Raw genomic sequence first — 54,703 nt, 5'->3', positions numbered from 1 at the left:
GGGCAGTGCCGCAGCAGGCTGAGGTGGGCGCGAAAAGGTCGGTTGTCCAGCTGAATTGCGGCGCTGTTCAGGTTGTTGTTAAGCCGCTCGACCAACTCCAGCAATGCTTCTGGCGTGTGGCTCGGGGCCAGGTACAACAAGCCATTGCGGTGTCGTCCGAGGCGATCGAGGTGCAGGTCGAAGGCCTTGGCGCGCAGTCCGCCCGCCAGGCCTTGCAACTCCGCAACGCGGGCACGCGGTTGCTGGCCGAGAAAGGCCAGGGTCAGGTGCAGGTTGGCCGTTGCGACTGGACGACCGTGCAAGTGCAGGCTGCTGCGCCAGGTGGTGATGGCCTCGGCCAGTTCAAGCGGGCAGCCCAGGGCAAAGAACAGGCGCAGAACATCGTTTTTCATGGCCTTCGATTCCCGTGCGGGGCGCTGTCTTGACAGTATTACGTAGGCTTCTCTAGGATGCTGACCCATGCGCCGATTTAAACAGCTACTTGCGGGGCGCCGAGTCACTTGCAGATTGCAAGGCTCTGAGAAGTACTCTGCGGAGGCTTCGAAATACCGCTAAAGCGCTGGTTCGGTGTCGCCTCTCACCTGCCCGGCGGGATTCATGAGGCGGAGACATGAGCATGAGTTGTCCCCAACCACTGATTCGTTTGGCCCCGATCACGTCCGGGCTGAGTCAGCGCAACCCGAAAATTCTCCTCGGCGGCAGTCACCAGCCGACCCTGCTGCGCTATCTCGACGGCTGGCCCAAGCGTTGGGGCGGGCCGCGCGCCTTTCTGATCCACTTCGTCGATGATCATCTGGCGCTGGCGCGTTTCGCCAGCGATAGCTTCGATATGGCGGTGCTGCAAGCACCCAGTGCCGAGCATCTGCACGCCAGCGTACGTGAGCTGACGCGAGTCGCCCGGCAGGGCTTGATCACCCGGCGCTGAACCTCGTCCCGAGCGGCGCCCGCAATTACGGGTAATCGATGGCGATCACATACCAGGTCTTCTCGCCGGTCGGGGTTGCTACCCGCACTTCGGCGTCCAGGGCTTTGCCGATCAGGGCGCGGGCCAGGGGCGAGTCGATGCTGATCAGGTTGAGTTTCAGCTCCAGCTCATCCGGGCCGACGATCCGGTAGCGTGACTCGTTGCCGTCCTCGTCTTCGAGGGTGACCCAGGCGCCGAAATAGACCTTGTCGGCATCGCTGGGGCGGCTGCTGACCACTTTCAGGCTTTCCAGGCGTTTAGTGAGAAAGCGCACGCGACTGTCGATCTCGCGCAGCATTTTCTTGCCATAGGTGTATTCGGCGTTCTCCGAACGATCACCTTGCGCCGCCGCTTCACTGACCGATTGGGTGACCTGGGGCCGGCGTACGTGCCAGAGTTCGTGCAACTCGGCGCGCAGGCGCGCCTCGCCTTCGGGGGTGATCAGTGGCGTACCGGCGGAGCGGGGTGGGCGATAGCGACTCATAGGGCTGCGGGGTGGCGAATGAATCGCGAGTCTATCAGCCCTCGCGCAGTACCGTCAGCGGACTGACATTCAACGCACGACGGGTACCGAGCACGCCGGCGCCACCCACCAGCAGCGCGCCGATCAGCGGCAGCAGCAATAGCCAGGGATGGGCGTGCCAGGTCAGATCGAAGGCGAAGCGATAGAGCAGGAAACTGATCAGTTCGCAGCCGATGGCCGCCAGCAGGCCGCTGATAGCCCCTAGCAGGGCGAACTCGGTCCGCCGCGCCTTGACCAGCAGTTTGCGCTCGGCCCCCAGGGCGCGGAGCAAGGCGCCCTGGCGAATGCGCTCGTCCAGGGTGGCCTGCAAGCCGGCGAACAGCACAGCCAGGCCGGCGGCGAGCACGAACAGCAAGACGAATTCGATGGCCAGGGTGACCTGGGCCAGGATGCTGCGCAGTTGCGCGAGCAGGGCTTCGACTTGCAGCAGGGTGACCGCGGGGAAGGCGCGTGACAGTTTGACCAACTGTCGTTCCTGCTGGGCGGGCAGGTAGAAGCTGGTCAGGTAGGTGACCGGCAGGTCCTGCAGGGTGCCGGGCTCGAAGATCATGTAGAAGTTGGGCTGGAAGCTGTTCCAGTCGACCTCGCGCAGGTTGCTGACCCGGGCGTCGCGGTCGAGGCCGCCGACATTGAAACGCAAGCGGTCGCCCAGTTTGAGCTGCAGGCTCTCGGCCAGCTCCGACTCGACCGAGACCCCTGGCAAGTCGTCGGTTGTCGACGCGCTCCACCAAGTGCCAGCGAGCAACTGATTGCCCTCGGGCAGATCGGCCGCCCAGGTCAGGCTGAGGTCACGGCGCACGGCGCGCTCGCCTTGTGACTCCTTGCTGACGATTTGCCGTACCGGCTCGCCATTGATCATGGTCAGGCGTCCGGGCACCACCGGGTAGAGCGGGGCCGGATGGGGCGAGAGTTCGGCCAGGCGCGCGGCGAATGCCTCCTTGTCGGCCGGTAATACATTCAGGGCGAAATGATTGGGCGCCTGCTCGGGCAATTGATCCTGCCAGGTATCGAGCAATTCGCCGCGCAGCAGGGCGATCAAGGACATGGCCAGGAGGATCAGGCCGAATGCCAGGGCTTGCCCGGCGGCGGCCAGCGGGTGGCGGAGCAACTGGCCGAGGCCCAGGCGCCAGTGCAGTGAAGAACGGGCCAGCAGACGGCGCAGGCTTTGCAGGCCGAGCAGGAGCAGGCCGCCGAGCAGCAGGGCGGCGACCAGGCCACCGCCGAGCAGGGCGAAGGTCAGTTGCAGGTCCAGACTCAGGCGCCACATGATCAGACCGAGGGCGAACAGGGCGGCGCCATATACCAGCCAGGAGCTGGTGGGCACGGGTAGCAGATCGCGGCGCAGCACGCGTAGCGGCGGCACTCGGCCGAGGGCAGCCAAGGGGGGCAGGGCGAAGCCGGCGAGAGCGACCAGACCGGTGGCGATGCCGGCGAGGGCGGGCCATAAGCCGCCCGCCGGGATCTGGGTCGGCAGCAGGTCCTGCAGCAGGTAGAACAGGCCATGCTGGGCCAGCCAGCCGAGCAGGGCACCGATCAGGCTGGCGCCGAGCCCGAGCAGGGCCAGTTGCAGGCTGAACAGACCCAGCGCCTGGTTGCGCGACAGGCCAAGGCAGCGCAGCAAGGCACTGGCATCGAAGCGTCGGGCGGCGAAGCGCGCGGCCGAAAGGGCCACCGCAACCCCGGCGAGCAGCACGGCCGCCAGGCTGGCGAGATTCAGGTAGCGTTCGGCACGGCCCAGGGCGCTGCCGATTTGCCGATTGCCGTCGCGGGCATCCTCGAGGCGCTGATTGGCCGCCAGATTGGTGCCGATTGCCTGGCGGTAAGCGCTCAGGGCCTCCGGCGTGCCACGCCAGAGCTCGCGGTAACGCACCCGGCTGCCGGGCTGCACCACGCCGGTGGCAGCCAGGTCATCCAGGTGCATCAGCACGCGCGGGGTCAGGCTGTAGAAGTCGCCGGCACGATCCGGTTCGTAGGTCAGGACCCGACGCAGGATCAGGTTTTTCGAGCCGACTTCTATGGTGTCGCCGACGCTCAGTTCAAGCGCGGCGAACAAGCGTGCTTCGGCCCAGGCCTCACCCGGTTGCGGACCGGGGCCGGCTTGCTCGGCTGCGTAGGGGGCCGCAGCGCTTTTCAGCTGGCCGCGCAGGGGGTAGGCATTGTCGGCGGCTTTGACGCTGGCCAGTTGGATGCCGGCATCGCTGGCGATCACGCTGGAGAACTCGACCACCTGGGAGTGATCCAGGCCCAGCTGTTTGCCGCGACTGATCTGTTCCTGTGCGGCGGGCGAGCTGCCGCTGAGCAGCAGGTCGGCGCCGAGAAACTCGGTCGCCCGCATCAGCATGCCGTCATTCAATCGGGCGCTGAAGTAGCCGATCGCGGTGCTGGCTGCGACTGCAATCAACAGGGCGAAAAACAGCACGCGCAACTCGCCGGCGCGGGCGTCGCGCAGCAGTTGGCGGGTCGCCAGCGAGAGCAGTCGGGCAAACGGCAAGTGCGTCATCAGGGTTCAACGTGGTCGACCAGGTGGCCGCCTTCTAGGCGGATCAGGCGCTGGCAACGATGGGCCAGGCGCTCGTCGTGGGTGACCAGCACCAGGGTCGCGCCGCGCTCCCGGTTGAGCTCGAAGAGCAGGTCGCTGATGCGTTCACCGGTGTGGCTGTCGAGGTTGCCGGTGGGCTCGTCGGCGAACAGCACGTCGGGTTCGGCGACAAAGGCGCGGGCAATGGCCACGCGCTGCTGTTCGCCGCCGGAGAGTTGGCGCGGATAATGGGTCAACCGCTGCCCCAAACCGACCCGTTCGAGCAGCGCACGGGCGCGCTGGCGGGCATCGGCATGGCCTTCGAGCTCAAGCGGCAGCATGACGTTTTCCAGGGCATTGAGGCTGTCGAGCAACTGGAAGGACTGAAACACGAAGCCGACATGCTCGGCGCGCACCCGGGCACGCTGATCTTCATCCAGTGTGTCGAGGTCGTGCCCGGCCAAGGCGACGCTGCCGCCACTCGGCAGATCGAGGCCGGCGAGCAGGCCGAGCAGGGTCGACTTGCCCGAACCAGAACTGCCGACAATGGCCAGGCTATCGCCCTTTTTCAGCGCCAGGGACAGGTCGTGGAGTATGGTCAACTCGCCTTCCGCGCTGACAACCACTTTGCTAAGGTTGCGGGCGGTAAGAATGCTTGAGCTCATGGAGAATCCAATGCGTGCAGGGTTAATGAGTGCGATTTTTACCCTGTTGTGCTGGGGGCAGGTCGCGCTGGCGGACACCGTGCTGGTCGTTGGCGATAGTATCAGCGCGGCTTTCGGCCTGGATACCCGTCAGGGCTGGGTCGCGTTGCTGGAAAAACGCCTGGCCGAGCAGGGTTATGAACACCAGGTGGTGAATGCCTCGATCAGTGGTGATACCAGTGCAGGCGGCGCCGCACGGCTGCCTGGGCTGCTTGCCGAGCATCAGCCAAGCCTGGTGATTTTGGAGCTGGGCGGCAACGATGGCTTGCGTGGCCAGCCCCCTGCTCAATTGCAACAGAATCTTGCTTCGATGATTGAACGGGCGCAGGAAGCAGGGGCCACGGTGCTGCTTTTGGGGATGCGCCTGCCACCCAATTACGGTGTGCGCTATACGACCGCTTTTGCACAGGTGTTTGCCAGCTTGGCGGAGGAGAAGCAGGTGGCCTTTGTGCCCTTCTTTCTTGAAGGGGTGGGAGGTGTGCCCGAAATGATGCAGCGCGATGGCATTCACCCAGCCGTCGCTGCTCAGTCAGTACTCTTGGAAAACCTCTGGCCGACCCTGCGGTCGCTGCTCTGACAGGCTTTTCCGCGAGCGGTCTTTCGGCTAATGTGGCGCCCCCGCCTAGGAGCCATCGATGCCGCGTTCTGCCTGGTCTTTGTACGCCTATCAACTGATCGAGCCGGACGAGCAGCTTGACCTGTTCGCCTGCCGTGAGGTGCGTGTGCATCTGGTCGCGCGTCAGCTCGAGTTGGGCGGCTTTGCCGATCGCACCTTGTGTGGCGGCTTGTTACCGGCGCAGCCGCTCTGGCGCGAGGTGGACAAGACCATGCTGCGCGACACGCGCCTGTGTCCTGCCTGCAGGTCGACGCTCGATGCGCAGCGCCGCGGGCAACGGCCGCTCTGGCCTGAGAGGTTGTGAAAAAACGCTCGCCTGCTGCGGCCGCCTCGGCGAACGCCTCCAAACGCCCGCTGCTGGCGAGGCGCTACGTGAACGCCTGGAGGTGGCCTCGCTACGGCGCTCGATATTTTCATAGTCGCTGAGTACTCCCGATGCATCGAACGTCGGTGTACAATCACCGGGCTCAATTGTTAGCCATTTTCGCCAAGGATTTCCGGATGTTGTCGCGCGTTCCTGCCGTCGCCCGCTGCCTGTCACTCTGCGCATTGTTCGGTGCCAACTCTGTGGTTGCCATGGAATGGCCTTTGCCGCCGCCCGGTGAAGACATTGTCGGCCAAGTGCAGGTGATCAACGCCAGATACGAAGACACCTTTGCCGATCTTGGCGTGGCCAATGATTTGGGTTATCTGGAAATGATCGCGGCCAATCCAGGGGTCGATGCCTGGCTGCCTGGTGAAGGCACGGAAATCATCCTGCCCACCCGCTTTATTCTGCCGCAGGGACCGCGCGAGGGGATCGTGATCAATCTCGCCGAGTACCGTCTGTATTACTTCCCGAAAGGGCAGAACGTGGTGCACACCTATCCGCTGGGGATTGGTCGTGAGGGTTGGAGTTCGCCGGTGGCCGATGCGCGAATCACCGCAAAGACGCCGAATCCGGGCTGGACCCCGCCGAAGTCGATTCTTGAAGAGCATGCTGCCGATGGCGATCCGCTGCCGGCCTATGTGCCGCCTGGGCCGAACAACCCATTGGGGCCCTATAAAATGGCGTTGTCGGTACCCGGTTATCTGATCCACGGCACCAACAAGAAGTTTGGTATCGGTATGCGCGTCAGCCATGGTTGTTTTCGCATGCTCAACCATAACGTACTGCAACTGGCCGATATGGTGCCGGTCGGCACGCCTGTACGCATCATCAACGAGCCATACAAGTTTGGCTTGAGTAACGGCAAGGTGTATCTGGAGGCCCATGCGCCGCTGGATGACACGGGGGAATCTTCCATTGTCGACAGGCATGCTGCCGTGATCAATGCATTGCTCAAGCGTGAAGAACTGGGTGGCCTGCGACTGGACTGGGATATGGTGCGCGAAGTGGTGGCGGCCGAAGATGGCTTGCCGGTGCCCATCGCTGAGCCGGGTATGGCGATTGCCAATAGCGCGGTCCCCGAGATCTGATTGCGTGAAGTTACCCAAGACCCGCTGCGCGGAAACGCCAGCGGGTTTTTTTGTGCGTCCAGCATGGACGCAATACCGCCCGCAAGATGAGTCTGGAAGCGCCGGGCTATGCGCCTTTGTGCGAGGCCGCCGGTGGCAGGGATGGGAGGCGGGGCAAGGCCAGCATCGGCGGGCTGGATATCAACCAGGCGGCGGAACACCTGCTCAAGGAGTGGGCCACGATTCGCCAGCAACTGTTGTCAGGCGTCTACCGGCCACGTCGGGTGTACCGAGTCATTATCCCCAGCCGGGCGGCGGCGAGCCTGAGCCAGGCATTGCCAGCAGGGCGTCGCCCACGGTGTTGGTGAGGGATACAGAGAAAGGTTCCTACCAATACCATCCCGACCTCCTCCCAAAGTACCATTCTGTCGCGGGCTTTCTCGGTGCATAACTAGCACTACCGGAATTCGCCGGTTTGATAAGAAGAGGACCGCGCCATGTGGACTAAACCCGCCTTCACCGATATGCGTATTGGTTTCGAAGTCACCATGTACTTCGCCAATCGTTGATTGGCCTTGCCCCGGCACCGTCGGGGCATCTCACCGGAACTTGCCATGCATATCCAGATTCTCGGTTCCGCCGCCGGCGGCGGCTTTCCCCAGTGGAACTGCAACTGCCGCAACTGCAGTGGCGTGCGCGACGGCAGCCTGCGCGCGCAGCCGCGTACCCAGTCCTCGATCGCCCTGAGCGATAACGGCAAGGACTGGATTCTGTGCAACGCCTCGCCGGATATCCGTGCGCAGATCGAGTCGTTCCCGGCCTTGCAGCCGGCGCGCAAACCACGTGACACGGCGATCGGCGGGGTCATTCTGATCGACAGCCAGATCGACCACTGCACTGGCCTGCTGACTCTGCGCGAAGGCTGTCCGCATCAGGTCTGGTGTACCGAGATGGTGCATCAGGACCTGACCAGCGGTTTTCCGCTGTTCAATATGCTCGCCCACTGGAACGGTGGCCTGCAGCACAACCTGATCGAGCTGGATGGCGTGCCGTTCAGCATACCGGCCTGCCCGGACCTGCAGATCACCGCGATTGCCCTGCGCAGCAGCGCACCGCCGTACTCGCCGCACCGTGGCAACCCGCACCCGGGTGACAACATCGGGCTGTTCGTCGAAGACCTGCGCACGGGCGGCACCCTGTTCTACGCCCCTGGCCTGGGGCAGGTGGATGATCAGCTGCTGGGCTGGATGCGTCGCGCCGATTGCCTGCTGGTCGATGGCACCCTGTGGCGCGATGACGAAATGTGCCAGTGCGAGGTCGGCGACAAGCTCGGCAGCGAGATGGGCCATCTGCCGCAAAGCGGCCCCGGCGGCATGATCGAGGTGCTCGACGGCCTGCCGGCGAAGCAGAAGATCCTGATCCATATCAACAATACCAATCCGATCCTCGATGTCGATTCGCCGCAGCGTGCCGAGCTGAAAGTTCACGGTATCGACGTCTCCTGGGATGGCATGAGTATCACTTTGTAAGGTGCGCGGGGCCGCCTAGGCCACGCACACCCCAAGAACAACGTTGCCGCCAATGTGGGTGCGCAGGGCGCACCCCGGGCGAGCGGTACCGCGCACTGGAGAGCCTCGATGAGCAAGACCGCCATGAGCCCTGCCGAATTCGAGCAGGCATTGCGCGCCAAGGGCGCCTATTACCACACTCATCATCCCTTTCATCAGGCGATGTACGCCGGGCAATCCAGCCGCGAGCAGATCCAGGGCTGGGTCGCCAACCGCTTCTATTACCAGGTGTGCATCCCGGTGAAGGATGCGGCGATCATGGCCAATTGTCCGGATCGTGACACCCGTCGCGAGTGGGTGCAGCGCATCCTCGATCACGACGGCGCGCCCGGCGAGGAGGGCGGCATCGAAGCCTGGCTGCGCCTGGCCGAGGCGGTGGGGCTGGACCGCGAGCAGGTGCTGTCCCAGGAGTTGGTGTTGCCGGGGGTGCGCTTCGCCGTCGATGCCTACGTCAACTTCGCCCGCCGCGCCTGCTGGCAGGAGGCGGCCAGCAGCTCGCTGACCGAACTGTTCGCACCGACCATTCACCAGTCGCGTCTGGATGCCTGGCCGCAGCATTACCCCTGGATCGATGCCAGCGGTTACGACTACTTCCGCAAACGCCTGAAAGAGGCGCGCCGCGATGTCGAACACGGCCTGCGCATCACCCTGCAACACTACACGACCTACGAGGGTCAGCAACGCATGCTGGAGATCCTGCAATTCAAGCTGGACGTGCTCTGGAGCATGCTCGATGCCATGAGCATGGCCTACGAGCTGGAGCGCGCGCCTTACCACACGGTGACGGCTGAGCGGGTCTGGCATCGGGGGATAGCGCTGTGAGCCGCAATCAATTGGTGCGCATGGCGCACCCTACGGCCGGCGTATCCCCCCTGGGGTGCCGCGCGCGCATCACAGCGGAGTCGATTGTATGAACCAGTCCCTTGCCAGCAAGATCCCCAAGCTGCGCCGCGGCTTTCGCCTGCAGTTCGAACCCGTGCAAAACTGCCATGTGCTGCTTTACCCGGAAGGCATGATCAAGCTCAATGACAGTGCCGGGGAAATTCTCCAGCAGGTCAATGGTGCGCACAGTGTCGGCCAGATCATCGACACCTTGAGTGAACGCTTTCCGGACGTGCCGGGGCTCGATGAAGACATCCTGGCCTTTATGGAGGTAGCCAATGCTCAGTTCTGGATCGAATTGCAGTAAGCCTGGGCATGAACCCGGTCCACCGTTATGGCTGTTGGCCGAGCTGACTTACCGCTGTCCGCTGCAATGCCCGTACTGTTCGAATCCGCTGGATTTCTCCCAGCAAGGTCAGGAGCTGACTACTGCCGAGTGGATCGAGGTGTTTCGTCAGGCGCGCGCGCTGGGCGCGGCGCAACTGGGTTTTTCCGGTGGCGAACCGCTGGTGCGCCAGGATCTGGCCGAGCTGATCAAGGCGGCACGCGACCTGGGCTACTACACCAACCTGATCACCTCCGGCATCGGCTTGAGCGAAGAGCGCATCGCCAGCTTCAGCGAAGCCGGCCTGGATCATATCCAGATCAGCTTCCAGGCCGCCGATGAGGAGGTGAACAATATGCTGGCCGGCTCGAAGAAGGCCTTCAGCCAGAAGCTGGCCATGGCCCGGGCAGTCAAGGCGGCCGGTTACCCCATGGTGCTGAACTTCGTCACCCACCGGCACAACATCGACAACATCGAACGAATTATTGAACTGTGCCTGGAGTTGGAGGCGGACTTCGTCGAGTTGGCGACCTGTCAGTTCTATGGTTGGGCCGAACTCAATCGCGCCGGCCTGTTGCCGACTCGCGCCCAGCTGGAGCGCGCCGAGCGCATCACCAATGAGTGGCGCGCCAAGCTGGCGGCCGAGAACCACCCGTGCAAGCTGATCTTCGTCACCCCGGATTACTACGAGGAACGGCCCAAGGCCTGCATGAACGGCTGGGGCAACCTGTTCCTCGACATCACCCCGGACGGCACCGCGCTGCCATGCCACAGCGCCCGCCAGTTGCCGGTGCAGTTTCCCAACGTGCGTGAGCACAGCATCGAGCACATCTGGCGCGACTCCTTCGGCTTCAACCGCTTTCGCGGCGACGACTGGATGCCCGAGCCGTGCCGCTCCTGTGACGAAAAGGCCAAGGATTTAGGCGGCTGCCGCTGTCAGGCCTTCATGCTCACCGGCGACGCCAGCAACGCCGACCCGGTGTGCAGCAAGTCGGCGCACCACGGCATCATCCTCGCCGCGCGCGAAGAGGCCGAGCAGGCGCCGGGAGCGCTGGAGAACCTGGTGTTCCGCAATGAAAAGGCCTCCAAGCTGATCTGCAAGGTCTAGGGTGCACCATGCGCACCGAAGACGCCGATAGGATCTGGAGTGCCACCCAGGCCGCAGCCGCCAGTGGCGATTTCGCCGAACTGCACGCCGCCCATGGTGGCCTGCTGTGGGTGGCCTTCGATCCGCAGCAGGCGCGCTGTGGCCTGTTCTTCTGGCGTGACAACGAGCTGCGTGAGCTGACCCCGGCGGGTTTCTCCGTGCGCAGCCGGGTCTATGAATACGGCGGCGGCGCCTGCTGCGCTACCGAGCTGGGCGCGGCGTTCGTCAACGAAGCCGATCAGCAGATCTACCTGGTGGAGTGCGCCGCGCGCACCAGTGATTCGGCGGGAGCACCTTGCAAGTTGACCGCTCGCCCGGATTGCCGTTACGGCGATCTGTCCTTCGTCCCGGCCTGGCAGGCGCTTTTGGCCGTGGAGGAGAGCCATGAACCGGCCGGTTTGATCCACCGTTTGGTGCGCATTGGCCTGGACGGCAGCCGGCGGGTGCTGGTCGAAGGCGCCGACTTCTATGCCGGCCCGGTTGCCAGTGCCGACGGCCACCAACTGGTCTGGATCGAGTGGGACAGGCCTTATCAGCCCTGGGTCGCCACCCGCCTGTGTCTGCGTGAGGGCGAGGGGGGCGGACGGATTCTGGCCGGCGCTGACCACGACCAGTCCCTGCAACAGCCGCGTTTCGCTGCGGATGGCCGGCTCTGGGTGCTCTCCGACCGCGACGGCTGGTGGCAGCCGGCGTGCGCCACGGATTTTTCCCCTGCAGCGGACTGCGCGCATGGCCTAGGCGGCCTCGCGTCACCCTACGATCATGCGCCGGCGCCCTGGCAGCTGGGCGGCTGTACCTACCTGCCGCTCGAGTCGGGCGCCATGCTGCTGAGCCGTTTCGAGCAGGGCTTCGGCGTGCTGCTGGAGCGAGCAGCAGGGTGCCCCGTGCGCCCCGATGCTAGTGATAGTGGCAATGGTGCGCATGGCCTAGGCGGCCCCGCGTCACCCTATGAGCATGCGCCTCCGTGCGAACGGCGCCTGGCCTCGGGCTTCAGCCGCTTTCGCTCCTTGGCCGTGGATGCCAGGCACTATTACTGTATCGCCGGGGCACCGGATCACCTGCCGGCGGTTCTGGCCATCGCCCGTGACAGCGGCGCGGTGCGCATTCTCATCGGTGGCGAACAGCCTCTGGGCGAACAGCACCTGCCCAGGCCGCAGCCCTTCAGCTGCCCGGTCGGTGAGGACGAGCGCAGCCAGGGCTTTTTCTATGCACCTGCCGCTCAGGTCGAGAAACCGCCGCTGCTGGTGTTCCTGCACGGCGGGCCCACGTCGGCCTGCTATCCGGTGTTCGATCCGCGCATCCCGTTCTGGACGCTGCGCGGCTACGCCGTGCTCGACCTCAACTATCGCGGTAGCAGTGGCTACGGCCGGGCCTATCGCCTGCGCCTGGCGGGGGAGTGGGGACATATCGAAGTGGCGGACACCCAGGCCGCGGTGGCGCACCTGGCGGCCAGCGGCCTGATCGACCCGGGACGGGCGTTTATCCGCGGCGCCAGCGCAGGCGGCTACACGGCGTTATGCGCCCTGGCCTTCAGCCGGGTGTTTCGCGGCGGCGCCAGCCTCTATGGGGTCAGCGATCCGCTGGCCCTGCGCCAGGCGACGCACAAGTTCGAGGCCGACTACCTGGACTGGCTGATCGGCGATCCGCTGTGCGATGCCCAGCGCTATCGGGCGCGTACGCCACTGTTGCATGCCGACCGGATCGAGGCGCCGGTGATCTTCTTTCAGGGCGGTCTGGATGCGGTTGTGCTGCCGGCGCAGACCGAACAGATGGTCGCCGCGCTACGGCAGCGCGGCGTGCCGGTGGACTACCATTTGTATCCGCAAGAGCGTCACGGTTTTCGCCAGGCGAAGAACCTTGCCCATGCCCTGGAGCATGAGTGGCGCTTCTATTGCGATGTGCTGAGCGCCTCGTAGCCAAAGGCAGCGACTGTCCCTTCGGCAAGCCTGTCCGCTTGATTTGCTTCGCTACACAGCTGGCATTGCATTGACAGGTGAATGCAGTACGCTGGCCGGTAGTCAGAACAACAAGCGGTAGGCCGTGGCATGAGTGCCGATATCAGTCTTCATCGTAAATTCGTCTCGCCGGAAATCGTCTTTGGGGCGGGTTGCCGGCATAGCGTGGGCAACTACGCCAGTAACTTCGGTGCGCGCAAGGTGCTGCTGGTGTCGGACCCGGGTGTGCAGGCTGCCGGCTGGGTGGCCGACGTGCAAGTCAGTCTGCTGCGCCAGGGCATCGAACACTGCCTGTACACCCAGGTATCGCCCAATCCACGTAGCGAAGAGGTGATGCTCGGCGCCGAGCTCTACCTCAGTCAGGGCTGCAACGTGATAGTGGCGGTGGGCGGCGGCAGCCCGATGGACTGCGCCAAGGGCATCGGCATCGCCGTGGCCCATGGCCGCAACATCATCGAGTTCGAGGGTGTGGATACCTTGCGCGTGCCGAGTCCGCCACTGATCCTGATTCCAACCACTGCCGGCACCTCGGCGGACGTGTCGCAGTTCGTGATCATCTCCAATCAGGACGAGCGGATGAAGTTCTCCATCGTCAGCAAGGGCGCGGTGCCCGACGTCTCGCTGATCGACCCGGAAACCACCCTGAGCATGGACCCGTTCCTCTCCGCCTGTACCGGCATCGATGCGCTGGTGCATGCCATCGAGGCCTTCGTCTCCACCGGTTCGGGGCCCTTGACCGACTCCCATGCGTTGGAGGCCATGCGCCTGATCAACGGCAACCTGGTGGCGATGATCGCCAACCCGAATGAAATCGCCCTGCGCGAGAAGATCATGCTCGGCAGCATGCAGGCCGGCCTGGCCTTTTCCAATGCCATCCTCGGCGCGGTGCATGCGATGGCCCACAGCCTCGGCGGTTTTCTCGACCTGCCGCACGGCCTGTGCAATGCGGTGTTGATCGAGCATGTGGTGGCGTTCAACTACAAGGCTGCGCCGGAGCGCTTCAAGATGGTGGCCGAAACCCTTGGCATCGACACCCGCGGGCTCACTCATCCGCAGATCCGCCTGCGTCTGGTCGAGCACCTGGTCCAGTTCAAGCAAGCGGTCGGCTTCCATGAAACCCTTTCTCTGCATGGGGTGGGCAGCTCCGACATCCCGTTTCTGTCACGCAATGCCATGCAGGATCCATGCATCCTTACCAACCCGAGGGATTCGACCCAGCGCGATGTTGAGGTCGTCTATGCCGAAGCCCTCTGACCAGCAACGCCAGGCGCTCACCGAGCTGCTTGGGCTGGGCAGTCATTCAGTGCGCAAGAGCCATTACCCGGAACTGCTGGCGCGCCTGGAAGACCTGGAAACCGAGCGTAATCGTTATAAATGGCTGTTCGAGCATGCAGTTCATGGCATCTTCCAGGCCAGCCTGCAGGAGGGGCTGCGTTCAGCCAATCCAGCCTTGGCGCGGATGCTCGGTTATGACGATCCGCAAGAGGTGCTGTGGTCGCTGACCGATCTGGCCGACTACTTGTTCGTCGGTGGTCGTGAGGAATTGCAGCATATTCGCCAGGTGCTGGAGCATGCGCCCGGCCTGTTTGGTTATGAAACTCAGTTGCGCCGCAAGGACGGCAGTACCGTCGATGTCCTGATGAACCTGCTGCTGAAACCGGGCGAGGAAGGTCTCATTGAGGGTTTCGTCGCCGATATCACCGAGCGCAAAACGGCGCAGCAGCGCCTGCAATCGCTTAATGAAGAGTTGGAGCAGCGAGTCAAGGCGCGCACCGTCGAGTTGCAGGAGGCCAACCGCAACCTGTTGCAGCAGATCGTCGAGCGCAAACGTATCGAGCAGGAGTTGCGCGAGGCGCGCGATGCTGCGCAAGCAGCCAATCACAGCAAGGACAAGTACCTGGCAACCGCCAGCCATGACCTGTTGCAGCCGCTCAACGCGGCGCGCCTGTTGATTTCCACCCTGCGTGAGCGCAGCTTGCCGGCCGCCGAGCGCAATCTGGTCGAGCGCAGCCACCAGGCCCTGGAGGGCGCCGAGGATCTACTCACCGACTTGCTCGACATCTCCAAGCTCGATCAGGCGGCGATCAAGCCGGATATTGATGTGTACCGTTTGCAGGATCTGCTGGCGCCTCTGGCGTCTGAGTTTCAATCGGTGGCTGCCGCCGAGGGTTTGCGCCTGAAGACGCGGATTCCCGACTATACGATCAGCACGGATTTCCGCCTGCTGACGCGCATCCTGCGCAACTTCCTGAGTAACGCTTGTCGCTACACCGAGCAAGGCCGCGTCCTCTTGGGTGTGCGAAAACGTGGCGAGTTCCTTGACCTGCAAGTGTGGGATACCGGCCGCGGCATCTCCGAGGATCAGCTGGAAAACATCTTTCTGGAATTCAATCAGCTGAATGTCGGTCGCGCGGCAGAGCGCCGAGGGGTTGGTCTGGGTTTGGCGATCGTCGATCGAATTGCGCGGATGCTGGGCTATCCGGTCGAGGTGCGCTCGCAGCCTGGGCGCGGGTCGGTGTTTGCCATTCGGGTGCCGTTGGCGCAGCGGGCTATTAACGTGGCACCCGTTGCTTCATCGGTTCAACCGTTAGTCGGTGATCCGCTTCCAGGGCGGCGCCTGTTGGTGCTGGATAACGAGCTGAGTATCCTCCATAGCATGGCCGCGTTGCTCGAGCAGTGGGGCTGCATGGTGGTGACTGCAGTCGATCAGGAGGCTGCCGTGTTGGCACTTGACGGGCGGGCGCCGGATTTGATCCTGGCGGACTTTCATCTTGATCATGATGTGCTGGGTTGCGATGTGGTGGCGTATTTGCGCCGGCACTTCGACTCGCCGATACCGGCGGTGATGATTACCGCGGATCGCAGCGATCAGTGCCGTCGCGCGTTGCAGCGAATGGGCATGCCGCTACTCAATAAACCGGTCAAGCCCGGCAAGTTGCGCGCGGTAGTCAGTCAGCTGCTGCGTGAGTCCAGTTTATTGTGAGAAAGACGGTTATATGTGTGCTGGCAGACAGTCGCTGGGGTTTTATTGGCTATGCTGTTATGGAACGCTTTTAAACCGTACAGGTCTAGGGGCATGGCCCTTCAAGGAGATAACCCTCATGTACAATCACTCGTTCTTCCGGCGTATGGCTGCCATGTTGGCGGTGTTCCACGTTCTGATGATTGTCCAGATCCCCCTGGCCAATGCGGCGATGATCGGCACCGGTGAGGTGTTGGCCGAACAACAGCAGCAGGTCGATCGTCAGCAATTGCTGAGCATGCTCGATGAGCAGGATGTTCAGGAAAAATTACTGGGTATGGGGGTGGACCGCTCCCAGGTTGAAGACCGTATCAACAGCCTGACCAATGCCGAGCTGGCGCAGTTCAATCAGCAGCTATCGGAAGCGCCTGCTGGTTCAGGCGTTCTGGGGGTAGTCGTGTTGTTCCTGGTGATCTTCATCGTCACCGATCTGCTCTGCGCGACCAATATCTTCAGTTTCGTTAAATGCATAAATCGTTGATTGGCTGGAACCTCCTTCCACTCGTTCTGATTGTGTTGCTTGCCGCCTGCGCGAAGTCTCCGCTGTTGCCACCGGAGACTTCGCGTTTGCCTGAGCGGGTAGAGCTGAGCGACGTGCCGTTTTTTCCACAGAGCGCCTATCAGTGCGGGCCGGCGGCGCTGGCGACCATGCTCAACCAGCGCGGTGTAGTGACCAGCCCCGGCCTGCTTAAGGATCGGGTGTTCATTCCTGCGCGTGACGGCAGTCTGCAAGTAGAGATGGTGGCGACCGCGCGGGCTCACGATATGTTGGTGTACCCGGTGCAGCCGAGTCTGCAAGCATTGCTTGCCGAAGTGTCAGCGGGTAATCCGGTGTTGGTCTTGCAAAACCTGGCTTTTGACTGGTACCCACGCTGGCACTTTGCTGTGGTGGTCGGTTATGACCAGCGTGAACGGACCTTAATTTTACGTTCGGGCACCACGCGGCGCTGGCTGACCAGCTTCGGCAGTTTCGACAAGACGTGGGCGCGGGGTGGGCGTTGGGCGGTCTTGACCTTGCCGACGGATACGTTGCCGGCGCAGGCCGAATTGCGCCCTTGGCTCAAGGCCGCCAGCGATCTTGAGGAAACCGGACGGGTCGCTGCGGCGCAACGCGCCTATCGCACCGCCACCCAACATTGGCCGAATGAGTCATTGGGTTGGTTTGCCTTGGCCAATAGCCGCTATGCCAGTGGCGATGCGCTGGGGGCGGAAACGGCTTTGCGTAGAAGCCTGGTACAGCAGCCCGACTTCGCCGCGGGCTGGTTCAACCTGTCGCAGGTGTTAGCCGATCGTGGTTGCCTGCAGGCCGCCGAACAAGCAAGGGTCTGTGCCCAGCAGCTGGCTCCCGATGATCAGCGATTCACTACAAGTGTGAAGCGCACGACCGGCGGATCAGACCAGCAGTGCTTATCTCCTCCGGTCTGCCCGCAGGCTAACTGACTGAGCTGGAAAACCAACGGCGCCATAAGGCGCCGTTGGTTTGTCTGAACGAGTGGCTAGAACCCGAGCCTGTCGCGCAGGCTGTAGTACCAGGCACCCATCGCAGTGAAGGGGATGCGCAACAGCTGGCCGCCCGGGAAGGGATAGTGCGGCAGTTCGGCGAAAGCGTCGAAACGCTCGGCCTGGCCGCGCAGGGCTTCGGCCAGCACCTTGCCGGCCAGGTGGGTGTAGGTCACGCCGTGGCCACTGCAGCCCTGCGAGTAGTAGATATTGTCGCCGAGGCGGCCGACCTGGGGTAGGCGCGACAGGGTCAGCAGGAAGTTTCCGGTCCAGGCGTAATCGATCTTCACGTCCTTCAGTTGCGGGAAGGTCTTGAGCATGTTCGGACGGATGATCGCCTCGATGTTGGCTGGATCGCGCGCGCCATAGACCACGCCGCCACCGAAGATCAGGCGCTTGTCGCCGCTCAGGCGGTAGTAGTCGAGCAGGTAGTTGCAGTCTTCGACGCAGTAGTCCTGCGGCAACAGGCTCTTCGCCAGGTCATCGGACAAGGGTTCGGTGGTGATCACCTGGGTGCCGCAGGGCATCGACTTGGCCGACAGCTCGGGGATCAGATTACCCAGGTAGGCGTTGCCGGCGACTACCACGTACTTGGCCTTGATCCGGCCGTTGGGGGTATGCACCACTGGGTTGGCGCCGCGCTCGATGCTAATGGCCGGGGATTGTTCGTAAATCACCCCGCCGAGGGATTCAACGGCAGCCGCCTCACCAAGCGCCAGATTGAGCGGGTGGATATGGCCGCCACTCATGTCGAGCATGCCGCCGATATAGTTGTCGGTCGCTACCACTTCGCGGATGCGTTTGGTGTCCAGCAGTTCCAGTTGGGTATGGCCGTAGCGTTCCCACAGTTTCTTCTGTGCTTCCAGGTGGCCCATCTGCTTGGGCGTGATCGCGGCGAACACGCCACCATTCTTGAGGTCGCACTGAATGTTGTACTTGGTGATCCGCTCGCGGATGATCCGGCCGCCTTCGAAGGCCATCTGGCCGAGCAATTGCGCATGCTTGGGGCCGACGGTGCGCTCTATGCTGTCGATGTCGCGGCTGTAGCTGTTGACGATTTGACCGCCGTTACGGCCCGAAGCGCCGAAACCGACTTTGGCAGCCTCGACAATGCTCACCTTGAAGCCGCTTTCCAGCAGAGCTATGGCCGTGGATAAGCCCGTGTAGCCCGCACCGACAATGCAGACGTCTGTTTCCACTTCGCCATGCAGTTCCGGACGTGGCGGAGCCGGGTTGGCTGAAGCGGCATAGTAGGATTGTGGATAAGCCGTGTGCGCCATATTGCAACCTCTGTTCTTTATTCTTTACGGATGCGCTGATGCTACCCGAGTTGAAAATGCCCGGCTAGTGCCCCGTGCGAAATATTAAACGCTGAGCTGAACAGTAAAAAATTCATTTATTCAGGCAGTTAGAGAAAAAAGTGTTGACTCTTTTTAGCGCCCCCGTAGAATGCGCACCCATCGGAGGCACATAGCTCAGTTGGTTAGAGCACCACCTTGACATGGTGGGGGTCGTTGGTTCGAATCCAATTGTGCCTACCAATTCGATAAAAAGGGTCGCCCAGGCGACCCTTTTTTATTGGGCGGCTTGCCAGGGCTCAGGCTTTCTGGAAGCATCCCGGCGATTGTTCGTTGCGTATAAAACCTCCAGTGACTCTGGTTCGGTTCAGGTTGGCTCACAAGCTCCTGCCATTGTAAGGCAGGCATACCGCCGAATCGCTTGCTGGCTCATCCCAACCCATGTGGCCTTTGGTAGAGGTCACCACTAGGAGAGGAGGCGCCGTGCCCATCATTACTCTTCCCGACGGCAGTCAGCGTTCGTTCGATCATCCGGTATCCGTGCTCGAGGTGGCCCAATCCATTGGTGCCGGTCTGGCCAAGGCCACGGTGGCCGGCAAGGTCAATGGCAAGCTGGTCGATGCCTGCGACCTGATCGACAGAGACGCGACCCTGCAGATCATTACGCCGAAAGATCAGGAGGGGCTGGAGATCATTCGCCACTCCTGTGCGCATTTGGTCGGTCATGCGGTCAAGCAGCTGTTTCCGAGCGCCAAGATGGTAATCGGCCCGGTCATTGAAGAAGGCTTCTACTACGACATTGCCAGCGAACGTCCGTTTACCCTGGATGACGTGGCGGCGATCGAGCAGCGCATGCAGCAGCTGATCGAAAAAGACTATGACGTGATCAAGAGGGTGACCCCGCGGGCCGAGGTGATCGATGTGTTCGCCTCCCGTGGCGAGGACTACAAGCTGCGTCTGGTCGAAGACATGCCGGACGAGCAGGCCATGGGCCTGTACTACCACGAAGAATACGTCGACATGTGTCGTGGTCCGCACGTGCCAAACACACGCTTTCTCAAGGCATTCAAGCTGACTAAGCTGTCCGGTGCCTATTGGCGCGGCGATGCTAAGAACGAGCAGCTGCAGCGCGTCTATGGCACTGCCTGGGCCGACAAGAAGCAACTGGCGGCCTATATCCAGCGTATCGAAGAGGCCGAGAAGCGCGATCACCGCAAGATCGGCAAGCGCCTGAACCTGTTCCATACCCAGGAAGAAGCGCCGGGTATGGTGTTCTGGCATCCCAATGGCTGGACCCTGTACCAGGTGCTTGAGCAGTACATGCGCAAGGTGCAGCACGAGCATGGCTACCTGGAAATCAAGACTCCGCAGGTGGTGGATCGCTCGCTGTGGGAGAAATCCGGGCACTGGGCCAACTACGCCGAAAACATGTTCACCACCGAGTCGGAAAGCCGCGATTACGCGATCAAACCGATGAACTGCCCCTGTCACGTGCAGGTGTTCAATCAGGGCTTGAAGAGCTACCGCGAGCTGCCGATGCGGCTGGCCGAGTTCGGTGCCTGTCACCGCAACGAGCCGTCCGGCGCTCTGCACGGAATCATGCGTGTGCGTGCCTTTACCCAGGATGACGCGCATATCTTCTGTACCGAAGAGCAGATGCAGGCCGAGTCGGCGGATTTCATCAGGTTGACCCTGGCAGTCTATGCCGATTTCGGCTTTACCGACCTCCAGCTCAAGCTCTCGACTCGCCCGGACAAGCGCGTGGGCTCCGATGAGCTGTGGGATCGTGCTGAAGCGGCACTGGCCTCGGCGCTGGGCAGCGCGGAGTTGCCTTATGATCTGCAGCCTGGCGAGGGCGCCTTCTACGGGCCGAAGATCGAATTCTCGCTGAAGGATTGTCTGGGTCGGGTCTGGCAGTGTGGTACCCTGCAGCTCGATTTCAACTTGCCAGTTCGTTTGGGCGCCGAATACGTCAGCGAGGACAACAGCCGTAAGCATCCGGTGATGTTGCACCGCGCCATTCTCGGTTCCTTCGAGCGCTTTATCGGGATTTTGATCGAGCACTATGAAGGTGCGTTCCCGGCTTGGCTGGCGCCAACTCAGGCTGTGGTGATGAATATCACCGACAAGCAGGCCGAATTTGCCTTGGAAGTGGAAAAAACACTCGCCCAAAGCGGTTTTCGTGCCAAGTCTGACTTGAGAAACGAAAAAATTGGCTTTAAAATCCGCGAGCATACTTTGCTCAAGGTTCCCTATCTCTTGGTTATCGGAGATCGGGAAGTAGAGATGCAAACTGTCGCCGTGCGTACCCGTGAAGGTGCTGATCTGGGCTCGATGCCCGTCGCTCAATTCGCTGAATTCCTCGCGCAGGCGGTTTCCCGGCGTGGTCGCCAAGATGTGGAGTAATCATTATTAAGCGTGAAATGAGACAAGATAAACGAGCTGCCCCGAAAGCCCCGATCAACGAGAATATCTCGGCACGCGAGGTTCGGTTAATTGGCGCTGAAGGCGAGCAAATTGGCATCGTCTCGATTGATGAAGCGCTTAGAATCGCCGAAGAATCCAAGCTGGATCTGGTAGAGATTTCTGCCGATGCGCTTCCTCCGGTTTGCCGAGTCATGGACTACGGCAAGTCGATCTTCGAAAAGAAGAAGCAGATCGCCGCGGCGAAGAAAAACCAGAAGCAAGTCCAGGTTAAAGAAATCAAGTTTCGTCCAGGGACGGAGGAAGGGGATTACCAGGTAAAACTGCGCAACCTGGTACGTTTCCTGAGTGAAGGGGACAGGGCCAAGGTATCCTTGCGATTCCGTGGCCGTGAGATGGCGCATCAGGAGCTGGGAATGGAGCTGTTGAAGCGGGTTGAAGCTGACCTGCTTGAATATGGCTCGGTTGAACAGCATCCAAAGATGGAAGGACGCCAGCTGATAATGGTCATCGCCCCCAAAAAGAAGAAGTAACCACCAGGGCACGGCAGGCCTTGCGGTTATGTTTATCAACTGAATGCGGAGTACCGAACATGCCAAAGATGAAAACCAAGAGTGGTGCAGCCAAGCGTTTTCTTAAAACCGCTAATGGCTTCAAGCACAAGCACGCTTTCAAGAGCCACATCCTGACCAAGATGTCCACTAAGCGTAAGCGTCAACTTCGCGGTAGCACCATGGTGCATCCGTCTGACGTGGCAAAAGTGGCGCGCATGCTGCGCGTTCGTTAATCGGTCAAGATAGAGGAAATTACTCATGGCTCGTGTTAAGCGCGGCGTTATCGCTCGCAAGCGTCACAAAAAGATTCTGAAACTCGCTAAAGGCTACTACGGTGCGCGTTCGCGCGTATTCCGCGTCGCCAAACAGGCAGTGATCAAGGCAGGCCAATACGCCTATCGCGACCGCCGCCAGAGGAAGCGTCAGTTCCGCGCCCTGTGGATCGCTCGTATCAATGCTGGTGCTCGTGTTAACGGTCTGTCCTACAGCCGTTTCATTGCCGGCCTGAAAAAAGCGTCCATCGAGATCGACCGTAAGGTTTTGGCCGATCTGGCTGTGAACGAAAAAGCGGCGTTTGCTGCGATTGTCGAGAAAGCGAAAGCCACTCTGGCTTAAGTCCCCGACAATCACCGGGTTCGCCCGGTGCACGAACGAACCAAGGCCTACTGCGCTTGGGCGCGTTCGAAACGTCACCGATAGGGGAAGAGCCTGAGCTCTTCCCCTATTTCGTATCTGGAGTCTGTAAATGGAAAATCTGGATGTGCTGGTCTCGCAAGCGCTTGAGGCCGTTAGCCACACCGACGATGTGAACGCCCTCGAACAATTGCGCGTTCACTATCTGGGCAAGAAGGGCGAGCTGACCCAGGTGATGAAGACCCTGGGCAAACTGTCGGCGGAAGAGCGCCCGCAAGCCGGTGCCTTGATCAATGCCGCCAAGGACAAGGTTCAGGACGCCCTGAACGGCCGCAAGGCGACTCTTGAGCAGGTGGCGCTGAGTGCCAAGCTGGCGGCCGAACGCATCGACGTGACCCTGCCGGGTCGTGGCCAGTCTTCTGGCGGCCTGCATCCGGTGACTCGGACCCTGGAGCGAGTCGAGCAGTTTTTCACCCGGATTGGCTACGGCATCGCCGAAGGCCCCGAAGTGGAAGACGACTACCACAACTTCGAGGCACTCAATATCCCCGGCCACCATCCGGCGCGGGCGATGCATGACACCTTCTATTTCAACGCGAACATGTTGCTGCGCACCCACACCTCGCCGGTTCAGGTGCGCACCATGGAATCGCAGCAGCCGCCGATCCGCATTGTCTGCCCCGGCCGGGTCTATCGCTGCGACTCCGATATCACCCACTCACCGATGTTCCACCAGGTCGAAGGCCTGCTGGTCGACGAGAATGTGAGTTTTGCCGATCTCAAGGGCACCATCGAAGAATTTCTCCGGGTGTTTTTCGAGAAGCCCCTAGGCGTGCGCTTCCGCCCGTCCTTCTTCCCCTTCACCGAGCCCTCGGCTGAAGTCGATATGCAGTGCGTGATGTGCAGCGGCAAGGGTTGCCGAGTGTGCAAGCAGACCGGTTGGCTGGAAGTGATGGGCTGCGGCATGGTCCATCCGGACGTGCTGCGCATGTCCGGTATCGACCCCGAGAAGTATTCCGGCTTTGCCTTCGGTATGGGCGTCGAGCGTCTGGCGATGCTGCGTTACGGTGTCAACGACTTGCGTCTGTTCTTCGATAACGACCTGCGATTCCTGGCGCAATTTCGCTAGAAGCGCATGACCGTAACCGAATTGTTTAGGAGAGCAGGATGAAATTCAGTGAACAGTGGCTGCGTACCTGGGTAACCCCGCAGGTTTCCCGTGACGAGCTGGTGGCGCGCCTGTCCATGGCGGGCCTGGAAGTGGATAGCGTGACCCCGGCAGCCGGGGTATTCAGCGGCGTGGTGGTGGGTGAAGTGCTCGGCACCGAGCAGCATCCCGATGCCGACAAGCTGCGCGTGTGTCAGGTCAGCAATGGCGCCGAGACTTTCCAGGTAGTGTGCGGTGCGCCGAATGTGCGCCCCGGCCTGAAGATTCCCTTCGCCATGATCGGCGCCGAGTTGCCGGGCGATTTCAAGATCAAGAAAGCCAAGCTGCGCGGCGTCGAGTCCAATGGCATGCTCTGCTCGGCCTCCGAGCTGCAGATCAGCGAAGAGAACGACGGCCTGATGGAGCTGCCGGCCGATGCACCGGTGGGCCAGGATATACGGGCTTATCTCGATCTGGATGATGCCAGCATCGAAGTCGATCTGACGCCGAACCGCGGCGACTGCCTGTCCCTGGCCGGTCTGGCCCGTGAAGTCGGTGCCTTGTACGACGCGCCGGTGACCCGTCCGCAGATTGCTGTGGTTGCGCCGAGCCATGATGAAGTCCGTCCAGTCGAAGTGTTGGCGGCGCAAGCTTGCCCACGCTATCTCGGTCGTGTGGTGCGCAATGTCGACCTGTCCCGGCCGACACCGTTGTGGATGGTCGAGCGCCTGCGCCGCGCCGATGTGCGCAGCATCGATGCCGCAGTGGATATCACCAACTATGTAATGCTCGAGCTGGGTCAGCCGATGCATGCTTTCGACCTGGCCGAGATCAATGGCGGCATTCGTGTGCGCATGGCCGAGGAGGGCGAGAAGCTGGTGCTGCTCGACGGTCAGGAAGTCAGTCTGCGTGCCGACACTCTGGTTATCGCCGATCACCAGCGCGCGCTGGCAATCGCCGGCGTGATGGGTGGTGAGCACAGCGGCGTAAGTGACAAGACCTGCGACCTGTTTCTCGAGAGCGCTTTCTTCGACACCATCGCCATTGCCGGCAAGGCGCGCTCCTATGGCCTGCACACCGACTCCTCGCACCGCTTCGAGCGTGGTGTGGACTGGCAGCTCGCGCGTGAGGCCATGGAGCGGGCCACTGGCTTGTTGCTGGAGATCGTCGGCGGTGAGGCTGGCCCGATCATCGAGGCGGTCGATCGGCAGCAGCTGCCGAGCATCTCCCCTGTGACCCTGCGCGCCGAGCGCATCGAGCAGATGCTCGGTTTGAAAATGGACGATGCAGAGGTCGTGCGTTTGCTGGCAGCGCTGGGGCTGGGTATCAGTGCCGACGGTGAAGGGCAGTGGCAAGTGACAGTTCCCAGCCACCGCTTCGATATCAGTATCGAGGTCGATCTGATTGAAGAGCTGGCGCGCTTGTACGGCTACAACCGGTTGCCGGTGCGTTATCCACAGGCGCGTCTGGCTCCGCAGCCCAAAACAGAGGCTGCTGTCGAGTTGCCGGCGCTGCGTCGTTTGCTGGTGGCGCGCGGTTACCAGGAAGCGATTACCTACAGCTTTATCGATCCCAAACTGTTCGAGCTGTTCCACCCTGGCGTTGAGCCGCTGATGCTGGCCAATCCGATATCGGCCGATATGGCCGCCATGCGCTCATCGCTATGGCCAGGCCTGGTCAAGGCGCTGGAGCACAACCTCAATCGTCAGCAGTCGCGTGTGCGTCTGTTTGAAAGCGGCCTGCGCTTCGTTGGTCAGCTGGAAGGGCTCAAGCAGGAACCGATGCTCGCAGGGGTGATATGCGGTAGTCGGCTGTCGGAAAACTGGGCGCATGGTCGCGACAATGTCGACTTCTACGATGTGAAGGCTGATGTCGAGGCATTGCTGGCAAGTGCTGGATCGGGCGCGGACTTCAATTTTATTCCCGGCGAGCATGCGGCTTTGCATCCAGGGCAAACCGCACGCATCGAGCGCGATGGTCGATTGGTTGGCTTCTTGGGTGCGATGCATCCGGAGTTGGGCAAGGCGCTTGGGTTTGATCAGCCCGTGTATATGTTCGAGGTGGTATTGGCGGAAATCGCTCAAGGCTGTATGCCGAAGTTCCAGGAGCTGTCGCGCTTCCCCGAGGTGCGTCGTGACTTGGCTTTGCTGGTGGATCGTGATGTGCCGGCTGCGACATTGCTTGCAGTTATTCGTGAAGCCGCGGGCGAATGGTTGACTGACCTCAAGCTATTTGACGTGTATCACGGTAAAGGTATTGATCCGCTTAGAAAAAGCCTTGCCGTTGGCTTGACCTGGCAGCATCCATCGCGCACTCTTAATGACGACGAGGTGAGTACTGCGACACAAAATGTCCTCACCTCCCTGGAACAAAGGTTTAACGCCACGTTAAGGAAGTAGCGTATGGGGGCTCTGACGAAAGCTGAAATGGCGGAACGTCTGTATGAAGAGCTGGGCCTGAATAAACGGGAAGCCAAGGAATTGGTAGAACTGTTCTTCGAAGAGATCCGCCAGGCGCTGGAACTCAACGAGCAGGTCAAGCTCTCGGGGTTCGGCAATTTTGATCTGCGCGATAAGCGTCAGCGCCCCGGTCGTAATCCGAAAACGGGAGAGGAAATCCCCATCACGGCGCGTCGTGTGGTGACTTTCCGTCCAGGCCAGAAACTTAAAGCCAGGGTTGAGGCATATGCTGGAACCAAGTCATAACGACGAATTACCCGCCATACCCGGCAAGCGGTATTTCACGATCGGCGAGGTAAGTGAGCTCTGTGCAGTCAAACCGCATGTTTTGCGGTATTGGGAGCAGGAGTTCCCCCAGCTCAACCCGGTCAAGCGTCGCGGTAATCGGCGATACTATCAACGCCAGGATGTGTTGATGATTCGTCAGATTCGCGCATTGTTATATGAGCAAGGTTTTACCATCGGAGGGGCTCGTCAGCGTCTTTCTGGTGATGAGGCCAAAGATGACACCACTCAGTACAAGCAGCTCATCAGGCAGACGATTGCCGAGTTGGAAGAAGTACTGCATGTGCTCAAAAAATAGCGCACTCACTCAAAAAAGTTTCCATATTTCAGAAGCTTATTGTATAGTTCGCGACGTTTTCGGATGTACGAAAACAGTTTCACGCCTAGTCGGGGCGTAGCGCAGTCCGGTAGCGCACTAGCATGGGGTGCTAGGGGTCGAGTGTTCGAATCACTCCGTCCCGACCATATTTTTCAACGACTTAGCCCGGTTTCTCAAGAATCGGGCTTTTTTGTGTCAGGGACTTTTGCGGGACTTTTTTCATCCTGCCATTCTCCTCAGTATTGTCAGCGCCGGGCCTCGAGAGTCGGTAGCCGAAATCTTGTTGGCTTCATCAATCAGCTTGCCCAGTTCCGCGGCCGAATAGTGACTGGTGATGCTGCCGTTCTTGTGGCCTAGAAGAGCCTTCCTGTCTTCCTCTGTCACCCCAGCTGCCCGGAGTCTTCGACCGAAGGTGTGCTTCAGATCGTGGACACGTATCGAGGCGAAGCCGGCTGGAGCTGGGCGCAGAAACTGCTCCTGAAATCTCTTTGCCGCTCGCACTCTGGCTTTCTTCCATGCCGAATCGTTCATCCGATGAACTGGATTCGCCCTGCCATCTCGCTCGGGCTTTCCATAAGGGAATACCCATACAGGGTCCAGCCCTCGTTGCCCCTCGATGACTGATTTAGCCACGTTGTTCAGCACCACTAGCCGTTCGTCACCATTCTTGACCCCGGAACTCTCATGCCTGCCGCCGAAATCAGCAGGTATGAGGAACACGCTGGTCTTGAGCTCCGGAACCGGTATTTCCCAGTCCCAACGGAGTTTTACGACTTCTTGCTCGCGTGAGCCGCTGTTCACTTTGTACAGCGCCATGCGGCGCAGGTGGTCGGGTAACTCGGCGAAAAGAATCGATTGTTCCTCCCAGGACATCGGGTAGGGGGAGCGTTTCGTTATCTTCTCTTCCAGTTTGCTGATCATCGGTACCACATCGAGCCAGGGACGCTTCTGCTCGTCACGCCATTTCCTGGCGCAAAGATTGAGGATGCGTATGACCCGCTCTAGGGCGATGTTCACCGTCCTGTAGGAAACTCCAGTCTTCACCTTGCCGCTGGAGGTCTTGCTGGTTTTGAGGCGATCTTTGATGAACGGAGTTAACGTCTCATCATCGATATGAGTCAGAGGGATATCCCCGATATATGGATCCAGCTGCTTCAAATGGATGGCAGTCAGACTTATCGAGGGCTGACCCTTGTACTCCACCAGATAACGAGTGGCTGCTTCCCGCCAGGTTCTGATCCTGCGTACGCCGTAGATCTTCTGCTCGCGCAGTTTCTCCAGCTTGTGTATCAGGTATTGCTCTGCCTCCTTCCTATCGCTTGATCCAGTGCTTTCCTGAATTCGCTGACCTCTGAAGACCTTGTCGATGTGCCAGATCCCGTTCCTTTGGTAGAGGCCGCTAATGGTTTTTCGCGCCATGGTTTTTCTCCTTGGCGCTCGCTGCGGGAGTGATCATGTCCCTTGGCACCTTCCTTTTCAATGATGGCCCGGTCGATATAGGCGTCGGCCCAGGCGTCCAGTTCCTCTCGATCAAATCCGATCCCCTGCACTCCAATACGGAACTCGCGGACGTAGGGGCGAACGGTTTTGTTGAACTCAGTGCGGCACATACCCAGGTAGGCAGGTGCCACATTTGCTCGAAGGATTCGGGGCGCACAAGAGTTCAAACGGGCAGGGCGTTGCTCTATTGTTGCTGGCATGACGGTCTTCCTCCTTGTTGCCCAGATCCATGCTGCAGATGCTGGCTGCTGCCCATTGGGCAAACAAGGCAGTGGAGAGGACCGTGGAGGGTTTGATACAACAGGAGCCACTTTTTTGTATTTGGTAGCCTGTCGTAAGGGGCTGTTTTGCTATCTGCAGGCATTGCGGGACTAGCTATGCGGGACGTAAGGATCGAGGTATGTCTTCTGTTGAGGTGTTCCAGCAATTTCACTCAAACCCAAGCGTGCCGGTGACTCGTGAACAACTATATGAAGAGGTCTGGCAGTGGCCGATGACCAAGGTCGCTGAGCGACTGGGCGTCTCGTCAAGTTTAAGGCACGTGTTTGCACGCGAATGAATGTCCCACGTCCATCGCGTGGAGGTATACGTTACATTTAATATGGTTTGTCGCGTATACAGAACATGGACTATTCCCTCATCACGCTACGCCTTGGCGAGCAACTACGGCAGCGTCGACTGAATCGTGGGTTGACTCAGGCATCGCTTGCTTCCCTAGCTTGCCTCACCCGGCAGAAAGTCATCGCTATCGAAAAGGGAGGCCTGTCGGTGGGCATGATGGCTTATGCGCGAGTGCTGGCAGCTCTCGACTGTGAGCTCAGCGTCGTGCCCGCAGTCATGCCCACGCTGGACGAAATCCACGGAGTATTTGACTGATGGCGACCCTGCTGCCAGTTTCTATCGCAGGATAGCGCGCAGCTGTTTCGCTACTCACCTGAAGCCAGTACCCCACTGACCCTCACAGCTGTTCCAGCTTTAATGAGTTTCAGCGCTTCTTTGCCAGCAATTCAGAGCGACCTATCACTTCACGGCTGCGCTCTGGTTTGCGCGGCCCTGAGAAGCCGGCTTTTTCAATGGCGGTATCCAAGCCGCGGAAATGGGGGGCGGCTTTGGGGCTGCGCAATGTCTCCATGCCCTCGTTCCAGGCATGCACCATATGTTTAGCCATATCACGCCAGGCAGGCTCGTTTTTCGCGGCTTCGATCACTTCTTTGCCGACCTCTACGGCGGATTCGCAGAGCTGTTCGACCATGGCGGCATACTGGCGCGGTGGAATACCTAAGACGGCTTTGAAAAAAGTTTCCAGTGAACGGCCTGGCGTCCAGGTTTGTCTTCCGCCTACGGACAGGCCGGGTGGGTTGCTGGCGAAGCGCGGGTAGGCCTGAGTGGTCACCAGGTCATAGATCGGGGTAAAGGCCACGTCAGCACGCGAGGTGTAAAACAGCGCGATGTTCTTCGAGTGGCAGTCGGCATTACGCACCACGTAGTTGGTCAGTAGCTGCCAGCCTAGGTGCTCGCGTTGCGCTTGGAGACGGTCAGCGGGGATATAGGCCCGTGTGGCATTCCACACCCGTTCGGTGGTGGGGACGTACTTTTCATGTGGCGGCAAACCCAGTAACCCACAGGCGTCTTCGACGCCGCAGTAGGGGATGCCGTACCCGTCCACGTCGAAGCGATCCACCACCAGGATTTTGCCGTCCTCAGACATGCGACAGGCCGCGACCGGTACGACATTTAGCCGCTCCAGTACGCGCATGGTGTAGAACTCGTTGAAGCCTAGAAAAGGGGTCGTGTCGTCGGAGCCTTTGATGATGTGAAAGCCGGTGCGCAGGGTCGGTTTGCCCAGCGGCTCCCGAGGTTCGGCTGCGCCGGTGGCAATGAACTTTGGCACGACCCCTGACACGGCTACCCGAGCGTATTGCCGTACCAGTGTGGCGAACCGTTCGCTGGTGTTTTCCGCTTTGAGCAGATGGCTTATCTCAATCGGTGCCATTTCGACGCCAGGCTGAATGCCCTCAGGCGTGACGGAGACTCTGCCGATGCCGGTGCCTCCCACCACGCTAAGCAGCGACAGGTCGGTGCCATCGAGGAGCGGGCCAAATTCTTCGCGAATAACGCCCAGCAAATACCCCTCGGGAAGGTTCTGCCGGAAAAAAGGAAACAGGTCGCGGGGCCAGCGCCATGCTTCTTCGCGAACAGGCATCGTCAGGCTGACAAAGTCTTCAGGTGCTGTGCCTGGACGGTATTTCAGCACGTATTCATCGCGCTCCCGATAGAGCTTGGCCACCAGCCTTGAGCTGACATGGACATCGAGGATCATGTTCAAGCGCTCCCTGACCTCTGCTCGTTGAGGATGTCTTCAACCGTGCGTTCGTGCCCGGCCTTAGCCAGCTTCAGGTCATAGCCTGCTGCTTCCAGTAGCCGAACCAGCGCTGAGACGCTCATATCGCCTTTGGCCAATGTTTCCATGCGGGCCACTGTGGAGCGTGATACGCCGGCACTGCTAGCCAATGCTTCTTGGCTCAGCTTCGCGTCACTACGCGCCTCTTTCAGCATTTCGGAGACATCGTATAGGGTGGTCATTTGTAGCCCTCGGGCATCAAAAAAGCGAGTTCACCGATAAATGTAGCTCTTGGGCTACATTCAAGCAAGGGCACCCAGAACTGATTTGTGGCTCACAAGCTACAAAGCGAGAGTATTAGCCATTATATGTAGCTTAAAGGCTACAAAATAGCTGGCATGAATTGGCTTGACTGCGCACTAGGGGTGGATCGTGGTGAAGGTAATTCTGGAGCTTGAGTGCGCTTGTAGAGTGTTCGCGTCCATTGTCCATGGACTGTGGACGGTTGGCTTGTAGGACAACTCACCTGTCAATACCAATGTAATTCAAAGTACGCTGATTGGCATGGTTTATACATTATCGAAAATGCTCACTATGAATGCGCAAAAAACAGGGAGATTAAACTCCTTACTAGCGATGCTGGGTGACCGAGATCTGGTTTCTATCGCCTGGCTGAAGGACCGCGGCTATAGCAGCAGTCTCGTCTCGAGGTATATCGCCAGCGGTTGGCTGGACTCACCTGCGCGAGGTGTTTATCAACGACGGGGAGGACGCCTGACTTGGGCTGGAGTGGTGCGGGCACTACAGAGCGGTGATGGACTTCAACTTCATGTAGGTGGGCGCTTTGCGTTGGCTTGGCAAGGGCATGAGCATTACTTGCGCCTGGGGGGGCCGAGACCGTCACGCTCTATGGTTCTGAAAGCCTCCCCGGATGGGTGAGCAAGCTTCCGCTTAAGGCCAAGGTGGTGCTTTGTGGAAAGAGTCCCTTCGATCTGGAATCACCAGAATTCAATACAGAGACAACAGACGAGGCTCTACGAGCTTTTGGGCTCGAGTGGGTCGATGCTGATGGCGACCTTGGTCGCATAGTCTTCTCTATACCTGAGCGTGCGTTGCTTGAGCTTTGCGATGGCGTATCCGATGCGTCACTCGTCTATGAGGTCGATGCGCTGATGCAAGGTGCAGATACCTTGCGCCCCCAGCGGGTCAGCATGCTGCTGCAGCATTGCACCAGCATAAAGGCCAAGCGGTTATTCCTAGCACTTGCCGAACGTCACAAGCATGCCTGGCTGGCTCATGTCTCGCTGGATGGTGTGTATCTCGGCAAGGGAAAGCGCTGCTTGGTCCCAGGGGGACACTTGAACCCGACCTACCAAATAACCTTGCCGGCGGATCTGGATGAGCACCTAGGATAGACATATCCGACTAGGTGCATGTCAAAAATCCTTTAGGCCGACTCTGAGCCTCAGTTTTTCTTAACTGAGGTAAGAAAACCTTTATTTCAGGCGTTTGTATTGGTTTTTTCTTAATTTCATAGGTCGGCATCTTCCGAACGTCTGGTGTCGACCGCGGTAGATCGGGCCGTGGGTGAGTCCGAGGGCGTTGGCAGACCAGAGACCATGTGTTGCGTCAGCGTTTCACCGCCTTGCTCCGTATTTTGCCGGTTAACCATTAAGCGATGGCGGCAAAGCGCTCGATATGGGGCTGCTTGCGATGCCTCGCTTGCCACAGGTCATAATCGGCTTGTACGCCCAGCCAGGTGCGGGCTTTACCAATGCCGGCCAGTTCCAGGCGAACGGCCAGGTCCGGGCTGATCGGTGCGTGGCCGTGCAGGACCCGGGACAAGGACTCACGTGCAAAACCAAGGCGGCGGGCCAGTTCTGCAATGCTGATGCCCAACTCGGGGAGCACATCCTCGAGCAGCGTTTCACCAGGGTGCGGCGGGTTGAACATGACCATGGTGGCATCCTCCTGTTCAGTGGTAGTCAAGGTAGTCGACGAGTTCTATGTCGCTACTCACGAAACGAAAGATCACTCGCCAGTTACCGTTGACTGTGAGCGACCAGAACTCTTGCAGCTCCCCTTTGAGGGGATGTAACCGCCAACCGGGTATATCGAGATCGGTTGGCTCGCAGGCTCGATCCATGAAACTCAGCATTCGGCTCAGACGTTTGGCATGGTCAGCTCGAATGCCTTTGGTGGAGCCAGATTCATAAAAAATGCGTAGGCCTTTGTGCCGGAAGCTGATGATCATAGTGTCAAGTGTGATGTATTAGGTCACGGTTTTCAACCGCGAGTGGAATGTTCCGCTAGGGCTTTTGCCGTTCGCGAGTGGCTTTGCGATAGAACGTGCGTGGAGACGATCAGTTGCCTCTATCTGCTCCGGCGTTGGCCTTCCTGAACACCCGATCCCTCGCCATGAATGCCTCCAGCATGTGCGGGATGAGCGTCAGGGCATCGACCTCTTCTCCATACGCTTGCGAATGCACTGCCGCATAGCGTTCAAGGTCGGCCTTCAGGCCGGCCGGACAGGTGAAGGTCACTTTCAGGTTCTCGGTCTTCGGCAAGGGGCCGAGGCGCAGCTTGTTCGGGTTCATTGCGGGTTCCTCTGCTGGATAAACAAGGGCTGATAGGGACGCAACACCAGATCGCGATTGACGATCACGCGCAGCGGCAGGCCGGGGCGCTGGGTCAGCGTGGGCTGGATATCGAGATTGCGCCGGGTGACCTCCTGCCCGATCTGGTTCACCGTGTCCTGCAGGCTGTCGCGCCCGGCAATGATGACCCGGTCACCGTCGGTTCGGTTTGCCGGTGCAGCCAACTCGGCACCAATACCCAACAGGCTGGTCATGGCCGCGCCGGCGACAACCCGGTCCCAGTGCCAGTCCATGCCATCCTCCAGGCCGGCATAGCCGGCGGTGTCGCTGCCAGCCAGGTTGTCGAGCTGGAAGGACGAGGTATCGGGCAGGATCACCCGCTGCCACACCGCCTGCACGCGGTTCTGGCCGTAGCTCACCTGGCTGTTGTAGCGGCCCAGCAGGCGCGAACCCTGAGGGATCAGCACATGTTGGCCGGTGGCGCTGTCGTAGACCGGTTCGGTCACCGTGGCGATTACATCGCCCGGTAGGTCTGATTTGATACCGGTGACCAAGGCGGCAGCGATCACGGTGCCGGCCATGACTTGGTACGGGGAGTCGGGCATTTGCACAAATCCTGAATTACGGATTTGTGGGGATGCGGATTTACTGAGAAACGCCTCTTTCTGCTCCTGCCGGTTCTGCGTTGATACGGCGTTTGCGGGTGCTGCGGCAGTCGACGCGGGCCCGGCCGCCATGGGGCCGAGTCCGATCAGTTGCGAATGATCAGGCCGGCTTTCGGTTGGGGGGGCCGCGCTTGCTGTCCGCCTGCCACCTGAGCGGAAAAACACTGAGGACCGTGCTGCTTCCTCCGCTTCTTTGGCCCGGGCCAGCCGCTCGGCCTCAGCCGGGTCCGGGCCCGCATGGCGGTAGTCATAGTCCTGGGCCTGCTGCTCGGCCCTGAGGATGGGCCCGCCTAGATCGCCGGGCAGGGCTGGCCCCAGTTGCGGTACTTCGGGTGCCGAGGGTGGCGGCAGCTGCGAGTAGTCGGCTGGTAACTGCTCCAGCCCCTCGGAACGGGCCACGCGGTCTACGTTGTACAACTCGGTTTGCTCTGCACCTTGCCGGCGCTGTTGCGGCTGCAGCGACCAGAGCATGGCACCAAGTACTGCTGTGGCCAGTCCACCTGCAAGGACGGCCAGCATCCGCGGATTTAGGCGCGTGACCGGGCGCGGCTGGGCACGCAGTTCAAGACTTTCCGGGGCCACCTTGGGCGGTAGTTCTGCGCAATGGGTGTCCTGAACGTTATCGACAGCGCTCATACTCAGGGCCTCCGTGCTACACCATCGGTGCGCTCGATCCGAACCACGTCGCCTTTGTCTGCGCCGAGGCGCAACTCGGCTGCACCGAATAGCCGGTCCACGATGTAGTAGGGCGAGCGGAAGCGGTAGTTGACTAACTGGCCGTCGCCCTCCGGACCGATCACGAACAACGGCGGCAGTTCACCCTGGGCGATGCCCGCAGGAAACTGGATATATACCTTCTGGCCGTCGTCGAATGTCCGCAGCGGCTTCCAGGGCGGATTGCTGCCGCTGATCGCATAGCGAAAACGCAACTGCTCCAACGCCAGGCCGGAGGCGACCGGTGCAGCCGTCTGAGCGGCGTTGGCACGGCGCTGCAATGCGAGCATGCGATCCTTGGGGTAGTCCCAGGACACCGACGCCATCCAGGCCAGCTCGGTGGACGTCAACTCGATCAGGTAGGTGCGCCGCGTCGTGGTGATGACCAGGTTGGTCTTGAGGTCGGTGCGTGTGGGTTTGACCAACACGCTGAGCCGAAGCTCATCACCACTGCCGCTGGAGGTGTCGCCAACGATCCAGCGGACGGTGTCGCCGGCGGCCACGGTAACCAGATCCTCGCCTGCCTGCAGGTTGATCACCGTCACGCGGCCTGGACTGGTGTACACCTGATACAGCGCGCCATCGGAAAACGGCCACACCTGAATGGCGTTGAGATACCCCTCCCGGGTTGGTGCAATGCGGGCGTCCCGATTGGCACGTGAGACGCGTACCCGCTCATCGGCGGGTTCCTTGGCCCGGGTGGCCTTGGTATCTGGCAGCGGTTTCAGTTGTGCCGGCAAGGCCAGTGGCTGCGGTACGGCCACCACCTCGATGGGTTTTGGTGGTTCCGGTAGGCGCTGGGCTTCCACCGGCTCGTCAAGGGCAATGGTGGGCGGCGCTTTACCCTGGCTGGCGCAACCGGCCAGCATGGCCAGCAGGAGAGGGCAGGCGTAAAGGTAGGCAGAGGTCTTCATTGGGGCTTGGCTCCTTGCGTAGTGTCCAGTTCACGGCTCCACGACAGGCCGTTGACGTAGATGCCCAGGGGGTTACGGCGCAGCTTTTCCTCACTACGCGGAGGCTGCAGCACGACCGATATCACCGCGGTCCAGCGTTCCAGGCCGGCAGCCGTGCCATTCACATAGCGGCGCTCGTTCCAGCGCACCTGGAACGAGTTGTCACTGACCCGCACGACGCTGCTCAGCTCGACTGTCACCGACTCCTTGCCGACCCGGGTGAAGGGATCGTTGGCGCGGGCGTAATCGTTGAGGGTCGCAGCGCCCCGGTCGGTGGTGTAGTGGTAGGCCTCCAGCCAGTTCTGCCGCACCACCACCGGGTCGATGGATAGCGAGCGCACCAGGCTGATAAAACGCGCCAGGTGGTGAGCCATCTGCGCATCGTTGGGTTGGTAAGGGCTGGCCGCCTCGCCAACGGCGCGCACCTGGCCGGCACTGTCGACCTCCACCACATAGGGCGTGACCATCGACTGGGCCGAACGCCAGACCAGACCACCTGCCATCAGCAGGGCCAGGCTCAGGCAACCGAAGGCCATCAAGCGCCAGTTCTTCGCTTGCGCCAGGCTCGAGCCCATACGTTGATCCCATACCTGCGCTGCAGCCTGGTAAGGCGTTGCAGGTTGGGGGGTGTCGCTGTAGCGCACCTGAGGGCGTTTGAATCGCATGTTCGTTCTCCTTCACGAATTCGACGGGTCGCGCGCTTGTGGCCCGGGAGATGAGCCGCCGCCATCACCACCACGCAGGGTGTGGGCAATGGTGGTGGCGGCATGGGTGAGTTGTTGCTTGCGTTGCAGGCGCTTGGCCCAATCGGGTTGCTTGGCGGGCGCGCCTGGTAAGGCGTTTGCAGCGGCAGCGCTATCGGCTGTTGCTCCGCGAGGTTGGCTTCCCTGGGGCACGGCGGCGTTCGCCGTCTGTGCGCCGCCCATGGTCAGGCGCGCTGCGCCCGGAGCCATACGTGCGCCGGCCATCACGGCACCACCTGCGCCTGTGGCAAGCGCCGCGGCTCCAGCCGCCATCCCCGCGACGCCAAGGGCGGTGCCGGCGGCTGCGCCGGCACCCAGTTGCGGTGCCCCGGAAACCAGGCCGGTGGCGATACCAGGGCCGAAAATGCCCAGTCCCAGCAGCGCCAGGGCGGCGAGCATGACCACCAGCGCGTGATCGATGGAGGGGGCGTCCGGCAACGCTTGGAACTCGGCGAACAGCCCGGAGCCGATGCCTACTATCACCGCCAGCACTAATACCTTGATGCCAGAGGAAACCACGTTACCCAGCACTTTCTCTGCGAGAAAGGCGGTCTTGTTCCAGAGCGCGAAGGGCACCAGGACAAAGCCGGCGAGGGTGGTCAACTTGAACTCGATCAGGGTGACGAATAGCTGGATGGCCAGGATAAAGAAGCTGATCACCACCACAGTCCAGGCCAAGAGCAGGACAATGATGCTGTGGAGGTTGCTGAATACTTCAGGAAATCCACTCAAGCGGCTGATGTGGTCCAGTAACGGACGCCCCGCTTCGACGCCGATGGACGCCAGCCGACCTGGCTGCAGAAACTCGGCTTGGGTCAGCACGGATCCTGATGCAAGCAAGCCCAGCCCGGCGAAGGAGCGGAAGATGATCTCGGCCAGGGTATTGAAGTTGCCGATGATGAAGGCGAATGCTCCGACATAGAGGGTCTTCTTGATCAGCTTGCTGATAACGTCCTCTCCGCCCATGGCCCAGAACAGCCCGGCCAGGGTCATGTCGATCACCACCAGCGTGAGGGTAAGAAAGGCCACCTCGCCACCGAGCAGGCCGAAGCCCGAGTCGATGTAGAGCGAGAACACCTCGAGGAAATGATCGATCACGCTGACATCGTTCACGGCGCATCCTCATCGAAACTCGCGGGGATGGCGGGCAGACTTTCGGACGTCTGGAACTCATCCGGCAGAGCGCAGCCGGAGTAAAAGCGTTCATGCAGGGACGCCTGTTGCCTGGCTTCATGGGGTTCACCACCACGCCCGCAGGCAGCCAGTACGAGCAGGGCCGGTATCAGCAATGGAACTCTCATCGCATCCACCCCGCTACCGGTAGAACTGCACGGGGTGGGGGGTGTAGGGCGTACCGCTGCCCATGAAACGCCGCCGCAGTTCGCGGGCTTCCTCTGCCGCAGCGGCCTGGCGCGCCAGCTCTAGCGCGATGGCGCGGTTCTGGGTGATCTGCAACTGCTGCGCCTGGATCGACTGCTTGGCCTGGAGGGCCAGCAGCTGGTTGGTGGCCTGGCTGGCCTGCAGTGCACCGTCGGCCGACTGACTCTGGTTGACCAGATCGGCCAGCACGCTCTCGTCTTGGGCCAGGTTCTGCGCCACCTGGGCTTGCATGCGCATGGCGGTGTGCAGGCCATCGCGTCCCTGCTTCCAGCGTGCACGCGTGTCCTGCGCCAGGCGCTCGCCACTGACGGAGCTCGTGTATTCGGCCGGATACAGGCGGGTAAATTCCTGGTCCAGACGCTGTACGTCAAAAGCCAAGCCTTGGGCCTCGGTCAGCAATCGCTCGGTGCTGGCCAACGTCGTGCGCAACCGATTGAGCGCGTTGAAGTCCAGGGTTTCCAGGTTGCGGGCCTGGTTCAGCAGCATCTGTGTTTCGTTCTGCAATTGGCTGGCCTGGTTGTTGATCATTTCCAGGGTGCGCACCGCCGTCAGCATGTTCTGCACCAGGTTGGTCGGGTCGATGACGGTCATTGCGGTCGCTGGCTGGAACCCCAGCAGACCGAGGGTCAATAAGGCGGCGATGGGCGTAAGGCGGGCGCGAGGCGTCATGGCAGTTGCTCCTTGCGTTGTGGGGTGTGGGAAGTAAGCAGGTCGGCAGCCCAGCCAAGCCCGCGGTGGCGTAGCCAGGCGGGAGCGAAGCCAGCGGCATCAGATATCTGCAGGACCTGGCTGATATCGTGCTGCTCGGCTGGGCTTGCGGCTGCCGTGAAGGCCAGTGTCACGGGCCCGAGATCGAGGTCGAATAGCCGGTTGCCCTGGCGCGACTGGTAGTAGTAATCACGCTTGGGGGTGGCTTGGGCGATGATCTCGATCTGCCGGTCGTTGAGCCCGAAGCCCTGGTAGATGCCGCGTATCTGCGGCTCACTGGCCTGAGGGTTGGGCAGGAAGATGCGGCTCGCGCAGCTCTCGATGATCGCGGCGGCGATGCTGGAGTTCTGGATATCGGCAAGCGACTGGGTGGCGAAGATCACCGAGACATTCTTCTTGCGCAGGGTTTTGAGCCACTGGCGGATGCGTGCGGCAAAAAGCGGGTCGTCGAGAAACAGCCAGGCTTCGTCTAGGATCAGCAGGGCAGGAGCCCCGTCGAAGCGCGCCTCGAAGCGGGCGAACAGGTAGCCGAGCACGGCCGCTACCGCCGCCTTGCTGTGCATCAGCTCTTCCATCTCGAAGCACTGCACGTCGGCGGTACCCAAGCGATCGGTGTCTGCGTCCAGCAGCCTGCCGTGAGCACCGCCCAGCACATAAGGCTGCAGGGCCTGACGCAAGGCGTTGTCCTGCAGCAGCATGCACAGCCCTGTCAGCGTGCGCTGGGCCTCAGGCGCGCCGGCCAGGCTTTTGAGGGCGGACCAGAGGGCTGCTTTCTGGTCCGGGCCGACGGCAACGCCCTCATGCAGCACACGGCTTTCAAGCCACTCGGCGGCCCAGGTGCGATGGCTGTCCTGATCGATGCGCGCCAAGGGCTGGAAGGCCAGGCCGCCATCGCCGCCCAGGTCGTAATGCTCACCACCCAATCCCAAGACCGTCGCACGCAGCGAGCGGCCCATGTCGAAGAGGAACAGGCGTGAGCCAGGGTAGCGGCGGAACTGCATGGCCAGGGTTGCCAGCAACACCGACTTGCCCATGCCGGTCGGCCCCGCCACCAGGGTGTGGCCGACGTCGCCGACATGGGTGACCAGGCGGAAAGGCGTAGCCCCATCGGTAAGGGTCACCACCAGCGGCGGGCCGTCGAGATGGGCGTTGCGCGCAGGGCCTGCCCACACCGCCGAAACCGGCATCAGGTGCGCCAGATTGAGTGAGGAAATGATCGGCTGGCGCACGTTGGCGTAGGCGTTGCCCGGAATGGACGACAGCCAGGCCTCCACCGCATTGAGGCTTTCAGCAATGGTGACGAAGCCTCGGCCCTGAATCACCCGCTCGACCAGACGCAGCTTTTCGTCGGCCACCCGCGCATCGGCGTCGCTCACCGTAACGGTTACGGTCACGTAGCCGAAGGCGACCTGGTCGACTCCGAGCTCCTGCAGGGCCGCATCGGCGTCGCTGGCCTTGTTCGAGGCGTCGCTGTCGACCAGCGGGCTCTCCTGCTGAAAGAGGGTCTCGCGCAGCAGGGCCAGGACACCCTTGCGCTTGGCGAACCACTGCCGCCGTAGGCGTACCAGTTCCTTCTCCGCCTCGTCCTTGTCCATGCAGATAAAGCGGGTCGACCAGCGATAGGCGATACCCAGACGGTTCAGGTCGTCCAGCAGGCCGGGCCAGGTCGAGGCGGGGAAGCCACGCACCGAGAGCACGCGCAGGTGCTGCTCGCCCAGTCTGGGTGCCAGGCCTGTGCTCAGCGGGCAGTCGGCCAGCAGGGCGTCCAGGTGGAAGGGTACTGCAGGAACAGCAACGCGCTGCCTGTGGGTCGACACCGTGGCGTGCAGGTACGTCAGCGTCTGGCTGTCGCCGAGCCAGCTGACTTCTGGCATCACACCCTCAAGCAGGTCGTGGAAGCGTGCTGTCTCCGCCACGAAGGCGGCCAGTCTCTCGCGCCAGTCGACGCCGCGCTGCGTCTTGTGCTCGTAGAGCAACCCCGCAGCACGCGAGCGTGACTCCTCGTTTGGCAAATAGAGCAGTGTCAGGTGATAGGCGCTCTCGAAGTGGCTTCCTTGCGCCTCGAAGGTGGCGCGGCGCTCTTCGTCAACCAGCCAGGACAGCGGCTCGGGAAACTCGCTTTGCGGGTAGCTGGCTGCGGTCAGGCGCTCGGCCTCGATGAACAGGGCCCAGCCCGAACCAAGGCGACGTAGAGCGTTATTCAGGCGCGCAGAGGTGGCTACCAACTCGCCCGGAGTGGCGCTGTCCAGGTCTGGCCCGCGAAAGCGCAGGGTGCGCTGGAACGAGCCGTCCTTGTTGAGTACGACCCCTGGAGCGACCAGGCCGGCCCAGGGCAGCCAGTCGGCGAGTTGTGAAGGGCGCTGGCGGTATTCGGCTAGGTTCAGCATGGCGTTCCCCTCATACGTCAAGCAAGGTGCGATGTTTGATGTGCCGGGCGAAGACCTGCAGGAACTGCGGGTCCAGCCTTGCACCCCAGACGGCCAGCGAGTGTCCGACCAGCCAGAACACCAAGCCCGGTATCCACAGTTGCAGGCCCAGCCCGACTACGGCGGCCAAGGTGCCGTTGAGGATGGCCACGTTGCGCGGCGCTCCGCCGAGCAGGATCGGTTCGGCCAGAGAGCGGTGCAGTGGCACTTCGAAGCCCGCGATGAAATCGCTATCGATAGTCATGCGATCACCGCTCCGCCGGCAAAGCTGAAGAAGCTCAGGAAGAATGAAGACGCGGCGAAGGCAATGGACAGGCCGAAGACGATCTGGATCAGCTTGCGGAAGCCGCCACTGGTATCGCCGAAGGCCAGGGTCAAGCCGGTGACAATGATGATGATCACCGCCATGATCCTCGCTACTGGGCCTTGCACCGAGTCGAGAATTGACTGCAGCGGTCCCTCCCAGGGCATCCCGGAACCGGCTGCGAAAGCCGGCAAGGCAATGCCCAGTAGAAGCGCGCCCACTGTCAGCGTACGAGCAGATAGGCGTCGGTGGATGGGCCGGGCAGAGGCTGCGGTCATTGCTGTTCTCCAGAGGCAGTGGGCGGGGCTTGAGCGGGATCGGTGGTCTCTAGCCGGTAGCCGTGTTCGTCGTGGCCGACGACTCGGGCGATTTGCTGGACATGGCGGGCACTGCCGCGTCCTGCGAGAAAAACCACCAGGTTGACTGCCTCGGCGATCAATGCGCGGGGGGCGGTCATGGCGACCTCGAGAATCAGTTGCTCCAGGCGCAGCAGGGCTCCATGGGCGGAGCCGGCGTGGACGGTGGCAATACCGCCTGGGTGGCCTGTACCCCAGACTTTGACCAGGTCCAGCGCTTCGCCGCCGCGCACCTCGCCGACTACCACACGGTCGGGACGCAGGCGCAGGGTGGTGCGCACCAGGTCGGCCATGGACACCACACCGCAGCGGGTTCGCAATGCAACATGGTCGTGGGCGCAGCACTGCAACTCGACTGTGTCCTCCAGCACCAGGACTCGGTCACCCGTACCGGACACTTCAGCGAGCAGGGCATTGGCCAGGGTGGTCTTGCCGGTGCTGGTCCCGCCGGCCACGAGGATGTTCTGCCGACTGAGTACTGCACCGCGCAGGTAGTCGGCTTGCGCTGACGTGAGAACTCCGTCCGCCACGTATTGGGTCAGCCGTATCACGCTCATGGCGCGTTTACGCAGTGCGAAGGTCGGTCCAGATACGATGGGAGGGAGTAATCCTTCGAAGCGCTCGTCTGTTTCCGGCAGTTCGGCGCTCAGCAGCGGCTTGCCACGGTGCACCTCCGCACCGATGTGCGCGGCGACCAAGCGGATGATGCGCTCGCCGTCGTCGGCTGAAAGTTCGCCCAGCGACGCCCGGCCGCTGGAGAGTCGGTCGAGCCAGAGCTTCCCATCGGGGTTGAGCATGATCTCCACCACGTCGGGGTCGTCCAGCGCAGCGGCGATCAGCGGACCCATCGCCGTGCGCAGCATGCGGGTGCGGCGATCCATAGTGGCCGATGCCTGCGTTATGCGCGGGGCGCCGGTCATGGCTGCTCTCCCGAGGCTTCGGAGATGTTCAGCCACTGGGCGTCAGGCTGGATCTCCTCCTGTACGTCCCTGACCAGGCTGCGTCCGCGCTGCAGGTGGCGGCCCAGTTGCTCGATGAACTGGGCGAAGCGCAGCTTGCCTTGAGCCCTTGCAGCGTCCTGGTGTGCCTCGGGCACCGGCGTGCTCACCGTAAGGTAGTAGCGCACATAGAGCGCCATAGTCTCGATCAGAATGTTCTGATCGCGCTCCAGTCGTTCGAACTGGCGAGACAGTCGATCCAGGCGCTTGGCAATGGCCGCCTCACGCTGGTCACCGGAGTCCGGCGATAGCCAGGAGGCGAGCGCTGCGGCAATGATCGAGGACTTCGACACACCTTTCTTGATTGCCAGTTCGTTCAGGCGCTTGGCGTGCTCCGGTTGGATGAACAGGTTCAGGCGGGCTCGGCTCATAGGGCTATTCCGTCGTCAGGGTCGAGGGCGGCCAGTCGAGCCGCGCGTTGCAGTCGCGGTTCGAGCTGGGAGGGGAAGGGTGTGGGCGCGTCGTCCTCGTCGAGGAGAAACAGGTCGCTGGCCGGGTCTTCGGGAACCGGCAGCTCGGCGATTTCAGTAAGTTCGGGCTGGCGACGTGGGCCGCCGTCGTCGAGGGATTCGCTGTTATGGGTTTCAGCAAGCGGGGCGGAAACGGCTGCCGGCACGACCAGGGCACTCCAGTCATCTGCCCGAGCCGCTGGCGCATCGGCGTACTCCCCAGGCTGCAACTGCGGAGCCGGCAGCACCCGGCGCTGGAAGTTGGCATCGGCGAAGTAGCGCAGCTTCTTCGCCCGGATCGGCGCATGGCCGGAGAGCATTACCACCGATTCGTCGGTGGGCAGTTGCATCACCTCGCCCGGCGTCAGCAGAGGACGTGCGGTCTCCTGGCGCGACACCATCAGGTGGCCCAGCCAGGGAGCGAGGCGGTGGCCGGCATAGTTGCGCTGCGCACGCAACTCGGTGGCGGTACCGAGCGTCTCGGAGATGCGCTTGGCGGTGCGCTCATCGTTGGTGGCGAAGGTCACCCGCACATGGCAGTTGTCGAGGATCGAGTGGTTCTGGCCATAGGCCTTGTCGATCTGGTTGAGCGATTGTGAGATCAGGAAGGCGCGCAGCCCGTAGCCGGCCATAAAGGCCAGGGCCGATTCGAAGAAATCCAGCCGGCCCAGCGCGGGGAACTCGTCGAGCATCAGCAACAACTTGTGCCTACGTTCAATGCCGTCGGCACCGTCCAAGGATTCGGTCAGGCGACGCCCGACCTGATTCAGGATCAGACGGATAAGTGGCTTGGTGCGGCTGATGTCGGATGGCGGCACCACCAGATACAGCGAGACGGGGTGTTGGGCCGAGATCAGGTCGGCGATTCGCCAGTCACAACGCGCGGTCACGCTGGCCACTGTGGGGTCACGGTAGAGGCCAAGGAAGGACATGGCCGTGGAAAGCACGCCCGAGCGCTCATTCTCGCTCTTGTTCAGCACTTCCCGAGCGGCCGAGGCCACAACCGGGTGAGGCCTCTCGCCGAGGTGGGGCGTGGTCATCATCCGGTGCAGGGTCAGCTCGAAGGTGCAGGCCGGGTCTGAGAGGAAGTTGGCGACCCCGCGCAGGGTCTTGTCGTCACTGGCGTAGAGCACGTGCAGGATGGCACCGACCAGCAGCGCATGGCTGGTCTTCTCCCAGTGGTTACGTTTTTCCAGAGCACCTTCCGGGTCGACCAGGATGTCAGCGATGTTCTGCACATCGCGCACCTCATGGGTGCCGCGGCGTACCTCCAGCAGAGGGTTGTAGGCTGCCGAAGCCGGGTCAGTGGGGTTGAACAGAAGGCAGTGCGAGAAGCGCGAGCGCCAGCCAGCGGTCAGGCTCCAGTTCTCGCCCTTGATGTCGTGGATAACTGCAGAGGCCGGCCAGGCGAGCAGGGTGGGTACAACCAGGCCAACGCCCTTGCCCGAGCGTGTCGGTGCGAATGCCAGAACGTGTTCGGGGCCTTCATGGCGCAGGTACTGCTCTTCAAAGACACCGAGGAAAACGCCTGCCTCTCCAGTTAGCCCGGCTTCGCGTACCTCATTCGCATCGGCCCAGCGTGCCGAACCGTAGGTGGTGACTCGCCGTGCCTGGCGGGCGCGCCAGATGGCCATGCCGATTGCCACCACCAACGCCAGGAGGCTGCTGCAGGCAGCGATGCTGCCGCCGACGTTGAAAACCTCCGGCGCATAGGCATCGAAGACGAACCACCACTCGAATAGCCGCCAAGGGTGATAGATGGGGATGCCGAGCAGTTCGAACCACGGAGCACCCAAGCGAGCCTGGTAATCAAACGCCGCAGCCGTCCATTGGGTAGCGCTCCAAATACCTGACAGGGTGATGGCCAAAATCGCCAGCACCTGGCCGTACAGAACTGTTGTCGCTTGCATCCGTGAACCCAACCTCTCCTGCAAAATGCACGGCACGCAGGTGTGCCGCGTGACGGAGGTTCGGCATTGGCAGAGAAAGGGTCAAAGACCGTTTCGAGGGCGATTTAGATAGGGATGGCAACAGTTCCAGCTACGGCGTGAAGCAAGGGAGAGCTGCAGGGCAGGGCGTAGAGCGGACAGGGCCATCCTTTCCACTATTTAGTGGTGGGGCACTGCCGAAAATGCCCATCTGGCCACGATCTGCCAGGCACGAACGGCAGAGATCGACCATTCGAGCGAAACGGGTACCTGATGCACCGCTACAACTGAGTGAGGCCACATCAATACAATGATGGGCTTCCGTCTGCGGTGGCTGAAAAAAAACTTAACCCACTATCCGGGATAGGCTGACCACTACGGCTTGGAGTAACTGCCGGGGTGGATGGATGAAGCCATCATGCCTGCGGCCTGGCCTACTGCCGGATTAGATGGGCACCGAGGCCATTCCTACGTGCCCGAGAAACAGGAAGCCGGATACGAGCACGGCATTGAGAGCCCAGGCGACGGTGAGGTAGCGCGCAAGGTGACCGTACGTCTCGTTGCCGACATTGAACGCGTTCACCCACACTGAGCGCATGATCCAGGCGGTGTATAGAACGAAACCCGCCAGCAACGCACCTAATGTCAACGTTCCCAGCGCACGGTAAAAATAGAGAATCGAACCAAAATAGACATGGCTGGCGAGCACGCCATAAATCCAGAAAACGATCCATAACGGCGTATGGCCGCGTGTATCCGGGGAAAGCAATTTGGTAACCATTAACCTACCTCCTTGAAGAATACCTGTCGGACTGGCATGTTAGCCTCTAAAATGATTATGCTTTAGTACGCCTACTGTACGCAAAAACTTACACCTGGATGGTTAGGAACGGGTCAAACGCCATGTTTTCCGGAATTCCCTCATGCGCATAACCACGAGGGTTGCTCAGGATTCGTGTATTGCCTATTTGATAGTCACAGCTGTTATGGGTGTGGCCGTGAATCCACAACGTCGGTGACCATTGAACGATCCGATCATCGAGGTTAGACACAAAGCAGGCATTTAACAGCGAACCCGTGTACTTTGGATTAATACTGCTCGGTGACGGCGCATGGTGGGTAACTACGACAGTGCTGCCGTTAAATTTTTTGGAAAACTTGCCTGCTAGCCAATCGACCGATTGATCGAAAATTTCACTTGAGTGTGCAGGGCTAAAACAGGTGTTAGAGTCGTCAGATAGCGTAATTCGACTAAAGTCTCTGATCGACCGATGCGCCTCGGTAATGGCGGCGATTCTCTCATCCTCAGTAGCAAATAAACGGAAGTCGGTCCAAAGTGTACAGCCGAGAAAGCGCACTCCGTCAATACAGACCTCATCTCGCTCGAGTACATGAACATTGCTATCGTGAGCGGCTTGCTTCAAGTCCGTCAGTGTGGCTGTCAAGCTGGCGCCATAAAACTCATGGTTACCAGGAATGAAAATTACCGGTTGCGGAAACTGTTTGGCCCATTTGACAGCCTGCTGTGGTCGCCCTAAATCACCGGCTAGAATCACAACGTCGCAGTCTGTATTGGGAACTTCCATCCCTGCAACGGACAGGTGCAAATCAGATAGAATAGCCAGTTTCATAAGTTTTCCGCTATTTCCGATAAATTAAAAGAGGAGCTCACAAACAAAACAGTGAGCTCCGGAGTGTGTCCGGTACGGACACGGGGAGCATCCATCCATGGATAGGAGATACGACAAAAAGGCTGTGAGCCACTCAGGCAACAAATCTGTCACTATCAAATTCTTCGCATGGCTCGAGTGCAGGCATAACCACAGACTCGCAGTGCCGTCCTGTAGATTCGCTCATGCGTCTTGCTACGCTCGGATCATCCGCAAAAGGCAGGAGAGAAACCTGCTCCAATTCAATTTCTGTGAATCCCTGCAGGCTCCAGTAGATGCCCAACCAAAACACCAAGATTCCCAATATAAGGACAAATGTGCTCATAAGTTTACCTCGCTTAGGATAGCGCGGCCAGTTGACAGCTGGACTTCTTTTACACTGCCCCTGACGGTGCGCCAGGTATTGTAGGCCATCAGCAACATACCGCTGGCGAAAATCGCACCACCGACCAGGCGAACGACATAGCCCGAATGGCTCGCTTCCAGCGATTCGACAAAAGAGTAGGTGAGCGTGCCGTCATCATTGACTGCGCGCCACATCAGCCCTTGCGTGATGCCATTGACCCACATTGCCGCGATATATAGAACAGTTCCAATAGTGGACAGCCAGAAATGTGCATTAATTAATCTGATACTGTGCATTTGTTCGCGCCCATAGAGTTTCGGAATCATGTGATACAAGGTGCCGATGCTGATCATAGCCACCCAACCTAGTGCGCCGGCATGCACATGACCGATAGTCCAGTCGGTGTAATGGGACAGTGAATTTACGGTCTTGATTGCCATCATTGGCCCTTCAAATGTGGACATGCCGTAGAAGGCCAAGGACACCACCAGAAAGCGCAGAATTGGATCGTCGCGCAACTTATGCCAAGCGCCAGATAGAGTCATCATGCCGTTGATCATCCCGCCCCAGCTGGGAGCCAGAAGGATGATCGACATCACCATGCCGAGCGTCTGCGCCCAGTCTGGCAGGGCGGTGTAGTGCAAGTGATGCGGGCCGGCCCAGATATACAAGGCGATAATCGCCCAAAAGTGCACGATGGATAGGCGATAGGAGTAGATCGGCCGCTCCGCCTGTTTCGGTACAAAGTAATACATCATGCCGAGAAAACCTACCGAAAGAATGAAGCCCACCACACTATGTCCGTACCACCATTGAATCATGGCGTCAGTAGTGCCCGAGTAAACCGGATAGGACTTCATCAGTGATACCGGTATCGCCAGGTGATTAACTACGTGCACCATTGCAGTGACGATGATAAAGGCTCCATAGAACCAGTTTCCGACATAGATGTGCTTGACGCTACGCCGGGCAATTGTGCCGAAGAATAGGTAGCTGTAAGCAATCCAGACAATGGTTACCCATAAGGCAATTGGCCACTCCATCTCGGCATATTCCTTCGATGTCGTGTAGCCTAAGGGATAACTGACCAGAATGGCTATGATGGCAGCCTGCCAACCCCAGAATACAAAGCTGGCTAATCGATTGGAGATCAGGCGAACGCGACAAGTGCGCTGTACTACATAGAGCGAAGTGGCGAACAGTGCGCCGCCGCCAAAGGCGAAGATCACAATATTGGTATGAATTGGCCGCAAACGACCAAAGCTAGTCCAGGGAAGGTCGAAGTTCAGCGCTGGCCAGACCAGTTGAGCGGCAATGAATACGCCCATGCTCATCCCGACAATGCCCCAGACTAGGGTCATCAATGTGAATTGGCGAACGACGTCATAGTTGTAGACTGAATTGGTATTCAAGGCGGTAGCATTAGCCATAAGTGGTCCATTACGCAAAATGAATCGTATATTTGGTCTCTCTCCGCATTTCGAATCGACAAGCGTTCTCTTTGCGTGGGTAAGCACTCAATTCTGGCTGGATATCTCCGTTAAGCGTTGCATGGCGAAGCCAGGAGATGACTAGTGTGCTGTCCAATCAAGCTAATGACAAAGTCATATTAATGCTAGTTAAAATCATTTTTATTGATATAAAAGTGGATTTTTACTATTGGCGTAGCTTGAGACGGCCCTCCTGATCCGGTGGAGTGAATGCCACCGTGCAGCAGGTCTACATCTAGTAGTAGGCCGAAGATTGCCTGGCAAACACTAGCCAGACGCCATCCGCGCACCAGAAAAAACTTGGTAAGTTCATATAAATCATGCTCTTACTGTGCTCTATAGGGGTTGGAAAGTGTTCATTTTTTATTTATTGACATATTTTTATGTCGTTTATATTCTTATATGGTAATTCACGCGCTGAGGATCGAGCTATGAATATCAAGACGCTGCTTATGCTGCTAATTACGCTGTGCTCTCAGCCCGCATGGAGTCATCAGTTGGGGGCGGGGCATGCCATGGCTGTTACTGGTGCCGAGTCCGCCGCGCTTAACACACGTTTGGCGCTCAGGGACCTGTGGGTAGAGCATGTCTTCTGGGTGAGGAGCTATGCCATCGCAAATCAGCAGGGTGAGCGTAAGCAAGCCGACGCTGCTGCCGCTGAGGTAGTGGCCAATGCTGCTTCCATTGCCAATAGCCTTGTGCCCCTATACGGCCAGCCGGCAGCAGACCAGTTGCTCAAGTTGCTAGCTGAACACTGGGGGGCGGTGAAGCACTACAGCGATGCGGCTGTCGCAGGGCAAGCCGAAGGCAAGAACACCGCGGTTGACGAGCTGACAACGAATGCCAAGGCTATTGCCAAATTCCTGGCCACAGCCAACCCCAACTTGCCGGAAACTACCTTGGTCGCGATGCTCAGCGCTCACGGTGGCCACCATATCGCTCAGGTCGACCAATTGGGCAATCGGGATTACGCCGCCGAAGCAAGAACCTGGCAGGCTATGCGTGAACATATGCTTGTTCTTGCGGACACTTTGACGGCAGCCCTGGTCAAGCAGTTTCCGGACAAGTTCTGAACCAGACGATACGGGGCGCCTAGGCGTCCCGGTTGTGGATTCTTTGGTATGGCGAGGTCGTAGAATGTTTCAGGGGATAGGCCGTACACAGCAAGATCTACTGTCTGCGTTGCTGTATCAGCCAGCGGGTATGAGCATTGACAATCTAGCCAGTCATTTAGCTGTAACCCGCACGGCTATCCGCCAGCATCTTAGTGCCCTGGAGCGTGATGGCCTAATCGTGCGTGGTGATACCCGACCAACCGGCCGTCGTCCCGAGCAACTGTACCTGCTTTCCGCAACTGGACGGGAGTTGTTCCCTAGGCAATACCAGCTACTTGCAGACCTCTTGATCGGTGAAGTCGCAGAGGTGATTGGCCATGACAACCTCGTCAGGTTAATGCGTAGTCTTGGCCGAAAGTTGGCTGCGGGCATGGCGCAACAGGTGGTAGGCGAGGAGCAGATCGTCGAGCATATGAATCACGCCGGCTATGAGGCGGAGGTGTTTTTCCGCTCCTCTGGCGAGAAAGAGATCGTCGCGCATAACTGCGTGTTCCACCATCTGGCCGAGTCTCACCCCGAAGTATGTGAACTCGATCTTGCCTTGATCGGTGCCCTCGGCGAGGGTGATGTGGAGCATCTCGAATGTATGGTGCGCGAGGGCAAGGTCTGTCGTTTCCGTCTAAGTGCTAACCCTCCTAATCTTAAAGTCGGCCGCTCGCGCAAGTAGTGGCGCCGCGAAGGATTTGCAATGAGCCAAGAATTGCAGCGCTTTTTTCGTGAAATCCTGATCGGCGTAGGTGAGGACCCCGAGCGCGAAGGTCTGCTGGACACCCCCAAGCGCGCGGCCAAGGCCATGCAATACCTGTGTCACGGCTACCAGAAAAGCCTGGAAGAAGTGGTCAACGGCGCGCTGTTCGTCTCCGACAATGACGAAATGGTCATCGTCAAGGACGTCGAACTGTACTCGCTGTGCGAGCACCATCTGCTGCCCTTTATCGGCAAGGCGCATGTGGCCTACATCCCCACCGGCAAGGTCCTGGGGCTGTCGAAAGTCGCGCGGATCGTCGATATGTACGCCCGCCGCCTGCAGATCCAGGAGAACCTGACCCGGCAGATCGCCGAGGCCGTGCAGCAGGTCACCAACGCCGCGGGGGTGGCCGTGGTGATCGAAGCCAAGCACATGTGCATGATGATGCGCGGGGTGGAGAAACAGAACTCGGTCATGAGCACCTCGGTGATGCTCGGCGCCTTCCGCGAGTCGAGCAATACCCGACACGAATTCCTGCAACTGATTGGGCGAAGCCATTGAACACTCCAAGACTGGAGCCCGGAATGGCGCGGATTCAAATCAAGAACCTCCTCCTGCGCACTTTCATCGGCACGTCGACCACCGCAGCCTAAGCCACTCGGTATGAAAGACCAGTCCCGATGTCATCGGATTTCGGGGCTGGTCAGGCTTACAAGGTCTGGGAGGATGGTTTCTGAATATGCAGGGGTAGAGCAGAAAACCCGCTGGCCGGGAAAAACGCCTTCACCGGTTCCTCATCCGGCGCCAGTGCAATCCGGCTGGTGCGTCCAAGGAGTTCTTCCATCACGATCCGCAGTTCCAGCCTGGCAAGCGGTGCGCCGGGGCAGACATGAATGCCGGCACCGTATAGCAGGTTCAGTTCGGGATCGCGATCGAGGCGGAATTCATCGGGATCCCCGAAGACCGCTTCGTCGCGATTGGCCGACGCCCAGACGAGGGCGAGACGCGAACCCTCGGCTAGCGTGCGCCCGCCCAGAGTGACCTGTTTCGTGGTGACCCGGCGGTTCATGACGAGCGGTGCATGAATGCGCAGTATTTCATCGATGGCGGCGGGCAATAGCGAGGGTTGCTCGCGCAACTGTTGCTGAAGCCAGGAGTTGGCGGCCAGGTAATGCGCGAGAATACCGATCGAGGCGGAAATGGTTCCGAGTTCGCCGACCGTCCAGTTACGTAGAATGCTGACGATTTCGTCGTCTGTCAGAGGCCTGCCCAGGGATTGATTGCGTAGCAGGCTGGTGGTGATGTCGTCCGGCGCAGCATTGCCGGCTGCACGGCGCACGGCCAGCAGATCCTTGATGTAGCCGTCAAACTCAAGGGCCACGGCGCTCAGGGCAGCGTCGTCTCTGGCCAGGGTGGCCGCGTGATTCTTCAGCGTCCATAGGCGCAGCGGTTCATGCAGATCGGCCGGCCAACCCAGCCAGACGCACTGGGTCTGCAACGCAAAGATCTGGGCAAATTCACCCATCAGTTCAGTTGTGCCTTCGTCCGGTAACACCTGCACCAGACGAACTGCTACATCACGGCACGCCGGCGCAAAGGCGTCCATTTGCTCCGGGCTGAAATAAGGTTCGATGAGGTGTCGGTACACCGTATGCTCGGGCGGATCCATGCCATTGGGAACCGAGGGAAAACGCGAGACGGCACTACTGAAGGTTTCATGATCCTTCAGAACGCGCATTACATCCTCGTGCCTGAACAAAGAGGTATAGCCATACCGACTGTGTGCGACCGGACAACGGTGGCGCATGTCGTCGTAGGTTGCCATTTGATCATTGAGTACGGCCTCAGACCTCGGATCCCAATCAGGGGGTGAATTCTTGTCCATAGCTACTCCTGTTCTGGTCTTGTCGATCATTGATTGATCCCAAAAACGTCCTGACTCACGCTCTGGTAGGTGCTGCAAGCGAAGCACGCAGATCCTCAATCGATTGCAGTGGGCACTGAGGGTCTTAATCCGCAATATCCCAACCCGGAAGGTTGAACTCCTCGCGCAGCAACTGCACTTCCTCCTGGTGCAAAGTGGCGATACGAGCCAACAACTCCTCGCCGGCAGGTAACAGGTGCACCTCGACCTGGCGTCTGTCTTCCCGGCCAGGTCTTCGCTCAACCAGTCCCATGGTTTCGCAGCGGTCGATCAACGTCACCACGCTGTGCTGCTTGGACTGCAGGTGTTCTGCGAGTTCTCCAACCGTGGCCCAATCGCGCGCCGAAGCCCCGCGAATCTGTAGCAGAAGCTGGTACTGCAGTGCCGTAGCGCCATTTACCTGACATAGCAGTTCGCTGTTGCGCAGGAAGCGCCGCAATCGATGACGAAAATGTGCCAAGCGCTGGTAATCGGATTTGTCCAAGGTATCGAGTTTCCTTGTTGACCTTTGCTGGATATTGTGCACGATATGTATCGTGTTGTGATATATATTTCACGAGCCTGCCGAGCTCGTCATGTCATTGATTCGCTCGCTTCTCTGAAGGAGTCACATGAACATTCTTGTCCTGCTGCGAATGCTTTTTGGCAGTACGTCTGTCTCGGCTGAGCTGGCATGTCATGGCTCGGCGATTCGAAACCTGTTCTGGGCCGTGATCGTACCGCTCTCGCTGTTGCCGCCGACCATGATAGTGCTGCTGGACGGGCCCCTGAGTGCCTACCTGCCCGTGCTTCAGATCAGACCATCGGTATTTATGGCCAGTCTGTTTTTTGGCTGCGAGGTGCTTTCGGTCTTCCTGATGGGATGGCTGATAAAGCAAGTTGCCAGCACTCTGGGCCATGAAGTGGCCTATGCGGATGCATACCTGGTTGCAGCTATCGCACCGGTCCCGCTGTGGCTGTCCTCACTTGGCTTGCTGGTGAACAACCCGTTTTTGAACACCGCGCTGCCTCTAAGCGCGTTGGCTTCATGTTGCGCCTTGATCTATCAGGGGGCGTACTCGCTGTGTCACGTCGGGGACCGCCTCAAGGCGGCAGCCGTTACCCAGGTGGTATTTGGAGCCGCTCTCATCCTGTGGATCATGTTCCTGCCGCTTTTTGGGTCTGTCACGGGGTAAGTGGACTCGACCATAGCGCCGGCTCACTCGGCGCGATGCGGTTCGAGCAGCATCGTGATCTTCCCCAAATCGTTGGGGCAACGTCGACTGAGCAGCACCGATTTGTTTCGCCTGTAATCACCACAACACTGTTTTTTGAATGCAGGTCACTTTCACAGGATTTCATCACGGCCTCCTTGAGAAAAGGCAATGTTCTCACCTTGAATTTTGCGTCACCTCCGTGAAGCGAGGAGGCCGGCCAGATGATGCTCGGACCACGCCGTCCCCCTTCGTAAGCCCGCGCCGCATGCAGGCAGGCTCGGCCCCATTCATCAACGTCTATGCTTCACGCGAGTGAGTTTTCCTGGTCGACCGGATGCGGTCGCCGCGCGCTTGCCGGGTAGAGGCGCTGTCCACTCTCGCCGCAATGACCGCAGGAGCAACAAATCATGATTGATGTACAGGTCTATCGCTATCACCCGGAACAGGAGCGGCAGCCCTGGATGCAGTCGTTGTCGTTGCCCGAGGAATTCCGCGCACGAATGGTGCTGGATGCACTGGAGTTCCTGCATGAGGCCGATCCGACGCTGGTTTACCGACGCTCCTGCCGGGAGGGGGTTTGCGGCTCGGATGGCATGAACATCAACGGCAAGAACAGACTGGCCTGTATTACGCCGGTTTCGGAGGCGCTGGGCACGGCCAGCAGCCTGATCATCAGACCGCTGCCCGGCATGCCAGTCATCCGCGACCTGGTGGTCGACCAGAGTCTCTTCTTTCAGCAATACCAGAGCATCAAGCCATGGCTGATCAACCATGAACCAGCGCCGGCCATCGAGCGCCTCCAGTCCCCCGAGGAGCGTGCCAGGCTCGACGGACTGTATGAGTGCATCCTCTGCGGCTGCTGTTCCTCGCAATGTCCGTCCTGGTGGTGGAATCCGGAGAAGTACGTCGGTCCAGCCGGGCTGCTGCAGGCTTGGCGTTTCATCACCGACAGCCGCGACCAGGCCACGGCGGAACGGCTCGAGCGGCTGGAAGACCCATTCAGCCTGTTCCGTTGCCGCAGCATCGGCAACTGCTCATGGGTCTGTCCCAAGGGACTCAATCCCATGGCGGCCATCGGAAGAATTCGCCAGGAGCTGTTGCGAAAATCCACCTAGGACGCTGGATTGAGCGCGCACTCGCCAGTGGGGAAATGAGCATGTGATGGCTAGGTGACTCGGCCTGCCAGAGCTGGCGCTGGCGGTGCTCAAGGATGAGTTTTGCTGGAGTCACTTTAGGTTGTTCTGCGGTGTGAGTTCCCCGTGCTTTCGTAGAGGCTGGCGAGTGTCCGCTTCACGCCGAAAAGCAGGCCTTCCTGGCCGGCCTCTTTTGGCAGGCTGCTGCCTGCCGCGACAGGCCGTAGCCGACCCATGCGGTGTAAAAACGCTCGGACAAATCCTTGCTATGATTTCTGAGAATTTCATCGCAAGGGTCGCCTATGAAACGGTTTATCCAGGGTGAACATCGCGGTCAAAGTACCTTACTTCCTGACGGCCTCGACGACTGCGTCAGCGATACCAACCCGGTGCGGGTGGCGATGTTTTCGTCGATGAACTCGACCTTGGCCAGCTGGGTTTCGAGGGCGTCGTCCCGACTGAAACAGGTCGGCCCGCCTACCATCCTGCCGACCTCCTGAAGATCTACATCTACGGTTACCTCAATCGCATCCAGTCCAGTCGCCGTCTTGAACGCGAGGCGCAGCGCAACGTTGAGTTGATGTGGCTGACCGGGCGTTTGATGCCGGACTTCAAGACCATCGCCAACTTCCGCAAGGATAACGGCAAGGCAATCCGGGGCGTCTGTAGGCAGTTCGTGGTGCTGTGCCAGCAGCTTGGCCTGTTCTCTGAAGCGCTTGTGGCCATCGATGGCAGCAAGTTCAAGGCGGTCAACAACCGCGACCGCAACTTCACCAGCGCCAAGCTTCAGCGGCGAATG

59 protein-coding genes, 2 tRNA genes and 1 pseudogene (1 of these 62 cut by a window edge) are annotated in these 54,703 nt (G+C 60.3%); 34 read left to right on the top strand and 28 right to left on the bottom strand.

Annotation, left to right across the window (positions count from 1 at the left end):
* Window positions 1-392: the 5' portion of an RNA 2',3'-cyclic phosphodiesterase gene (gene thpR / locus R3355_RS04620; RefSeq protein ID WP_318960250.1), read on the bottom strand. It extends 154 nt beyond the left edge of the window; only the first 392 of its 546 coding nucleotides appear in the window; the start codon lies at window positions 390-392; its stop codon lies off the left edge, out of view.
* A gap of 224 nt (window positions 393-616) precedes the next feature.
* Here thpR and R3355_RS04615 point away from each other — a divergent pair, with 224 nt between their 5' ends.
* Window positions 617-925: a class I SAM-dependent methyltransferase gene (locus tag R3355_RS04615; RefSeq protein WP_318960249.1), complete on the top strand. Its 309-nt coding sequence runs from the start codon at window positions 617-619 to the stop codon at window positions 923-925.
* Between the two features lie 25 nt (window positions 926-950).
* Here R3355_RS04615 and greB read toward each other — a convergent pair whose 3' ends face one another.
* Genes greB through R3355_RS04600 form a run of 3 tightly spaced genes read right to left on the bottom strand, consistent with a single transcriptional unit; the run spans window position 951 to window position 4,670 of the window.
* A complete protein-coding gene (gene greB, locus R3355_RS04610) occupies window positions 951-1,448 on the bottom strand; it encodes a transcription elongation factor GreB (protein WP_318960248.1) in 498 nt (165 codons plus the stop codon).
* A gap of 34 nt (window positions 1,449-1,482) precedes the next feature.
* On the bottom strand, window positions 1,483-3,987 hold the full coding sequence (locus R3355_RS04605) for an ABC transporter permease (RefSeq protein ID WP_318960247.1): 2,505 nt from the start codon (window positions 3,985-3,987) through the stop codon (window positions 1,483-1,485).
* Window positions 3,987-4,670: an ABC transporter ATP-binding protein gene (locus R3355_RS04600; protein WP_318946050.1), complete on the bottom strand. Its 684-nt coding sequence runs from the start codon at window positions 4,668-4,670 to the stop codon at window positions 3,987-3,989. The genes R3355_RS04605 and R3355_RS04600 overlap by 1 nt, the downstream gene beginning before the upstream one ends.
* Before the next feature lie 10 nt (window positions 4,671-4,680).
* Between R3355_RS04600 and R3355_RS04595 the strand changes: the two genes are divergently transcribed.
* From R3355_RS04595 to R3355_RS04530, 14 genes are all read left to right on the top strand, one after another.
* Entirely contained in the window at window positions 4,681-5,286 is a 606-nt protein-coding gene (locus tag R3355_RS04595) for an arylesterase (RefSeq protein WP_413243480.1), read from the top strand.
* A 58-nt stretch (window positions 5,287-5,344) separates the two neighbouring features.
* Complete coding sequence (locus R3355_RS04590; RefSeq protein WP_318960246.1) at window positions 5,345-5,629, top strand: hypothetical protein; 285 nt, start codon at window positions 5,345-5,347, stop codon at window positions 5,627-5,629.
* Window positions 5,630-5,826: 197 nt separating this feature from the next.
* Entirely contained in the window at window positions 5,827-6,783 is a 957-nt protein-coding gene (locus R3355_RS04585) for a L,D-transpeptidase family protein (RefSeq protein ID WP_318960457.1), read from the top strand.
* 86 nt (window positions 6,784-6,869) lie between these two features.
* Window positions 6,870-7,130 carry a hypothetical protein gene (locus tag R3355_RS04580; RefSeq protein WP_318960245.1) on the top strand — a complete coding sequence of 87 codons (261 nt, stop codon included), beginning with the start codon at window positions 6,870-6,872 and terminating at the stop codon, window positions 7,128-7,130.
* 129 nt (window positions 7,131-7,259) lie between these two features.
* Window positions 7,260-7,331 carry a pyrroloquinoline quinone precursor peptide PqqA gene (gene pqqA, locus R3355_RS04575; RefSeq protein WP_003284930.1) on the top strand — a complete coding sequence of 24 codons (72 nt, stop codon included), beginning with the start codon at window positions 7,260-7,262 and terminating at the stop codon, window positions 7,329-7,331.
* 45 nt (window positions 7,332-7,376) lie between these two features.
* Window positions 7,377-8,291 carry a pyrroloquinoline quinone biosynthesis protein PqqB gene (gene pqqB, locus R3355_RS04570; protein ID WP_318960244.1) on the top strand — a complete coding sequence of 305 codons (915 nt, stop codon included), beginning with the start codon at window positions 7,377-7,379 and terminating at the stop codon, window positions 8,289-8,291.
* Between the two features lie 108 nt (window positions 8,292-8,399).
* The gene (pqqC, locus tag R3355_RS04565) at window positions 8,400-9,152 is read left to right on the top strand and encodes a pyrroloquinoline-quinone synthase PqqC (RefSeq protein WP_318946055.1); all 753 of its coding nucleotides are present in this window, start codon (window positions 8,400-8,402) and stop codon (window positions 9,150-9,152) included.
* Window positions 9,153-9,240: 88 nt separating this feature from the next.
* Window positions 9,241-9,519: a pyrroloquinoline quinone biosynthesis peptide chaperone PqqD gene (gene pqqD / locus R3355_RS04560; RefSeq protein ID WP_318946056.1), complete on the top strand. Its 279-nt coding sequence runs from the start codon at window positions 9,241-9,243 to the stop codon at window positions 9,517-9,519.
* Window positions 9,491-10,645, top strand: a complete 1,155-nt coding sequence (pqqE, locus tag R3355_RS04555) for a pyrroloquinoline quinone biosynthesis protein PqqE (RefSeq protein WP_318960243.1) — start codon at window positions 9,491-9,493, stop codon at window positions 10,643-10,645. The genes pqqD and pqqE overlap by 29 nt, the downstream gene beginning before the upstream one ends.
* 8 nt (window positions 10,646-10,653) lie before the next feature.
* Window positions 10,654-12,600: a S9 family peptidase gene (locus R3355_RS04550; protein WP_318960242.1), complete on the top strand. Its 1,947-nt coding sequence runs from the start codon at window positions 10,654-10,656 to the stop codon at window positions 12,598-12,600.
* Between the two features lie 129 nt (window positions 12,601-12,729).
* Entirely contained in the window at window positions 12,730-13,893 is a 1,164-nt protein-coding gene (ercA, locus tag R3355_RS04545) for an alcohol dehydrogenase-like regulatory protein ErcA (RefSeq protein WP_318960241.1), read from the top strand.
* Window positions 13,877-15,622 carry a NahK/ErcS family hybrid sensor histidine kinase/response regulator gene (locus R3355_RS04540; RefSeq protein ID WP_318960240.1) on the top strand — a complete coding sequence of 582 codons (1,746 nt, stop codon included), beginning with the start codon at window positions 13,877-13,879 and terminating at the stop codon, window positions 15,620-15,622. The genes ercA and R3355_RS04540 overlap by 17 nt, the downstream gene beginning before the upstream one ends.
* A gap of 118 nt (window positions 15,623-15,740) precedes the next feature.
* Entirely contained in the window at window positions 15,741-16,142 is a 402-nt protein-coding gene (locus R3355_RS04535; RefSeq protein ID WP_318946061.1) for a PA2779 family protein, read from the top strand.
* Entirely contained in the window at window positions 16,127-17,101 is a 975-nt protein-coding gene (locus R3355_RS04530; RefSeq protein ID WP_318960239.1) for a PA2778 family cysteine peptidase, read from the top strand. The genes R3355_RS04535 and R3355_RS04530 overlap by 16 nt, the downstream gene beginning before the upstream one ends.
* A gap of 56 nt (window positions 17,102-17,157) precedes the next feature.
* Here R3355_RS04530 and R3355_RS04525 read toward each other — a convergent pair whose 3' ends face one another.
* Complete coding sequence (locus tag R3355_RS04525) at window positions 17,158-18,441, bottom strand: FAD-binding oxidoreductase (protein WP_318960238.1); 1,284 nt, start codon at window positions 18,439-18,441, stop codon at window positions 17,158-17,160.
* Window positions 18,442-18,625: 184 nt separating this feature from the next.
* On the opposite strand from R3355_RS04525, the gene R3355_RS04520 reads away from it, so the two are divergent.
* From R3355_RS04520 to R3355_RS04475, 10 genes are all read left to right on the top strand, one after another.
* Window positions 18,626-18,702: transfer RNA gene (locus tag R3355_RS04520), tRNA-Val, on the top strand.
* A 240-nt stretch (window positions 18,703-18,942) separates the two neighbouring features.
* A complete protein-coding gene (thrS, locus tag R3355_RS04515; protein ID WP_318960237.1) occupies window positions 18,943-20,865 on the top strand; it encodes a threonine--tRNA ligase in 1,923 nt (640 codons plus the stop codon).
* Window positions 20,865-21,416 carry a translation initiation factor IF-3 gene (gene infC, locus R3355_RS04510; protein WP_318946067.1) on the top strand — a complete coding sequence of 184 codons (552 nt, stop codon included), beginning with the start codon at window positions 20,865-20,867 and terminating at the stop codon, window positions 21,414-21,416. Before thrS ends, infC begins: the two co-directional genes overlap by 1 nt.
* Before the next feature lie 59 nt (window positions 21,417-21,475).
* Window positions 21,476-21,670 carry a 50S ribosomal protein L35 gene (gene rpmI, locus R3355_RS04505; RefSeq protein WP_079202156.1) on the top strand — a complete coding sequence of 65 codons (195 nt, stop codon included), beginning with the start codon at window positions 21,476-21,478 and terminating at the stop codon, window positions 21,668-21,670.
* Window positions 21,671-21,695: 25 nt separating this feature from the next.
* The gene (gene rplT, locus R3355_RS04500) at window positions 21,696-22,052 is read left to right on the top strand and encodes a 50S ribosomal protein L20 (protein ID WP_079202155.1); all 357 of its coding nucleotides are present in this window, start codon (window positions 21,696-21,698) and stop codon (window positions 22,050-22,052) included.
* 130 nt (window positions 22,053-22,182) lie between these two features.
* On the top strand, window positions 22,183-23,199 hold the full coding sequence (gene pheS / locus R3355_RS04495) for a phenylalanine--tRNA ligase subunit alpha (RefSeq protein WP_318960236.1): 1,017 nt from the start codon (window positions 22,183-22,185) through the stop codon (window positions 23,197-23,199).
* A gap of 38 nt (window positions 23,200-23,237) precedes the next feature.
* Window positions 23,238-25,616 carry a phenylalanine--tRNA ligase subunit beta gene (pheT, locus tag R3355_RS04490; RefSeq protein ID WP_318960235.1) on the top strand — a complete coding sequence of 793 codons (2,379 nt, stop codon included), beginning with the start codon at window positions 23,238-23,240 and terminating at the stop codon, window positions 25,614-25,616.
* Between the two features lie 3 nt (window positions 25,617-25,619).
* Window positions 25,620-25,922, top strand: coding sequence for an integration host factor subunit alpha (gene ihfA, locus R3355_RS04485; protein WP_003243414.1), 303 nt, complete (start codon window positions 25,620-25,622; stop codon window positions 25,920-25,922).
* Entirely contained in the window at window positions 25,903-26,259 is a 357-nt protein-coding gene (locus tag R3355_RS04480; protein WP_318960234.1) for a MerR family transcriptional regulator, read from the top strand. The genes ihfA and R3355_RS04480 overlap by 20 nt, the downstream gene beginning before the upstream one ends.
* Before the next feature lie 90 nt (window positions 26,260-26,349).
* Window positions 26,350-26,426 (top strand) — tRNA-Pro (locus R3355_RS04475).
* Between the two features lie 73 nt (window positions 26,427-26,499).
* On the opposite strand, the gene R3355_RS04470 is transcribed toward R3355_RS04475, so the two are convergent.
* Window positions 26,500-27,699 (bottom strand): tyrosine-type recombinase/integrase, encoded by a 1,200-nt coding sequence (locus R3355_RS04470; protein ID WP_318960233.1) that lies wholly within the window; start codon window positions 27,697-27,699, stop codon window positions 26,500-26,502.
* Between the two features lie 705 nt (window positions 27,700-28,404).
* Between R3355_RS04470 and R3355_RS04465 the strand changes: the two genes are divergently transcribed.
* On the top strand, window positions 28,405-28,656 hold the full coding sequence (locus R3355_RS04465; protein WP_090505794.1) for a helix-turn-helix transcriptional regulator: 252 nt from the start codon (window positions 28,405-28,407) through the stop codon (window positions 28,654-28,656).
* 109 nt (window positions 28,657-28,765) lie between these two features.
* Here R3355_RS04465 and R3355_RS04460 read toward each other — a convergent pair whose 3' ends face one another.
* Complete coding sequence (locus R3355_RS04460; protein WP_318960232.1) at window positions 28,766-30,100, bottom strand: type II toxin-antitoxin system HipA family toxin; 1,335 nt, start codon at window positions 30,098-30,100, stop codon at window positions 28,766-28,768.
* Window positions 30,101-30,102: 2 nt separating this feature from the next.
* On the bottom strand, window positions 30,103-30,363 hold the full coding sequence (locus R3355_RS04455; protein ID WP_318960231.1) for a helix-turn-helix transcriptional regulator: 261 nt from the start codon (window positions 30,361-30,363) through the stop codon (window positions 30,103-30,105).
* Window positions 30,364-30,685: 322 nt separating this feature from the next.
* On the opposite strand from R3355_RS04455, the gene R3355_RS04450 reads away from it, so the two are divergent.
* On the top strand, window positions 30,686-31,060 hold the full coding sequence (locus R3355_RS04450; RefSeq protein ID WP_318960230.1) for an AbiEi antitoxin N-terminal domain-containing protein: 375 nt from the start codon (window positions 30,686-30,688) through the stop codon (window positions 31,058-31,060).
* The gene (locus tag R3355_RS04445; RefSeq protein ID WP_318960229.1) at window positions 31,057-31,536 is read left to right on the top strand and encodes a type IV toxin-antitoxin system AbiEi family antitoxin domain-containing protein; all 480 of its coding nucleotides are present in this window, start codon (window positions 31,057-31,059) and stop codon (window positions 31,534-31,536) included. The genes R3355_RS04450 and R3355_RS04445 overlap by 4 nt, the downstream gene beginning before the upstream one ends.
* Before the next feature lie 256 nt (window positions 31,537-31,792).
* On the opposite strand, the gene R3355_RS04440 is transcribed toward R3355_RS04445, so the two are convergent.
* The 18 genes from R3355_RS04440 to ccoN all read right to left on the bottom strand — a co-directional run bounded on the left by R3355_RS04440 (window position 31,793) and on the right by ccoN (window position 47,788).
* Window positions 31,793-32,080 (bottom strand): HigA family addiction module antitoxin, encoded by a 288-nt coding sequence (locus R3355_RS04440; protein ID WP_090505779.1) that lies wholly within the window; start codon window positions 32,078-32,080, stop codon window positions 31,793-31,795.
* Between the two features lie 16 nt (window positions 32,081-32,096).
* A complete protein-coding gene (locus R3355_RS04435; RefSeq protein ID WP_318960228.1) occupies window positions 32,097-32,375 on the bottom strand; it encodes a type II toxin-antitoxin system RelE/ParE family toxin in 279 nt (92 codons plus the stop codon).
* A gap of 109 nt (window positions 32,376-32,484) precedes the next feature.
* On the bottom strand, window positions 32,485-32,718 hold the full coding sequence (locus R3355_RS04430) for a DUF2274 domain-containing protein (protein ID WP_090505775.1): 234 nt from the start codon (window positions 32,716-32,718) through the stop codon (window positions 32,485-32,487).
* Window positions 32,715-34,019, bottom strand: coding sequence for a TrbI/VirB10 family protein (locus R3355_RS04425; RefSeq protein WP_318960227.1), 1,305 nt, complete (start codon window positions 34,017-34,019; stop codon window positions 32,715-32,717). Before R3355_RS04425 ends, R3355_RS04430 begins: the two co-directional genes overlap by 4 nt.
* A 2-nt stretch (window positions 34,020-34,021) precedes the next feature.
* Entirely contained in the window at window positions 34,022-35,011 is a 990-nt protein-coding gene (gene trbG / locus R3355_RS04420; RefSeq protein ID WP_318960226.1) for a P-type conjugative transfer protein TrbG, read from the bottom strand.
* Complete coding sequence (trbF, locus tag R3355_RS04415) at window positions 35,008-35,715, bottom strand: conjugal transfer protein TrbF (protein WP_318960225.1); 708 nt, start codon at window positions 35,713-35,715, stop codon at window positions 35,008-35,010. Before trbF ends, trbG begins: the two co-directional genes overlap by 4 nt.
* Before the next feature lie 12 nt (window positions 35,716-35,727).
* Window positions 35,728-36,906: a P-type conjugative transfer protein TrbL gene (gene trbL, locus R3355_RS04410; protein ID WP_318946393.1), complete on the bottom strand. Its 1,179-nt coding sequence runs from the start codon at window positions 36,904-36,906 to the stop codon at window positions 35,728-35,730.
* Window positions 36,903-37,094: a hypothetical protein gene (locus tag R3355_RS04405; protein WP_318960224.1), complete on the bottom strand. Its 192-nt coding sequence runs from the start codon at window positions 37,092-37,094 to the stop codon at window positions 36,903-36,905. Before R3355_RS04405 ends, trbL begins: the two co-directional genes overlap by 4 nt.
* A 13-nt stretch (window positions 37,095-37,107) precedes the next feature.
* The gene (trbJ, locus tag R3355_RS04400) at window positions 37,108-37,842 is read right to left on the bottom strand and encodes a P-type conjugative transfer protein TrbJ (RefSeq protein ID WP_318960223.1); all 735 of its coding nucleotides are present in this window, start codon (window positions 37,840-37,842) and stop codon (window positions 37,108-37,110) included.
* On the bottom strand, window positions 37,839-40,268 hold the full coding sequence (trbE, locus tag R3355_RS04395) for a conjugal transfer protein TrbE (RefSeq protein WP_318960222.1): 2,430 nt from the start codon (window positions 40,266-40,268) through the stop codon (window positions 37,839-37,841). The genes trbJ and trbE overlap by 4 nt, the downstream gene beginning before the upstream one ends.
* Before the next feature lie 10 nt (window positions 40,269-40,278).
* Window positions 40,279-40,551 (bottom strand): VirB3 family type IV secretion system protein, encoded by a 273-nt coding sequence (locus R3355_RS04390; RefSeq protein ID WP_318960221.1) that lies wholly within the window; start codon window positions 40,549-40,551, stop codon window positions 40,279-40,281.
* Window positions 40,548-40,889: a TrbC/VirB2 family protein gene (locus tag R3355_RS04385; RefSeq protein ID WP_318960220.1), complete on the bottom strand. Its 342-nt coding sequence runs from the start codon at window positions 40,887-40,889 to the stop codon at window positions 40,548-40,550. The genes R3355_RS04390 and R3355_RS04385 overlap by 4 nt, the downstream gene beginning before the upstream one ends.
* Window positions 40,886-41,887 (bottom strand): P-type conjugative transfer ATPase TrbB, encoded by a 1,002-nt coding sequence (gene trbB, locus R3355_RS04380; protein ID WP_318960219.1) that lies wholly within the window; start codon window positions 41,885-41,887, stop codon window positions 40,886-40,888. Before trbB ends, R3355_RS04385 begins: the two co-directional genes overlap by 4 nt.
* Window positions 41,884-42,336, bottom strand: coding sequence for a CopG family transcriptional regulator (locus tag R3355_RS04375; protein ID WP_318960218.1), 453 nt, complete (start codon window positions 42,334-42,336; stop codon window positions 41,884-41,886). The genes trbB and R3355_RS04375 overlap by 4 nt, the downstream gene beginning before the upstream one ends.
* Complete coding sequence (locus R3355_RS04370; RefSeq protein WP_318960217.1) at window positions 42,333-44,324, bottom strand: conjugal transfer protein TraG; 1,992 nt, start codon at window positions 44,322-44,324, stop codon at window positions 42,333-42,335. The genes R3355_RS04375 and R3355_RS04370 overlap by 4 nt, the downstream gene beginning before the upstream one ends.
* A 463-nt stretch (window positions 44,325-44,787) precedes the next feature.
* The gene (locus R3355_RS04365; protein WP_318960216.1) at window positions 44,788-45,123 is read right to left on the bottom strand and encodes a hypothetical protein; all 336 of its coding nucleotides are present in this window, start codon (window positions 45,121-45,123) and stop codon (window positions 44,788-44,790) included.
* An 88-nt stretch (window positions 45,124-45,211) separates the two neighbouring features.
* Entirely contained in the window at window positions 45,212-45,973 is a 762-nt protein-coding gene (locus R3355_RS04360) for a metallophosphoesterase (protein WP_318960215.1), read from the bottom strand.
* A 360-nt stretch (window positions 45,974-46,333) separates the two neighbouring features.
* Window positions 46,334-47,788, bottom strand: a complete 1,455-nt coding sequence (ccoN, locus tag R3355_RS04355; protein WP_318960214.1) for a cytochrome-c oxidase, cbb3-type subunit I — start codon at window positions 47,786-47,788, stop codon at window positions 46,334-46,336.
* Window positions 47,789-48,279: 491 nt separating this feature from the next.
* Here ccoN and R3355_RS04350 point away from each other — a divergent pair, with 491 nt between their 5' ends.
* The 3 genes from R3355_RS04350 (at window position 48,280) to folE (ending at window position 50,212) form a co-directional block, all read left to right on the top strand.
* On the top strand, window positions 48,280-48,921 hold the full coding sequence (locus R3355_RS04350) for a hypothetical protein (RefSeq protein ID WP_318960213.1): 642 nt from the start codon (window positions 48,280-48,282) through the stop codon (window positions 48,919-48,921).
* A gap of 64 nt (window positions 48,922-48,985) precedes the next feature.
* Window positions 48,986-49,630, top strand: coding sequence for a helix-turn-helix transcriptional regulator (locus R3355_RS04345; protein WP_318960212.1), 645 nt, complete (start codon window positions 48,986-48,988; stop codon window positions 49,628-49,630).
* A 21-nt stretch (window positions 49,631-49,651) separates the two neighbouring features.
* A complete protein-coding gene (gene folE / locus R3355_RS04340) occupies window positions 49,652-50,212 on the top strand; it encodes a GTP cyclohydrolase I FolE (RefSeq protein ID WP_318960211.1) in 561 nt (186 codons plus the stop codon).
* Window positions 50,213-50,360: 148 nt separating this feature from the next.
* Here folE and R3355_RS04335 read toward each other — a convergent pair whose 3' ends face one another.
* Window positions 50,361-51,536 (bottom strand): cytochrome P450, encoded by a 1,176-nt coding sequence (locus R3355_RS04335; RefSeq protein ID WP_318960210.1) that lies wholly within the window; start codon window positions 51,534-51,536, stop codon window positions 50,361-50,363.
* 124 nt (window positions 51,537-51,660) lie between these two features.
* A complete protein-coding gene (locus tag R3355_RS04330) occupies window positions 51,661-52,101 on the bottom strand; it encodes a MarR family winged helix-turn-helix transcriptional regulator (protein WP_318960209.1) in 441 nt (146 codons plus the stop codon).
* 85 nt (window positions 52,102-52,186) lie between these two features.
* On the opposite strand from R3355_RS04330, the gene R3355_RS04325 reads away from it, so the two are divergent.
* The 3 genes and pseudogenes from R3355_RS04325 to R3355_RS04315 all read left to right on the top strand — a co-directional run.
* Window positions 52,187-52,750, top strand: a complete 564-nt coding sequence (locus tag R3355_RS04325) for a YIP1 family protein (RefSeq protein WP_318960208.1) — start codon at window positions 52,187-52,189, stop codon at window positions 52,748-52,750.
* A 428-nt stretch (window positions 52,751-53,178) separates the two neighbouring features.
* Window positions 53,179-53,886, top strand: coding sequence for a succinate dehydrogenase iron-sulfur subunit (locus tag R3355_RS04320; RefSeq protein ID WP_318960207.1), 708 nt, complete (start codon window positions 53,179-53,181; stop codon window positions 53,884-53,886).
* Window positions 53,887-54,206: 320 nt separating this feature from the next.
* Window positions 54,207-54,703, top strand: a pseudogene (locus R3355_RS04315) (transposase); the annotation flags it as partial.

The organism is Pseudomonas sp. (assembly GCF_033723075.1).
Classification (GTDB): Bacteria; Pseudomonadota; Gammaproteobacteria; order Pseudomonadales; family Pseudomonadaceae; genus Aquipseudomonas.
The sequence above is the reverse complement of the archived record's forward strand: the minus strand, read 5'-3'. Positions and strand labels throughout refer to the sequence as shown.

What these genes read in the sequence shown, in the direction of transcription:
- R3355_RS04550 (WP_318960242.1), top strand. Translation starts at nt 10,654, where the DNA reads ATGCGCACCGAAGACGCCGATAGGATCTGGAGTGCCACCCAGGCCGCA.
- R3355_RS04385 (WP_318960220.1), bottom strand. Translation starts at nt 40,889, where the DNA reads ATGACCGCAGCCTCTGCCCGGCCCATCCACCGACGCCTATCTGCTCGT.
- R3355_RS04335 (WP_318960210.1), bottom strand. Translation starts at nt 51,536, where the DNA reads ATGGACAAGAATTCACCCCCTGATTGGGATCCGAGGTCTGAGGCCGTA.
- pheS (WP_318960236.1), top strand. Translation starts at nt 22,183, where the DNA reads ATGGAAAATCTGGATGTGCTGGTCTCGCAAGCGCTTGAGGCCGTTAGC.
- greB (WP_318960248.1), bottom strand. Translation starts at nt 1,448, where the DNA reads ATGAGTCGCTATCGCCCACCCCGCTCCGCCGGTACGCCACTGATCACC.
- R3355_RS04465 (WP_090505794.1), top strand. Translation starts at nt 28,405, where the DNA reads ATGGACTATTCCCTCATCACGCTACGCCTTGGCGAGCAACTACGGCAG.
- trbG (WP_318960226.1), bottom strand. Translation starts at nt 35,011, where the DNA reads ATGAAGACCTCTGCCTACCTTTACGCCTGCCCTCTCCTGCTGGCCATG.
- R3355_RS04365 (WP_318960216.1), bottom strand. Translation starts at nt 45,123, where the DNA reads ATGGTTACCAAATTGCTTTCCCCGGATACACGCGGCCATACGCCGTTA.
- trbJ (WP_318960223.1), bottom strand. Translation starts at nt 37,842, where the DNA reads ATGACGCCTCGCGCCCGCCTTACGCCCATCGCCGCCTTATTGACCCTC.
- R3355_RS04585 (WP_318960457.1), top strand. Translation starts at nt 5,827, where the DNA reads ATGTTGTCGCGCGTTCCTGCCGTCGCCCGCTGCCTGTCACTCTGCGCA.
- R3355_RS04595 (WP_413243480.1), top strand. Translation starts at nt 4,681, where the DNA reads ATGCGTGCAGGGTTAATGAGTGCGATTTTTACCCTGTTGTGCTGGGGG.
- R3355_RS04320 (WP_318960207.1), top strand. Translation starts at nt 53,179, where the DNA reads ATGATTGATGTACAGGTCTATCGCTATCACCCGGAACAGGAGCGGCAG.
- R3355_RS04375 (WP_318960218.1), bottom strand. Translation starts at nt 42,336, where the DNA reads ATGAGCCGAGCCCGCCTGAACCTGTTCATCCAACCGGAGCACGCCAAG.
- rpmI (WP_079202156.1), top strand. Translation starts at nt 21,476, where the DNA reads ATGCCAAAGATGAAAACCAAGAGTGGTGCAGCCAAGCGTTTTCTTAAA.
- pqqB (WP_318960244.1), top strand. Translation starts at nt 7,377, where the DNA reads ATGCATATCCAGATTCTCGGTTCCGCCGCCGGCGGCGGCTTTCCCCAG.
- rplT (WP_079202155.1), top strand. Translation starts at nt 21,696, where the DNA reads ATGGCTCGTGTTAAGCGCGGCGTTATCGCTCGCAAGCGTCACAAAAAG.
- pqqE (WP_318960243.1), top strand. Translation starts at nt 9,491, where the DNA reads ATGCTCAGTTCTGGATCGAATTGCAGTAAGCCTGGGCATGAACCCGGT.
- folE (WP_318960211.1), top strand. Translation starts at nt 49,652, where the DNA reads ATGAGCCAAGAATTGCAGCGCTTTTTTCGTGAAATCCTGATCGGCGTA.
- trbF (WP_318960225.1), bottom strand. Translation starts at nt 35,715, where the DNA reads ATGCGATTCAAACGCCCTCAGGTGCGCTACAGCGACACCCCCCAACCT.
- R3355_RS04370 (WP_318960217.1), bottom strand. Translation starts at nt 44,324, where the DNA reads ATGCAAGCGACAACAGTTCTGTACGGCCAGGTGCTGGCGATTTTGGCC.
- R3355_RS04405 (WP_318960224.1), bottom strand. Translation starts at nt 37,094, where the DNA reads ATGAGAGTTCCATTGCTGATACCGGCCCTGCTCGTACTGGCTGCCTGC.
- R3355_RS04480 (WP_318960234.1), top strand. Translation starts at nt 25,903, where the DNA reads ATGCTGGAACCAAGTCATAACGACGAATTACCCGCCATACCCGGCAAG.
- trbB (WP_318960219.1), bottom strand. Translation starts at nt 41,887, where the DNA reads ATGACCGGCGCCCCGCGCATAACGCAGGCATCGGCCACTATGGATCGC.
- R3355_RS04460 (WP_318960232.1), bottom strand. Translation starts at nt 30,100, where the DNA reads ATGATCCTCGATGTCCATGTCAGCTCAAGGCTGGTGGCCAAGCTCTAT.
- ercA (WP_318960241.1), top strand. Translation starts at nt 12,730, where the DNA reads ATGAGTGCCGATATCAGTCTTCATCGTAAATTCGTCTCGCCGGAAATC.
- R3355_RS04455 (WP_318960231.1), bottom strand. Translation starts at nt 30,363, where the DNA reads ATGACCACCCTATACGATGTCTCCGAAATGCTGAAAGAGGCGCGTAGT.
- trbE (WP_318960222.1), bottom strand. Translation starts at nt 40,268, where the DNA reads ATGCTGAACCTAGCCGAATACCGCCAGCGCCCTTCACAACTCGCCGAC.
- R3355_RS04525 (WP_318960238.1), bottom strand. Translation starts at nt 18,441, where the DNA reads ATGGCGCACACGGCTTATCCACAATCCTACTATGCCGCTTCAGCCAAC.
- R3355_RS04425 (WP_318960227.1), bottom strand. Translation starts at nt 34,019, where the DNA reads ATGAGCGCTGTCGATAACGTTCAGGACACCCATTGCGCAGAACTACCG.
- R3355_RS04350 (WP_318960213.1), top strand. Translation starts at nt 48,280, where the DNA reads ATGAATATCAAGACGCTGCTTATGCTGCTAATTACGCTGTGCTCTCAG.
- pqqC (WP_318946055.1), top strand. Translation starts at nt 8,400, where the DNA reads ATGAGCAAGACCGCCATGAGCCCTGCCGAATTCGAGCAGGCATTGCGC.
- R3355_RS04590 (WP_318960246.1), top strand. Translation starts at nt 5,345, where the DNA reads ATGCCGCGTTCTGCCTGGTCTTTGTACGCCTATCAACTGATCGAGCCG.
- R3355_RS04390 (WP_318960221.1), bottom strand. Translation starts at nt 40,551, where the DNA reads ATGACTATCGATAGCGATTTCATCGCGGGCTTCGAAGTGCCACTGCAC.
- R3355_RS04530 (WP_318960239.1), top strand. Translation starts at nt 16,127, where the DNA reads ATGCATAAATCGTTGATTGGCTGGAACCTCCTTCCACTCGTTCTGATT.
- R3355_RS04580 (WP_318960245.1), top strand. Translation starts at nt 6,870, where the DNA reads ATGAGTCTGGAAGCGCCGGGCTATGCGCCTTTGTGCGAGGCCGCCGGT.
- pqqD (WP_318946056.1), top strand. Translation starts at nt 9,241, where the DNA reads ATGAACCAGTCCCTTGCCAGCAAGATCCCCAAGCTGCGCCGCGGCTTT.
- ihfA (WP_003243414.1), top strand. Translation starts at nt 25,620, where the DNA reads ATGGGGGCTCTGACGAAAGCTGAAATGGCGGAACGTCTGTATGAAGAG.
- R3355_RS04535 (WP_318946061.1), top strand. Translation starts at nt 15,741, where the DNA reads ATGTACAATCACTCGTTCTTCCGGCGTATGGCTGCCATGTTGGCGGTG.
- R3355_RS04615 (WP_318960249.1), top strand. Translation starts at nt 617, where the DNA reads ATGAGTTGTCCCCAACCACTGATTCGTTTGGCCCCGATCACGTCCGGG.
- R3355_RS04605 (WP_318960247.1), bottom strand. Translation starts at nt 3,987, where the DNA reads ATGACGCACTTGCCGTTTGCCCGACTGCTCTCGCTGGCGACCCGCCAA.
- R3355_RS04540 (WP_318960240.1), top strand. Translation starts at nt 13,877, where the DNA reads ATGCCGAAGCCCTCTGACCAGCAACGCCAGGCGCTCACCGAGCTGCTT.
- R3355_RS04325 (WP_318960208.1), top strand. Translation starts at nt 52,187, where the DNA reads ATGAACATTCTTGTCCTGCTGCGAATGCTTTTTGGCAGTACGTCTGTC.
- R3355_RS04345 (WP_318960212.1), top strand. Translation starts at nt 48,986, where the DNA reads ATGTTTCAGGGGATAGGCCGTACACAGCAAGATCTACTGTCTGCGTTG.
- R3355_RS04430 (WP_090505775.1), bottom strand. Translation starts at nt 32,718, where the DNA reads ATGAACCCGAACAAGCTGCGCCTCGGCCCCTTGCCGAAGACCGAGAAC.
- R3355_RS04600 (WP_318946050.1), bottom strand. Translation starts at nt 4,670, where the DNA reads ATGAGCTCAAGCATTCTTACCGCCCGCAACCTTAGCAAAGTGGTTGTC.
- R3355_RS04435 (WP_318960228.1), bottom strand. Translation starts at nt 32,375, where the DNA reads ATGATCATCAGCTTCCGGCACAAAGGCCTACGCATTTTTTATGAATCT.
- R3355_RS04440 (WP_090505779.1), bottom strand. Translation starts at nt 32,080, where the DNA reads ATGGTCATGTTCAACCCGCCGCACCCTGGTGAAACGCTGCTCGAGGAT.
- pheT (WP_318960235.1), top strand. Translation starts at nt 23,238, where the DNA reads ATGAAATTCAGTGAACAGTGGCTGCGTACCTGGGTAACCCCGCAGGTT.
- ccoN (WP_318960214.1), bottom strand. Translation starts at nt 47,788, where the DNA reads ATGGCTAATGCTACCGCCTTGAATACCAATTCAGTCTACAACTATGAC.
- R3355_RS04360 (WP_318960215.1), bottom strand. Translation starts at nt 45,973, where the DNA reads ATGAAACTGGCTATTCTATCTGATTTGCACCTGTCCGTTGCAGGGATG.
- R3355_RS04470 (WP_318960233.1), bottom strand. Translation starts at nt 27,699, where the DNA reads ATGGCGCGAAAAACCATTAGCGGCCTCTACCAAAGGAACGGGATCTGG.
- R3355_RS04450 (WP_318960230.1), top strand. Translation starts at nt 30,686, where the DNA reads ATGGTTTATACATTATCGAAAATGCTCACTATGAATGCGCAAAAAACA.